Genomic DNA, 57,671 nt, shown 5'->3' on the forward strand with positions numbered 1-57,671 from the left:
GATAACGGTGGTACTGGTTGTGGAGGTAGTCCATACATCTTAACCAGAACCTATACTTTATCTGATTGTGCTGGTAATAAAACCATATTGGTACAAACAATTACGGTTAAAAATGATGTTATACCAACTGCAACTTTTAATAGTGAAGCTTGTAATGCAGATTCATCTACGGTTAACTTATTTAATTTATTACCTAGAAGCACAACTGCGGTTGGTACCTGGATAGATACTGATAATTCTCATGCTATAAACGGTAACATTGTTACTTCTTTTGGACTTCCTGTTGGTAACTATTTATTTGAATACCAAATACAAGATGAAGTTTGTCCAAGAAGTTTATTTGTAAACCTTTCTATCAATGATGATTGTAAAGTATTAGCATGCGGAACAATACTGGTGCACAATGCATTCTCTCCTAATGGCGATAGCTTCAATGATAAATTTGTTATCGACAATATAGAAGATACAGTATGTTATCCAGATAATACTGTCGAAATATACAACCGTTGGGGAGTACTAGTATTTGAAACTAGAAATTATAACAACACAACAAATGCTTTTGACGGTATTTCAAGAGGAAGAACAACCGTAAAACAATCAGACGGTCTTCCTTCAGGAACTTACTTTTATATTCTAAATTACACTTCTATAGATGGAAACGGTGCAATTCAGACGAATAAAAAAGATGGCTTCTTATATCTAACAAAATAACAAAGAACACAACTCACTGATAATATAACAGCTCTGTTATCAGTGAAGTGTTTTAATAAAAACAAGTCTTTTTTTGATACACGAAGGTATTACTACTTTTTTATCATTAACAAAAAAGAACCAATGCAATAATAAAATAATAAATATCTACTATGAGAACAAAATTATTTTCTTTCGTTTTGATGTTTACAGCTATAGTAAGTTACGCACAGCAAGATGCTCAATTTACACAATATATGTACAACACCATAAATATCAACCCCGCTTATGCAGGGTCACGAGGAGCTCTAAGTATTTTTGGTTTATACCGTACGCAATGGGTCGGACTTGATGGCGCCCCAGAAACTAGTAGTTTCTCGGTAAATACCCCAATAAATAACAGTAATCTAGGATTAGGAGTATCATTGGTTAATGACAAAATTGGACCTACAAATGAAAATACTTTTTCTGTAGACCTTTCCTACACTATACCTACTTCACCAAACTATAAACTATCTTTTGGTATTAAAGCCACAGGTAATTTATTCAATTTAGATGTCAATAAATTAAATCCAGCTGATCAAGGCGATCCACAATTTCAGAATTTAGATAATGTCTTTAAACCAAATATCGGAGCCGGAATATATCTTCATTCAGATAAAGCATACATAGGTTTATCAGTACCAAACTTCATCGAAACCAATCGTTATAATGATAATGATATTGTAATATACAAGGATAAGATAAATTATTATTTGATGGCAGGATACGTATTTGATTTGGATTATTACCAAGACATTAAGTTTAAACCTGCTTTATTAACTAAAATGGTAGAAGGTGCACCACTACAAGTAGATGTTTCGGCCAATTTTATGTTTGTCAACAAATTTGTAGTTGGAGTAGCTTACAGATGGAGCGCCTCATTAAGTGCGATGGTAGGTTTTCAGGTTAGCGATGGATTATATATAGGATATGGCTATGACCGTGAGACCACCAACTTAAACAATTATAATTCTGGCTCACATGAAATATTCTTACGCTATGAATTTATCAAAAACAATGGTAAAATGACAACCCCTCGTTTCTTCTAAAAATATTTATTATGAAATCGGCAATGATTCCAAAATAGCCAATAATAAAGAAGAATGGCGATACCATGTTCCTTTAAAAAACAAATAAATAGATCAACATGAAAAATTTTACAATCCTTTACATAACAATAGTAAGTGTTTTTTCCTTAAACAGTTATTCACAACAGAGCAAGATTGCCTCTGGAGATAAAAAATACGACAACTATGCCTATATAGATGCCATTAAGACTTATGAACGTGTAGCCGAAAAAGGATACAAATCAGAAGATATGTTTAAGAAACTAGGCAACTCCTATTACTTTAACTCTGAATTTGATAAGGCTGCAAAATGGTATGGTGAGTTATTTGCCATGAATACCGAGGTAGAACCTGAGTATTATTATCGATATGCGCAATCATTAAAATCTACTGGAGATAATACCAAAGCCAACCAAATGCTTGATTTATTTAATCAGAAATCAAAAAAGGATACTCGTGGTAAACTCTATGAAAGCGACAAAAATTATCTTGACCAAATTAAAGCCAACTCTGGACGCTATAATATTGAGGATGCAGGAATAAATAGTAAGTACTCTGATTACGGAACTACTTTTTATCAAAACAAAATAGTATTTACTTCGGCAAGAGATACTGGTGGTTTAGGACAACGTAAACACAAATGGACTGGCGAGCATTTCACTAATCTATATCAGTCAGATATAGATCAAGATTTTAATCCAAATGCACCCAAAAAATTCAAGTCTAAAATAAATTCTAAATTTCATGAGTCAACTCCTGTTTTCACAAAAGATGGAAAAACTGTTTATTTTACAAGAAACAATTACATTGATGGAAAAAAGGGAAAAGATGAAAACAAAATAACCTTAATAAAAATATACAAAGCTACACTAGAAAATGACAAATGGACTAACATAATGGAAGTCCCTTTTAATAGCAATAATTATAGTACGGCACATCCAGCACTTAGCCCTGACGAAAAAACATTATACTTTGCATCGGATATGCCGGGAACATTTGGACAATCGGACATTTATAAAGTAAGCATTAATAATAACGGAGGATTTAGCTCTCCTGTAAATTTAGGTCCTGGAATAAATACCGAAGGAAAAGAAACGTTCCCATTTATAACAGACGAGAATGAAATTTATTTTGCTTCGGATGGTCATCCCGGACTTGGAGGATTAGATGTATTTGTTGGAAAACTTGATGATAGTGGCGTGAGCAATATCCAAAACCTAGGTTCTGATATTAATTCTCCTAAAGATGATTTTGCTTATTTAATCGATACTAAATCACGTAGAGGCTTTTTTACATCTAACAAAGATGGCGGACAAGGATCTGATGATATCTATAAATTTCTTGAAACAAGAAAACTTGCATGTGTTCAGGAATTATACGGTACCATTACCGATTTAGCAACTGGAGCTGTATTACCAAACACAAAACTGACTTTATATTCTAGCGCCTTTAAGGTAATTGCAACAGGCTATTCTGATCAAAACGGAAATTATACTTTCCCAGTAGAATGCGGATTAGTATATAATGTAAGAGCCGAAAAAGAAAAATATACAACCAAGGAACAAAGTGTTACTATCCTTAAAGAAAACGGAAGAACAAACTTACCTATAGCGCTGGAAAAATCAGATTGTGTGGTAACAATTGGTGATGATTTAGGAAAATGTTTTGGTATCAAAATGATTTATTTCGATTTAGATAAATCTAATATTCGCAGAGAAGCAGCCTTAGATTTAGAAAAAATACTAGATGTAATGAACCAATATCCAAAAATGAAATTAGATATTCGTTCTCATACCGATAGTAGAGCTTCCCACAAATACAATGAAGCATTATCTGACAGAAGAGCAAAATCGACTATAAAATGGTTGATTCAAAACGGTGTTGCTCCAAACAGATTAACCGGAAAAGGTTATGGAGAAACCCAACTTGTAAATGGTTGTTCTGATGGAGTAAAATGTACCGAAGCTGAGCATCAAATGAACAGACGAAGCGAATTTATAATTTCGGCTTTATAACAATAAATCAAAGTATAGTTTTAATAAAAAATTGTTAGTTATGTATTAAACCTAAACCAGTGAAATCAACTTCACTGGTTTTTTGTATAAACAAGTATTGTTTCTCTACAAACTTGTCTTTCTGACGCAGGAAGAATCTCCGCGAGTAGCTCGACAATCTAAAATAAGTTTGTGCAATCCTTTGCGACCTTTGCGGTAATTTTTTCGCCTAATTACTAAACTTTCGAACATAAAAAAAGCTGTCTATAAAGACAGCTTTTTACCACTACAAATTAAATAGCCGTTATTAATTAAAATAACGGCTATTAACCTCAACTTAAATAAACCAGTAACATAAAAAGGGTCTTTTTACTTCCATTTTCTTCTGTAAAAAAAAATAGATTCAATTATATTTTTGCGAAAATATTTGTGTAATATTTTCTTCCGTTTTCTGGATCTTGTTTTATTGCTATACCAAAATGCGTATAGTCACCTACGATATTTTGTTTATGTCCTTCGCTTTCTAACCACGCTTTTAATACTGCTTGTGGTGTATTATAATTATAGGCAACATTCTCACCTACTTTTTTAGCTCCTAGTACTTTAATAATGTTTTCTGAACGATCTACAAAACCATCATGATTTACTACATCATGAGCAATCATGTAATCATCATGCTGTTCAGATTTAAAAGAAACGTGATTTATTGTTTTTAAAGCATTTAATCCAACACTAACTCTATAATCATTTATAAGTTGCATTGTTTCAAGCTCTGATTGACTATAAGTATAGTCGGTAACAAGTTCAGAAGAAACACCTGATTCTGGGTTTGAAACTGAGTCAACCGAATCAGATGCACAAGAATTCAAGGTAAGCGCTATTACCAAAAGCGATAAAAAATGAATTCTCAATTTCATAAATATTAGTAGTTTAAGCTTAAAGTAGATTGTGGGGCAAACTCTTTAAATTGTATTAAATAAATTATGCTTCTTTTTAATTATTAGTTAAATCTACATATTTTATCGTTAAACTACCAAAAAAAATCGACGAACTACATCATAAAAATTATTTATAATGTATTTTTCCTACTTTTAAGACGAAAGTCGTTCAATCTTCCAAGAGTAATCCTCTTGAGCAACATATCTAATTCTATCATGCAAACGATTTGGTCTTCCTTGCCAAAATTCAACCTCAACAGGAGTAACAAGAAAACCTCCCCAATGTTTAGGTCTGGGAATAGGTTTTCCTTCAAATTCTTTCTCTAGTTCTTTTAAGTTACCTTCTAGAAATGTTCTTGATGGAATAACTTCACTTTGATGAGACACAATTGCTCCTAACTTACTTCCGTCAGGTCTTGAATCGAAATAACCATCAGAAACCGACTCAGATGTTTTAGCTGCTATTCCTTTTATAATAACCTGGCGTTCTGAGCTTGGCCAAAAGAAAGACAAACAAACATGTGGATTATTCTGTATTGCTTTTCCTTTTTCAGAATTATAATTGGTATAAAAAATAAAACCTTCTTCAGAGAATTTCTTCAATAAAACAACTCTCGATTTAGGAAAGCCATCCAATCCTATTGTCGACACTGTCATTGCATTTACCTCATCGACTCCTCCAAAGTCTTCTACTTCATGAAACCATCTATTAAAAAGATTAATAGGATCTTCTGGAATATTACTTTCCAGCAATTCACTTTTCTCGTAGGATTTTCTATAATTACTTAGATCATTCATTTTTTTTTAGATTAGTTAGATTGTTAGACCTTTTAGACTACTTAGATTATTAGATATCTTAGACTTTCTTAGATTGTTAGACTACTTAGACTTTCTTAGATTACTAGACCTTTTAGACTTCTTAGAATTATTAATCTCATTAATTAGATTGCCTAAAGCTTAGAGCTTAATTCCTTCAGCAATAGCTCTAAAATTCAAAACTCTTTCCATCATCTCCTAATAATACATTAGGAAAGATAGTTTCTGCTTCTTCTCTAAACAATTCGATACTTTCGTATCTGGTAGAATAATGCCCCAGAACCAAATGTTTAGCATTGGCTTTTAAAGCAATTGTAGCAGCTTCTTTGGCTGTTGAATGTAATGTTTTTGAAGCCAAAGCCTCTTCCGATTGCAAGAAGGTGCTTTCATGATACAAAACATCTACATTATTTATAATAGGAATTACGGCTTCATGATATACAGTATCAGAACAAAATGCATAACTCTTAGGTGGCAAAGGGTCAAATGATAATTTTTCATTGGCGATAATAGTACCATCATCCAACTTTATATCTCCACCATTCTTGATTTTCTGATAATAACAAGTATCTATATTATAATGCTGAACAGCATCTACATCCAGTTTACGCGGATCTTTTTTCTCCTGAAACAAAAACCCATTCGTATAAACCCGATGATTTAAAGGTATTGTGGTTACAATAACTTTTTGATCTTCAAAAACAACTTCGCTTTTATCAGACACTAATTCATGAAAGAACAAACCATAGTTTGTCCATGAACTCGATAATTTCAGTTGTAGTAAGATGATTTCTTTAATTCCTTTCGGACCATGAATATGCAAATCAGTAGTACGTCCTAAAAGGCTAAAAGTAGATATTAATCCGATGAGTCCAAAGAAATGATCTCCATGTAAATGCGAAATAAAAACGTGATTAATCTTAGAGAATTTTATCTTGTTTTTACGCAATTGTACCTGAGTTCCTTCACCACAATCGATAAGAAACAATCTATTTTTTATTTCTAATACCTGCGAAGTAGGATTAGTAAAAGTTCTTGGAGTTGCGGCATAACAGCCTAATATTGTTAACTTCAATTTTGTTTATTTGTTTATTGGGTAAAATCGTTTAATCGTTCAAGAATAAAACATCAAAATAAATCGACTAAACAGTTAAACAAATAAACAATTAACCCATATTTTATATTAATATATATATCTAAAATTTTAAGATTCGTTCAGTATTTAAAATCCTAAATCTCTTTCTATTTCGTCCATTTCAATAATATCATGCGCCTCTAAAACTGAAGGAACAACAATTAATGCATCTGGAACGGCATTAAAATCTATATCAGAAACAACAATAGCAAAAGATTTTTTGGCTTTTTTTTGTTGTTTAGAAAGAGGTAATAATAATTTGATATCGTTTATGGTTAAATCTTTATGTGCTAATAAATCGATAATAATATTGTGATTTCCGAAGGTTTTAAACTGCTGTGTTATTTTCTCCAGAAAAGAAGTAAAATCTCCCTGAGTATCTTTAATTATTGTTGTATGTCCTTTTTGATCTACTTTCATTTTTTCTCTTGCTTTACATTCATTAATCCCTAAATACCTCTTTGGAACAACGAAGGTAGTTTCTTTTTGGAATTTATTGGATTTTTGAAGCCAAAAGATAAATAACCGCCATACGAACAGCTACTCCATTTTCGACTTGATTTAAAATAACCGAATGTTCTGAGTCGGCTACTTCAGATGTTATCTCTACTCCCCTGTTTATTGGTCCGGGATGCATGATTACAATTTCTTTGTTCAAAGAATCTAATAACGCTTTATCTACACCATATTGTTGTGAATATTCTCTTGTAGAAGGGAAAAAGTTCACATCCATTCTTTCGTTCTGCACACGTAACATATTTGCTACATCACACCATTCTAATGCTTTGCGTAAATTAGGTTCTACAGTAACTCCTAATGATTCAATATATCTAGGAATTAATGTTTTTGGACCACAAACTTTTACTTCGGCACCTTGCATTTTCAAAGCATATATGTTAGATAAAGCAACTCTTGAGTGTAGAATATCACCTACAATTACAACTTTCTTTCCTGCTACATCTCCTAGTCTTTCTCTAATAGAATAACTATCTAGTAATGCTTGTGTTGGGTGTTCATGTGCTCCATCTCCTGCGTTTACAATACTTGCTTTTACATTCTTGGATAAAAAGTAAGCTGCTCCAGGATTGGCATGACGCATTACGACCATATCCACTTTCATCGAAAGAATATTATTTACCGTATCGATAAGTGTTTCTCCTTTTTTAACCGATGATTGTGCTGCCGAAAAACTAATAACGTCGGCCGATAATCTTTTTTGTGCTAATTCGAATGAAAGTTTTGTTCTGGTACTATTTTCAAAAAATATATTGGCAATAGTAATATCTCGCAACGAAGGAACTTTTTTAATTGGTCGGTTAATGACTTCTTTAAAATGGTCGGCTGTTTCAAAAATTAGGTTAATATCATTCTCATTGATGTATTTTATTCCTAACAAATGATTTACGCTTAATTCTTTCATCTTTTATGTTTAATTGTTTTATTTGTTTAATGGTTTTTTGCTAAACTGTTTAATCGTTTTCTACCGATTAAACAATTAACCGGTTAACCGATTAAACTAATTTGTCACTAAGTAAACGACATCTTCGCCATCATTCTCTTTCCAACTCACAATCACTTTCTCATTATTGATAGCATCCACCTGTCTGCCGCGATAATCAGGTTGTATTGGTAAATGTCGGCTAAAACGCCTGTCGATTAATACCAATAATTCAATTTCTGCTGGTCGGCCAAAGGATTGAATAGCAGTTAATGCTGATCGAATACTTCGTCCTGTGAATAATACGTCATCTATAAAAATGACTTTTTTATTCTCTACAATAAAATTGATTTGGGTTTTATTAGCTTCAAGAGGTTTATCTGTTCTTCGGAAATCATCTCTAAAAAAAGTAATGTCTAAATAGCCTAATGTAATCTCAGGCGTTTTATATTCTTTTTCTAGTAATTCTTTCAGTCGCTCTGCCAAGTAAACACCTCTAGGTTGAATTCCTACCAAAATCGTGTCTGAAAAATCAAGATGCTTTTCTATCAATTGACAGGCCAAACGATGTAATATGATAGTAACTTCTTTTGAATTAAGTAATACTTTTTGACTCATAGTAAAGTGTAGTGTTTGGTTGGGCAAATATACAAAATCAGATTTTATTTGTTGGGGTGTTCAGGTGGGAAATATTTTTTTTTGATTTGATGGAGATTTGGGAGGTTCGGGAGTGGAGTTATTAGTCGATTTTATTCTTTTATTTTATAGAATAAAATCTTACTATTTGTAGGTGATTATAGTTTTAAATTATATTTTAGCTACATCTTAAATATTTAACATTTCTGAAAAGATCATCTCTAAAAGGAGACTTTGTCAGATTAATACAAACAGATTTAATTTTACAAAGACAGCCTTAAAACCTATGAATACAGCTACAATAGAAGATTTAGCATACCTTATAAATCAAGCTAAACAAGAAGGACTTCCAAAACCAATAGTTTTTTTAGGAGCTGGAGCTTCAAAATCTGGAGGTGTTCCACTTGCATCTGAAATAACAGAAGATATTTTAATTAAATATGCAGATAAACCAAATATCAGAAGTCTTGAAGAAAGTGAGAAAACATATCCTATTTTAATGTCTTGTCTTACTCCTTTTGAAAGAAATAAACTTTTAAAACAATACATAGAAGAAGCAAAGATCAATGTTACTCACATTTATTTAGCACAGTTAATTATCAACGGATACATTGATTATGTTCTTACTGTGAATTTTGATAATCTAATGCTGCGAGCATTAGCTTTATTCAATGAATTTCCGCCAACTTATGACATGGCAATTTTAAAAGACTTAACAACAACAGGTTTTAAAGAAAAATCTGTTGTTTACTTACATGGTCAACACCATGGGCTATGGCTACTAAATACAAAAGAAGAAATGGCAAAAGTTAATGAAATGATTCCTCCCATATTAAGTAGTATTAAAAATCAGAGAGCATGGATATTTTTAGGTTACAGTGGAGAAGACCCCATTTTTCAACATATAACTAAACTGGGACGATTTGATAACGGTCTTTATTGGATTTCCTATAATCAAAATAATCCATGTGATCAAGTATGTGTAAATTTACTTGAAAAAGAAAACACAAATGCATTCTTACTAAAAGGTTACGATTCAGATTCATTTATGCTACAACTTAATAGTGAATTAAAACTACCACAGCCTTCAATAATAGATACACCTTTTACATCTCTGAGTCAAACCTTAGAAAATATAGTTGATATAGAAGATAAAGAGCATTTTAAAGGGGTAAAAGAAAGGCTTGAAATCGTAAAAAAAGATGTTCAATTAGCAATTCAACAATTTGAAAAAGGCGAAATGGTCGAAGATAAATTTTTAAAAGAAAATATAGATAAAAATCTTCTTCAGAAAGAAGTCATAGATCAAATAATTAATAAAAAATTTAATCAAACAAAAATTGATAGCATTGAGAAAAAATTAGCACCTCTAAAAGATCCAGCAATTAATAAATTATTAGCAGAATATTATCTTACTTGGGCTACTGAAATATCAAGAAAAGCATTGTCAAAAAATGATAAAGTTTTATTCAAAGAAAGTTTTAAAAAATTCAATAAAGCATCGAAATTGGACCCCTCCAATTATTCTACATTTAATAACTGGGCAGCTACATTGTATGATTATGCAAACATTGACAATAATCAACTTCACTACAAAGATGCAATCTTAAAATGCAAAAAAGCAATTCAGCTTAACGATTTCCAAGCAGCATCTTATGAAAATTGGGCATATATACTTCGTTCAATAGCTAAAGCTGAAAAAGACGAAAAATTGTATTTTGAGAGTATTGAAAAATTCAAACTTGCATTTGAACGAAATGGATGCAGTACAGATTTTTTTCTTATTTGGGCTGATACTTTGCATGAACTAGGCAGCCTTATAGATGATAAAACATTCTATATAGAAAGTATAGAAAAATATAAAAAGGCTGCTAATCTAAATTCGACAAACGGAATAATATTTTCAAATTGGGGCTCTGCACTCTTCATGTTTGCGAAGAAAGATGATGATATTGGATTATTTGACGAAGCTTTTGAAAAATTTAAAATTGCTCATGAAATAAGCCCCGGAAATTATGAAATACTAGAAAAATGGGGCACTATTTTGGCAGAATATGCAAAACTAAAGAATAAACCCGAACTTCTTGACGACAGCCTTAAACTATTAAACACAGCTGTAAATTTAGGTGGCAAAAGCTATAACCTAGCTTGTATTTATGCTCTTTTAAATGATAAACTAAATTCATTTGCACTTCTTGAAAAAAGTTTAAAAAATAAAGAAATACCTTTAGAACATGTTAAGCAGGATACTGACTGGGATTTACTCAAGAATAATAGAGATTTTCAACGAATTATTTCTAACTACGAAGCATAATAACCGACATTGTCCATTGCACAGAAATTCTTTACACCCGATCTCGGTGACATATTTAACAATCTGAAAGAAAAACAAAAACATCGCTACGCTGTAGCTTAATCTCTAGAACCTGCATATTTGATATAAATATGAACTCCTTTGGAGCAATTATTTATCACTTTTTTTAAACTTCTAAAAAAAGAGGCTATCCAAAAATTACTTTTCGGACAGCCTCTTTGCTATTTAAATATTCTTGTTTTACTATTTCACAATTAACTTCGCTGTAAACAATTTACGAGAATGTATTTTTAGGATATAAACTCCTTTTGGTAAATCTTGGTTTATAAGAGAGAACTTATTGTTGTTTACATTTTTTGTAGCGTATAATAATTTTCCTTCCATATTATAAATTTCAATTTCATCAATAGGATATTCCGACTGAATAAAAGTTTCCGCACTACTATTAGTAGGATTTGGATATACTTTTAATCCATTATCAATTTTAAACTCGTCGTTACCTAGAGAACTATCAATTACTTCAAAAGAAACTCTGTTTGATACTTCGTTATAAGAATCATTGGTAAACATTACCAAAAAGTAATTTCCTTTTTCGGTAGGTAACTCTGTGGTAGCAATGGCTTTAGTTCCTTCCGAAAGTCCTTCAAAATAAGTATAACTCACCAATGGCTTTTCGTTAGGATTATCGCCTTCATGGTAAATCCCCAACCAATCTTTTACAATTCCTGGAGCATCTGTCCATGAAGCTGTAATTTGTTCGCCAAGATCATATACAGGTTTATTAATCCATAATTCGGTAACCACAGCACCCACTTTAAAGAATACTTTATTTCCGATAGCATTAAAACTATCCTGCAAATAGTATTCTGCATAATAATATCCTTTTGGTAAGTTGTTAAATGATTTCGTGTCTGCAACTGTGGTAACATATTGCCAACTTGTAGACGTAACACCTGATCCTGGATTTACTCCCATTCTGTATATACCAATCCAATCTTTTGCCAATTGTGGTCCATTAGTATAATTAACAACTATTGGTGTTCCTACAGAATATTCAGTATTATCTGTAGTTAATACAGGAACTGGTCCTACATAAAAATATTTTCGTGGTGCAATTTCCGTATAACCTCCATTAGAGAATATTACGGCATAATAACGTCCTTTATTAGCCAATCCGCTTGGGAAATTAATAAATCCGCTTGGGCTACCATTAGTATATTGCCAAGTTAGCGATGGTGTCGATGATCCCGGTGTTTGCCCCTCTTTATACAATCCTATCCAAGTTTTTGTACTCGCTGGTGCATCAGTAAAATCAACTTTAATAGGTGTATTTTGCGAATAAGTTAACGCATCGGTAACAATCTCTGTATTCACATTATTACTTCCTGTTACAGTAAATGCTTGAGTATCGCTCCAAGGAGACCATTCCAGATTGCGGTCTCTATATCTTAATTTCACATAATACTTACCATTAGGAAGCGAGTTCGAAGCTAGATCCATCTTGGTAATATCTACACCCAGATTTATATCAAGAGTTGAATCTTTTTGCGTTTTATACTTTCCATATAAATTTTCGAAATCGCGATATACTTCTTTTTTAATTATATCAAATGTTGGCGTTTGCGAAATTAAAAACTGACTTGTGTTTAGTAACTCATTCGTTGTTGTACTATATGCCGAACCTGATATTGTTAAAGGTAAAGTAACATTTGCAGCAAAAGTATTTGTGATTGCTGGCTTTACTGGTGCAACTTTGTTTTTATACCTATGGAACTCGTCCATTAATTGGTTATTTTTCCATTTATCAACGCTTCCGATAGAATAACTTTCGATATCCATTTTACCGTTTGTAACATCAATATCTACAATTTGGTAAATCCAATTGCATATTGTTTTCTGCACATCTTCAAAATCTTGTTCTGTAGATGATCCCCAATATTGATCCCAAGCTGTTCCGCCAGAAATAATATTGTAGGTAGGTGTGTTTTTTAATTGTCCTCTGTGATACAAATGATGGTGTGCTCCAATATGCATAGAATATTTTGGAGATGTTACCAATAAAGGAACGGCCGTATTACGAACCCATGTAGAGATATCCCCAACATATTGCTCTGCCTGATATGGTCTGTGGCTAAGAGAAAAAATCCACTCTACGGTATTATCAGCATTTGCAGCAGCAAGAACCTGTTGTAACCATGTTAACTGTGCAGCTCCTGTATGTTCTGAACTTAAACTGATAAATAAAACATTACCTGCTTGTTGTGCATAATAATTTTCTGTTCCTGATGAAATTCCTTTATAGGAAAGCTCACTGATATAAAAATGATCGTAATACGAATTCATACCTAGTGTTCCATACGTTTCATGGTTTCCTACTGTAGTCTGAATTGGTATATTACCAGATAATCCTCTGTTCTTCTTGAAGTGTACGTTTTCGTAATGATCTAAAGTTCCTACGTCAACTTGATCTCCAACCATAAATGTCATCGAAATATTATCTTCTGGAGACAATTTAGCACCCCATTTTTGTTTTATTTTTCTTTTTGCAGCCGATACTAATGAATCGTAACGAGGTACAGCTTTTAACTGATTATCTCCCATAATCAAAAAGCGAATATGTCCATCGGCAGTAGCTGCTTGCCCAGGATTAGGCAATGTTTTAAAGGAATAAACGGTAGACACATCTGCACCAGTTTTTATTCGGTAGTAATATTTTGTGTTTGGCGAAAGGTTCATCAGTTTCGCGCTGTGGTAAAAATAATTCCCTGGGTAACCTGAATCTGTAAAAACATTAGTGTTACCTGTAACTGTAACATTAAGGGAAGATTCGGTTGTTCCGTATTCTACAATAGTTTCTGGATTGCTTTCTGTTTTCCAGTTAACATAAATAGATGTAGGGGTTGCATTTTGTAAATAAGGAAATAGTTTTTGTGCTTGTGCAGTAAAACCTATTCCTAAAAGGGATAATAGTAAGTAGAGTTTTTTCATGAGTTGTTGTTTCGTTGTTAGACGAAGCAAAAGTATTCTACCAAAATGCAAATACTTTTAAGACAACATTACCCTTCTTTTATCTTTACTTCTCTTTATTGTAAAGTTAATAATACTTAAAAAGGGTACGCAGATGAGACGGATTTACTAAAGTAAAGACGCGGATAAAAACAGATTTCTTAAAATTATAAAAAGAAAAAAATCCGTCCCGACGCTTCGGGATCGCGTTTTCGCCTTGGCGAATCCGTTTTATCCGCGTCCCTTTTTAAGTTAGAGAATCTTATGCAGTAACAGCTTTTTTCTCTTTTCCGAAAGAAATCCATGTTGCTTTATGCCAAATATATTCTAATGGTCCTTGTTTGTGTGTTTTTAACCACCATGTACAAAATCCTAATTGTAACAGAAACAAAATAATACCTATTATCAAACCAAATGTTGCGCCTGTATATTGGTATAATCCTAAACCAAAACGGTAGTATATAAACGACCCTAAAATAGATTGAGAAAAATAACTTGTTAAGCTCATTTTTCCGAATGGGATTAATTTTATCAGAACTTTATTTATAGCTTCTTTTTGATATAACAACACAAATGTGCTTACTAAAACAACCATAAAGGAAACATTAGACCAAGATGTGAAAATGATTAATAAACTATTTACTATGTCTTTGTTTGCTATAAGTACTGGCAAATATGTTTTGAATGCAAATAGCGGAATGAATAATATTATAGCATATAGTAATGCTTTTTTCCAAAATGCAATACTAGCTTCCGAAATAACAAAAAGCTGTTTTCTTCCTGCAATCATTCCAAACATAAACAATGCTGGTGCCTGAAAAAATCTTCCGTTTTCCCATGACCAAAATACTGATGCCCATCTTCCTATTGATATATTCCCTACTGCGTGATCTACAAATGAATTACTCCCAGTTAAGTAAGTATACATATCTCCATAATAAGCATTTGATCTATTAGCTGGAAGTATATAATCTGGATTAAAAAGTATATTAAAAAAGTTAAACCATTCCATCGGAAGCATCAATAAGAAAGTCGCTATTATTAATACATATTTGGTATTTAAATTACAAACCGGAATTAATATTAATCCTAAAACGGCATACATCATTAATATATCGCCTGAGAAAAATAGTGTATTTACTAATCCGAAAACAAATAGTATGGCTAGTCGCCAAACATATCTCCATCTAAAATCATTTCCTTTTTTACGCTGATTATCGTATTGAATAAAAAAACTAAAACCGAAGAGTAGTGAAAAGATTGCATATGATTTTCCTGCAAAAAGAAAGAATAATGTATCCCAAATTATCTTGTCTAATACCTTGATGGGCTCTGGTAAATATTCGGGCAAATAATAAAAATCAAAGTGTTCTAAATTATGAAGTAACATAATCGCCATGATGGCTAAACCTCGTAATGCATCTATGACTTCTATACGGGGAGTTTTTAAACTAAAAGCATTTTCTGACATAATATTTTAAGGATTAATTTATAGTATATTAGCTCAAATATAATTTTATTTCGCTAAAATATACAATCGAATTCTTCAATTATAACGGGGTCTAACAGTCTAATTTTCAATTATTCTCAACTATTTTTCATAAAATTAAAAATCAAATAATAAAACATTTTACAGGAATTATATAACGTTGTTTTTATGGTATTTGTTAATTTCACAATAAGACAATAATGATTGTCATTTTTAATTAATTTAAAAACACAAAATCATGAAAACTAAATTATCTACAATACTAGTCGCTTTAATTATATCGTTATCACTTACTAGTTGTGAGGCTATTGAAGGTATTTTTAAAGCAGGAATGGGTGTCGGTGCTTTTGCTGTAATTATTGTAATTGTTCTTATAATTTACCTAATTATTAAAATATTTGGTAAGAAATAATAGAATAAAAAAAAATCCCATTTGCCGCGGCAAATGGGATTTTTAAAAAGATATTTTTTAAGTATTAAGAATACATTTTCACTCTTAATTCTTGTATTTTTTCATCATCTAGATATTCATCAAATGTCATATAACGATCGATAACTCCATTTGGTGTAAGCTCTACTACTCTATTACCTACAGTTTGAGCAAACTCGTGATCATGTGTTGTAAAAATCACTGATCCTTTAAAGTTTTTTAGTGAGTTGTTAAATGCTGTAATCGACTCCAAATCTAAGTGATTTGTAGGCTCGTCTAGCATTAATACATTGGCTCTTTCCATCATCATACGAGATAACATACAACGTACTTTTTCTCCTCCTGATAAAACTCTACTTGTTTTTAAAGCTTCTTCTCCTGAAAAAATCATTTTCCCTAAGAATCCTCTAATAAAAACTTCGTCACGCTCTTCTTCAGTTTTTGCCCATTGACGTAACCAGTCTACCAATGTTAAGTCATTCTCAAAAAACGAATGATTCTCTGCTGGTAAATAAGCTTGATTTGTTGTGATTCCCCAATCAAAAGTACCTTCGTCGGCTTTTTGATTGTTATTTAAAATTTCGTAGAATGCTGTTGTTGCACGTGAATCTTTAGAGAATAAAACAATTTTATCTCCTTTTGCCATATTCAAATCAACACCTTTAAACAAAACATCTCCTTCTATTGAAGCGCTTAAGTTTTCAACATTCAGAATTTGATCTCCTGCTTCACGATCCTGATCAAAAATAATTGCAGGATAACGACGGCTTGAAGGTTTAATCTCAGAAATATTAAGCTTACTAATCATTTTTTTACGAGAAGTTGCTTGTTTAGACTTAGCAACGTTGGCACTAAAACGACGAATAAATTCTTCTAATTCTTGTTTCTTTTCTTCTGCTTTTTTGTTTTGTTGTGCACGTTGTTTTGCTGCTAATTGGCTAGACTCATACCAAAACGTATAGTTTCCTGAGTAATGGTTGATTTTACTAAAATCGATATCTGAAATATGTGTACAAACCGAATCTAAAAAGTGACGGTCATGCGATACTACAATTACTGTATTTTCATAATTTGCAAGGAAGTTCTCTAACCAAGCGATTGTTTCAAAATCCAAATCGTTGGTAGGCTCATCCATGATAAGTAAATCTGGATTTCCGAATAAAGCTTGCGCCAAAAGGACACGTACTTTTATTTTTCCCTCTAGATCTCCCATTAATGTATAATGGTGCTCTTCGGCAATACCTAAGTTAGACAACATCGAAGCTGCATCAGAATCGGCGTTCCATCCGTTCATTTCTTCAAATTGAACTTGTAACTCCCCTATTCTATCTGCGTTTTTATCGTTATAGTCTAAATAAAGTTCATCCATTTCTTTCTTAACTGCGTACAATACTTTGTTACCCATAATTACGGTTTCAAGTACGGTATGCTCATCGAACATGTTGTGGTTTTGGTTTAAAACCGACATACGTTTTCCTGGCTCTAAATGGATATGTCCTGAAGTAGGATCCATTTCGCCTGAAATTATTTTAAGAAAAGTTGATTTTCCAGCACCATTGGCTCCGATAACTCCATAAATATTTCCGTGAGTGAAAGTTGTATTTACTTCGTCAAACAAAATTCGTTTGCCAAATTGTACCGATAAATTATTGACTGTTAACATGAATGTCTATATTAATTAATTTTGTGCAAAAGTAGTGAAAAAGGTTCAGAGGTACAAAGAAACTAGGCCGCTAAGTTTTTTTAATATGAAAATAGCTAAAATTGTTTTACCACAGATTAGAAATATTAAATGGATTACAAAAGAAGTTAACCACAAATTACACGAATTTTCACAAATTCTTTTATTGAGAGTAAAGACTAAATCTATATTACTGCTAGCAAATGCTTAATTTTTAGCCGCAAAACAGCCCCAATATTGTCATCCTGACGAAGGAAGGATCTCCGCTAGTAGCTCGACAAATATTATGGAGTTTCTCGTGGAGATCCTTCCTTCGTCAGGATGACAATGTAGAGGAAAAGCTTTGCGAACCTTGCGTAATTCTTTGTGCCCTTTGCGGTTAAATTTTACAATTCACTTTCTTTCTCCAAAGCCACTTCTAAGCTTTTATAATTATTTAAAACTTTGGTAATTAATCCTTCTTTGTTGATGATGAAATGTGTGGGGAAAGCATTTAACTGCAACGTTTCATTCATATAGATTTTCATATTTGGAATAACGGAATATGATAATGGTTTTCTAGCCAAAAACACTTTTAATTGTTCGGGTGTATCTTCTGCCAAACTCACAAAGAGAATATCTTTTCGGTCTTTATATTTCTCTGCCAATTTATTTACATCTGAAAATTCTTTGATGCATGCTGCACAATGAATATACCAACATTTTATTACTATAATTTTTCCTTTCATCGTTTCGTTAGAAACCAGATTTCCATTTAAATCCTTAAAAGAGAATTTAGGGAAAGAAGTATTTTCCATTTTAAAATTCTTATACGCATCAAAAGCTTCTTGGTTAATTGTTGCTTTTATACTTGTATCAGAATTGGGATTTATTTTAAATAATTTATAGTAATAAATGGCATCATCCGATTGTAATCGAATAGGAATATTATTTCCATTTGCTAATTGATCTAAAAAAGTCTCTTTTGGTATTTCTCTCGAAAGGGTGTCTAGCGCAACAAAATCTCGAGAAAGCATTATGTTTTTACTCTGATATGTCCACCAACTGCTGTAGTCTTTCTGGATTTGTAATGGATCAACTTCTGGATTTCCGTATTTTGTTTGGGCGAAAGAAAGTGTAAAAAATAAAAATGTGATGATACTACTAATCGATTTCTGCATGAGTTATTTAAGATACAATTGAGCTTCAAAAGTAAAAAATTAATCTTAAAACATTTTTAATTAGATTTACCTATATTCGTTAAAAATTCTGACTAAAAATGACATTCCCCTTTCAATTTGAAATCTTTGAAAAAACATTTTACTGGCATTTTATATTTGAAACATTAGCCTTTTTTGTTGGCATAAGAATCTATTATTTTCTAAAAAAAAGAATTCAGGATCCCATATCAGATACGAATCGTTTGATTATTATGATTGGTGCCATGATTGGCGCTTTAATAGGATCAAGAGCAATTGCTTTACTTGAAAATCCTTCACAAATTGCTCATCAGACTTTTTTAACTTTATATCAAAATAAGACTGTTGCTGGCGGATTTTTAGGTGGGTTAATGGGAGTTGAATTAATTAAGAAATGCATTGGTGTAAAAATCGCTTCAGGGGATTTATATGTTATTCCAATTATCGTATCTTTATTTATTGGTCGAATTGGCTGTTTTTCAATGGGAATCGCTGAACCTACCTTTGGTAACGAAACTACTTTTTTTACAGGAATGAATTTAGGCGACGGATTAAAAAGACATCCTATTGCCTTATACGAAATGGTATTTATGGTTCTGCTTTTTATTTTTTTTGAAAAGATAAAAAGTAAAAAACTGATTAATGGTGATCGATTTAAACTTTTTATGGTTTTATATTTTCTCTTTCGATTTTTGATAGAATTCTTAAAACCTTACGAACCTTTATTTCTTAATTTAAGCAGTATTCAATGGAGTTCTATATTTATTTTTGGATACTACTGGAAATTTCTTTGCCGAATATTTGCCTTTAAAAACAATTAAATTTTTACTTTATAATATAAAAATATTTTAATGAAAACTCGCGATTATATATTTTACGACTATACCAAAAGCTTGTGCCACCACTGTCTGGCTCTTGTAGATACTAAAATTGTATTTCAGGATGACAAAGTCTGGATGCTGAAACATTGTAAAACGCATGGCGAAATGAGATCTATGATTGCAGATGATGTCAATTATTACAAGCAGTTGCGCAATTACAACAAACAGTCTGAAATGCCATTAAAATTTAATACAAAAGTGCATTACGGCTGTCCTTATGACTGCGGATTATGCACAGATCATGAACAACATTCGTGTTTAACAATTGTAGAAGTTACAGATCGATGTAATCTCGCCTGCCCTACTTGTTATGCAAGTTCGGCTCCTAATTATGGCAGACATCGTACTTTAGAAGAAATTGAAAAAATGTTTGATACTGTAGTGGCAAACGAAGGTGAACCAGATGTGGTTCAGATTTCTGGAGGTGAACCTACAGTACATCCTGAATTTTTTAAAATTTTAGATATTGCCAAAAGTAAACCTATTAAACATTTGATGCTGAATACAAACGGTATTCGAATTGCAAAGGACATTAAATTTGTAGAAAAACTAGCTACTTATATGCCTGATTTTGAAATCTATCTGCAATTTGATAGTTTTAAACCCGAAGTATTAGAAAAATTAAGAGGTGAAGATTTAACTGAAGTACGCAAAAAGGCAATCGAACATTTGAATCTATTTAATATTTCGACCACATTAGTAATCACACTTCAAAAAGGAGAAAATGACGACGAAATTGGTCAGATAATTGAATATGCATTAAAACAAAAATGTGTGCGTGGTGTTACTTTTCAGCCTACTCAAGTTGCTGGACGAAATGACAATTATGATGATGTTTCAGGAAGAATAACATTAACTGAAGTTCGTAGAAAAATTTACGAACAATATCCTGTTTTTACTCCACAAGATTTGATTCCGGTTCCTTGCAATCCTGATGCTTTATGCATGGCTTATGCACTTAAAATTGATGGAGAAGTATTTCCTATGACACATTTGATAAATCCAGAAGATTTATTGAATAACTCAAAAAACACAATAGTTTTTGAGCATGACGAAAAACTAAAAACCCATATGCTGAATTTATTTAGTACTGGTATTTCTGTTGATTGTGCCGAAGGTGAATTTAGCGAACTAATGTGTTGTTTGCCAAGAGTTCAATCAGATACTCTCAATTACAATAACTTATTCCGAATCTTAATTATGAATTTTATGGATGCTCATGATTTTGATGTTAGAGCCGTTAAAAAATCATGTGTTCATATTGTAAGCGATAAAATGAAAATTATTCCATTTGAGACTATGAATTTATTTTATAGAGATAATAAAATTGAAAAAATTAGAGAAAAATTAAATGTTTAATACAACTTTTAAAATATGGAAGGTTTAATATTTATTGGGTTTCTTCTTGTAGCTATGTTTTTAATTGGTCTTGGTGGTTTAATCTTTAATAAAGAAAACAAAAAATTCTTCTTGACTCTTTTGTTAATTCCAATAATCATTGTCGTAATAGGATTTGGGACGTGTGTTGTAATAATGAGCAATTGATAATTTTTGATTTAAAATCAGACAAAAAATAAAAAGAATATGGGAGAGTTTTTAGTTTTAATTGGAGGATTAACAGCTTTTATAAGTGTGATGGCTTTTTTTATCGGAATTGGACGTTTGATCTTTATAAGTGATGATAAAAAACTTTCATTAAAAATTATTTTATATTCCATAATAGCCTTTGTAATTGGCTTTGGAACCTGCGCTGCAAATTTTTCTTTAGGCAGTATGCATTAATAAAAAAAACCTGGCACTAAGTGCCAGGCTCATAATGATTTCCTCTAGGTAAAAACCAAATAACAAATTACCTAGATTCAATACATTTATCCAAAATATGAAAAATCAAATTAAAAAATAAATAACCAAACTCAATTTTAACTGCCCCAATTTTTCATTTTTTTGAATTCTTAAAATCTTAATTTAAAAAGTTCATTACCTTAAATGATTTTCTGTTTCCAGATTTATCAGTAACAACTACTATAAATAATTGTTTGGTTATGAAACTTCTGTTTTCAAGCAACAAATTGTTACTGTTTTGTATGTTTTCGTAACTTAATATCGATTGTCCGATTGTGTTATACACCTCAACTTTACCGATATTATTTGCTTCGTTAGATATTGCTAGTGCATTATCTTTAAAGTATGCAATTGTTTTATTGCTTGTTACTTCTATCTTATCTTCTGCTTTTATTTTAGCAGTTTGTGATGCAAAATAAGCCGCATATGCTTTAGACAATTCAGATGAATTACCACAAGAAGATGCATCCCAGTTTACTGACCAAGTCATTAAACCTCTTAAAGAAGGATATGGTCCGCCTGGCTGCATAGTATAGGTTCTTCCTGTAAAAGTAGTTCCAGTTCTTAAGTAATGCATAGCATTAATTCCTTCTGTCGGCGTTAAATAACCGCTACCTGCTGCACTTGGACAAGCTGGTAAGGCAATAAGAACTTTTGAAGCTGGTAAACCATCAAAACGCATTCCTGTTGTAGCAATGTTATACCCTTTTATAATCATATCTGTTAGGGCTGTTACCATGTTTGATTTCTTAGCTGAACCATAATATTGACCATCTAATCCGTTTTCTCCGCCTGTATTATACAATTGTACAGCTAACAAATCTAATTCGTTACGCAAGTTTTGAATGATTGGCAGGAAGGAACCAAATGTATCATTATAGGTAGAATATCCTCCTTGTACATATTGTGTTTCTGGAGCTGCAGTTAATAAAAATCCAGGTCCATAGTAAGCTTTTAATTCTTTGAAAGCATCTACTACATTTTTTAATCTTGGATAAGCAGAAATACCCGCATAAGAAATATCTCTTAAAGCTCCTGCATTAAAATTCATCGATCCACCTTCAAAATCAATATCAACTCCATCAAATTGATACTCATCAATAATTGCTTTTAGACCATTAACAAAAATATTTTTTTGAGTTACATTGTCTAAAACAACATGGCCATTTTGACCTCCAATAGAGACAATAACAGGAACTCCGCTATCTCTTAAGGTTTTTATATCATTTTTCAATAATTGCTTATCGAAAACACCATTGGTCAAATATCTAGTGTCATTTGTAGTTAATACTGGTGTATAACCATCACGATTAACTGTTTCTACAAAAGAATAATCAACTACGTTAAACTTACTTCCCACCATTTGAGAAAAATATAAAAATGGAGCACCAGCATTTTCCCAAGAATGTGCATATCCTAAAAGAACTTTAGCCGGAAGTGGAATGAATATTCGTGTCGAATTAGTAATAGTAATCGATTGATTTAATAATTTTTCACCTCCTGCATTATCTATCGCTTTTACTATTAATGAATATGTTACATAAGCATTTGGAGTAAATGTATAGTTGTATGCATTTCCTGTGCCTTTTGTCATAGGAAAAGAAGTTCCGTTTATGCTTACCGAAACGCTTGCAATTGTACCATCGGCATCTGTAACATTAACACTTAGTGCCACTGGTTGGAAACCTGAAGGCTGATTAATTGTTGTCGTTGCTGGTGAAACCCAAGCAATTACCGGCAATGAATTAGGACAAGTTGTTCCTGAACATTGTAAAGAGAATGCTTTTGTATTTTCTGCCGTTGTACCACTTGACGCCGTAACAGTTGCTTTCAAGGTATAATTTTTGTTGAAATCTGCCGCAACTGGTGTCCAGTTTGCCACATATTCCGTTCCTGAAAGTGCTGCAGTAATATTTTGCCCGTTGATGTTAAATACAACTGACGAAATCGTTAAGCTAGCGTCTACACTTGCAGTTGCTTTCAGCTGAATCGCTGTTCCCAGAGCAATCGCTACAGTTGCAGCTGAAGGAGCTGTAATGGTAACCTGAGGTGGTGAAACTGTATTTGTATTAAAGTTATAAACCTGAGGCGTTGTTGGCATAGCAAAGTTTACCAGATTATTTGGAAAATATGCAGTATTATTATTTTCCCAACCATTCAGTTTTAAACTTAAAACTTGTGTATAACCTGCTGTAACTGTATTATCGTAGCTAAAAACTCCTTGTGCATCTGTTGTTGCAATAACGCTTTTCCAGTTGTGTGTACTATCTGTCCAAGGCACAACTAATTCTACTTTGGCTCCTGATACTGGAGTTGTTCCATTCTTAACTGTTCCGCTAATTATAGTACCTGGTGCAACAAGCTCTTGAGTAACACTTAAAACTTTACTCTCTACTAAGCTTTTATCAACTGTAGTCACTGATGGAGTTTTAGTTTCTGATACTGCAACTACTTCGCTCGGTACGCTTTCGCCTGCAACTTTTAATGGCGCTACTGTTCCTGTACTAAAGTCATAGACTTGTGATGTAGCTGGAATAGGCAAGTTTGTAAGATTAGAAGGTGAATAAGTAACGTCATTATTCTGCCATGAATTCATTTTTAAACTAGCGATGATTGTATATCCTGAGAATATTGCATTATCAAAACTATATTTTCCTTGCGCATCTGTAGTAGCCAGAAAACTAGCATATGGATGTGCATTATCTGTCCAATTAAAAATTAATTCTACTTTGGCACCTGCTACTGGATTTGAACCATTCTTAACTGTTCCGCTAATTTTACTAGCTGGAGCTGCATTTTGTGTAAAGTTTAAAACTTTACTTGCCGTAAGATTGTTATATACCGTAGAAGCTGGTGAAAATGTTACTCCTGCTTTAGCAATTGTTACTGTATAGTTTGCTCCCGAAGGTAAATTAGCAATACTATACGCTCCTGTGGCACTAGATACTGATGTAAATGTTCCTGCTGTAGAAGTTGCTGTAACTGTTGCTTCAGAAACTGCTGTTGCTCCATTCATTACGCTTCCGCTAATAGTATAATATACCGTTTGAGTAAAATTCAAAACTTTGTTTTCACTTAAAACTGAATATACTGTAGATGCTGGCGTAAATGTTACTCCTGTTTTTGCAGCTGTAACTGTATAATTAAGTCCTGCTGTTAAAGCTGTAACAGTGTATGCTCCGCTTGCATTAGTAACTGCAGTAAATGTAGTTGTTCCTGCTGTTGCTGTAACTGTTACTCCCGAAACTGCTGTAGTTCCGTCTAGTACAGTTCCGCTAATAGTATAAAGCGGTTGTGTTCCCTGAATAACAACGTTGGCTTGGTTTGCAACAAGATTTGTTAATGTTACTGACGTAAAAGTATAGGATGCTTTTAAAGCTGTAACAGTGTAATTTGCTCCTGAAACTACATTGTTAAAAGTATAATTTCCATCTGTAGAATTAACTGTTTGAACAATTGCATTGGTAGCATCTTTTAGCTGAACTGTAACTGCTGGCACTAAATTTGTACCATTTTTTACTGAACCACTTACCGTTAATGTTCCGATAACGGCAGCACTAAAAGTAGTATTTACTTGACCCAATAATGCATTAGGTATTGCTCCTCTGGTATCTTGAGATAATTCCCAAATCATACCTCCTCCTAAGTTTTTGGATTTAATATACTCTGCTTTTAACTCCATCGATTGTTTATCTTCATAACTAATAAACTGATGTAAGGAAGCATTGTATAGGTAAGGAACTTTGGTTGCATTATCCCAATATCTTACCCATCCTGCAGATGCTGCTGCTGGAGTAACCAACATAGTGTTTGGGTCTAAATAAGGATGTGAGTTTGTTACCGGATTACCTACTAAATCGCAAATCTCGATACTTCCTGATTTTTCGCAAGCTGCGGGACCATCCCATGTTCCTGTTGGATTTTGCGGGTTTGTACATCCTGAAACTGCATCTCTTGGTGCTGTAACAAATAATCCTGGCATATTAGGCACTGTATTAGTTGTTCCAACATTTTTAAATATTTTTCCGTAAAAAGGCAATCCCATTACTAGCTTATTAGCAGGAATACCGATAACATTTAAATATTGGTTTGTTAACTCATCTAATGATTCTGATTGAGTTGCATTGTATAACGGATCATTTGTATTTCCGCTTGGATATAAAGGGGCATTGTAGCATGTTTTGTCATACCAGTTTCCTCCAAAATCATATCCAAAATAAGTGATATAATCGCAATAAGTCGAAATATCTTCTGTCATTCCGTATTGTGCTCTATTGTTTGGGCCTAAATATTGTGCTCCTACTTTTCGAACATTATTACCTGCAGCAATTGTAACTAATTTATTAGGCATTGCTTGGCGCATTGCTTTTAATAAATAAACTAAATTCTTGTTATCATCCGGACTGTATTTTTGAGGAGGTATTGGTGCTCCATTAATAACTTCTGTCCCGTCAGTTCCTCCAGAAAGGGGATATTCCCAATCGATATCAAATCCATCAATAAAAGGATAAGTTACCAAGAAATTAGCCATATCTGCCGCTAAAGCTGCTCTGGCAACTGGGCTTGCAGAAATTGGTGAAAGATCTTGTCCTTTTGTCCAACCTCCTACGGAGATTAAGATTTTTAAATGTGGGTACTTTTGTTTAAGTTTCATTAAATCATAAAAATTTCCTTTTACAGGAGCGTCCCACGGTATTCCGCCTTCCATATGCTCAAAATCAGCATAGGTATCCAAACATTTTAATTTGGTATTTTCTGGGTGTGCCGGATCAAAAGTGGTTCCGTAAAAAGAATAATTTAAATGGGTTAATTTACTTCCGTCAATTTTGGGGACATTAAAATCCCTAGCATAAATGGCCCATTGAGCATAGTATCCGACAACTTTTTTATTATGTGCTGGTTGGGCAAATAATACAATCGGAAACAAAAATAATAACAGCAATCTGTAATAATGTTTCATAATTAATAAATAGGTTGGTTAATAAAAAATAAATATCCAATTTGGATCAAATGATAGATTGGTAATACAAAAACCAAAAATCACTCTAAACAAATGGTAATCGCTAACTCTGTTACATTGACGTAACTGAATCATTTTTAAATTAAAACAGATAAACTTGGGGCTTAGCAATCTTAATTGTAAATCTTTATTATATTTTAAATTTTAATATCTATTTTATCATGGATTCGGTATTCTAAAAATATCCAAACCGAATCTTTACCATAATTTATCTCTCCTGGAAATTCCAGAAGAGATAATTAAATTACTAATTAATTATGGCAACTAAACTTCAACTAATTCAATTATTAATCTAACACAACTTTTAATCTTACTCTATATTAATTTTTTTAAACTTTCATATACTGCTAACTCTACATCTCCATAATCTTTAGAGTTACATTTCTCTAATAATTCATTTAAAACTGCTGGTGCAACTGTTGCTTTATTATCTAAAACATTTACTAATTGCTGTGATAAATCACTAAGATTACTAGCAAGTGGTAAAATTGGCTGAACCAAAGGAGCATTTTCACTCAAACTTGTTAGGCTAGCTTTTAAACCAATCCATTTATTTAAGAATGAAGTTACTTTGGCTTTATTAGCGGCTGATTTGTCTGCTAAATATTCTTTTACAACTGTATCAAAAGCAATTGCATCTGAAGCATCTGGTGTACATGCATCTGCAAAAAGTGTAAATGGTGAATATGTTTGATATTCCACTCCTCCTTTATTTCTCTTATACCCTTTAAGAGGCTCGCATACATTAGAGAAATCGCTTAAAGCTGTAATGTTTTGATTATTTGCAATATTTCTTAAGATTACATCTTTGTTTCTAATATGTGTAATTCCTAGTTCTTCTAGTCTAAATGAAACAACTGCTAATCTTCTGCGCATGCTGTTTAAATCTGTAATATCTTCTGCAGACCATAATCTTTCGGCTATTGCTGCTGTTCTTGGCCAAAGTCTTGAATCCATGGTTAAAGGCGTTACAAGTTCTGTCCACATTGTAGCTTCTCCTCCTAATACTCTTGCTTTTTCTTCTGGGGTAAAGTTTGCACTTTTAGGTAATGGATCGTTTAAATAATGTGCTTCTACTCCTTGAACTAAATCAATATAATAACCATTGGATAAAACTGTTTTATAACCATTTTTTACAGATTCTGTTAATGATTTTCCAACTGCAACTCCTTCATTTGGTCCTCTCCATGCATGAATAATTGCATCTTTAGACATGTCTTTTGTCATAATCTCTTCCCAACCCATCAATTGTTTACCATGTTTTTTAAGCATCGGAACTAATTGCATCGTAAAATAAGTTTGCAAATCATGATTGGTTACTAACTTATATTTCTTTTTAAACTCTTGTATTTTAGGGTTTGAATCCCAGTCTTTACCTTCGTTTTCATCTCCTCCGATATGAAAGTATGCACCTGGAAATAATGGGCATGCTTCATCAAAAATCTCGCTTAATAATTGGTAAGTTTTAGGATTAGATGGATCTAATGTTGGGCTAAAAATTCCTGCATTACGCTCTATACTATATGTAGAAACTACTGCTGCTTTTGCACTACTCTCTGAAGTTCCATTAGATATATTTACTACTTTACTTCCTATCTCTGGGTAAGCTGTTAAAATAGCTGATGCATGACCCGGAACATCGATTTCTGGCACGACCAAAATTCCTCGCTCATCAGCATATTTAACAATGTTTTTAATTTCTTCTTGTGTATAATAAAATCCATCTGAAGCTAAATCTGTAAGTTTAGGATGTTTTTTTAATTGTATTCTCCATCCTTGATCATCTACTAAATGCCAGTGAAAAACATTCATTTTCATAGCAGCCAATGCATCAAGGTTTCTTTTAACAACATCTACTGGTTGAAAATGTCTTGCAACATCCATCATTAAACCTCTCCATGTGAATCTTGGAAAATCTGAGATTTGAGAAACCGGAAAGTAGTAAGACGTACTATTGTTTTGTAACATTTGTAACAACGTTTCAAGACCATGTAAAGCTCCTAAATCACTTGTTGCATTAATTGTAATTTTATCTTGCTTTATATCAAGATGATAACTCTCGTCTTCATATAAACCAATTTTACCACTTTTAGTGCAATTTATTTGTAATTGTGCTGTAGGTGCTGAATTAAGTTTGGTCAAAAAATCTTGCTCAAAAAACAATCCTGTTCTGCCGTCTAATCTTCTTAAAAAACGAGTTACCCCGCTAAAAATTCTTGGATTAGGATTTCCTGTAATATTTATTCTAAAACCTTTAGTTAAAGCAAATGTACCCTCGGATAAATTTATTGTTTGTGGCCATGGCATAAGGTTTAATTGCTCTTTTTTTATTTGAGCATTAGCTACTATACCTGAAAATAATAAAATCAATATATATTTCATATTTTTTGTTGTAAAAGAGTCTTTTGCAATCAATACATATTGACTTAAAAACTCGGATAAAAACAAAACTCAGAATAAAACCTAATTGAACCTCTTTATCACCAAGGTATCACTCTGAATTTTGTAACTTAAATTATTCTAACTCGTGTAATCTTTTAATAATCAAAACGTTTAAAGGCTTCGATTGCTTCATATTCGGCAAGTCCTAAATCATCGTATAAAATCGCTGTATTTTTATTACGATCTTCAGCTCTTACCCAAAACTCTCTAGAGTCGTTTCCTTGAAACATTACTCTGTCTTTTTGTGATTGGTGGTATAAAATAGCGTGACGTTTTAATAATACTTCCGATGGGCTTAATGGTACTGCCATGTCTATCTCATGAATATCCCATTCGTGCCAAGCTCCTCGATACAACCATAACCAACAATCATCCATGAATGGTTTTGGTTTTAATTCTTTCATTGCCGCAAATATGGCGTTCAGACATACTTCGTGTGTGCCATGTGGATCTGCTAGATCTCCTGCTGCAAATACTTGATGTGGTTTTATTTGTTCGATAATGTCCTTTACAATTGCGATATCTTCTGGACCTAACGGATTTTTCTTGATTTGTCCTGTTTCATAAAATGGAAGATCCAGGAAATGGGTATTGCTATCTTTTAATCCAATATATCGTGTAGCGGCATAAGATTCTCTTCTTCTTATTAATCCTTTTAGTTTGCGAACTTCTAACGAATCAATCTGATTCTCTGATTTATTGTTCAAAAACTCTATTACTGATTTAAAGTTTATTTTGGTATCTGCATCTGTTATAAAATCATTACTTACTTCTGCAAATTTTAATGCCTCATCATCGGTAACGGCAATATTTCCTGAGGTCTGATATACTACATGTACATCATGCCCTTGCTTTATTAATTTTGAGAATGTTCCTCCCATAGAAATCACATCATCATCTGGATGTGGACTAAAAAGGATAATTCTTTTCTTGGCTGGATTGGCTCTTTCTGGACGGTGTGAATCGTCGGTATTAGGTTTTCCTCCTGGCCATCCTGTAATGGTGTGTTGCAATACATTGAACATATTAATGTTCAAATCGTAAGCTGAACCTTCCTGAGCCAATAAATCGGACATTCCGTTATTGTTATAATCTCTGTCGGTTAATTTTAAAATTGATTGTTTTGTTTTTTGGCATAGCCAAACAATCGCTTTACTTTTTAATTCCTGATTCCAAATACATTCTCCTACCAACCATGGTGTTTTAAAACGGGTTAATTCAGATGCTGCCGATTGGTCCAGAACAAATGTTGCATTGCCATGATTTTGCAAAAAGGTTGCAGGAACTTCTGAACTGATATCTCCCTGAATGGTTCTCTTGATGATATCGGCTTTGTTTTGTCCCCAAGCCATTAGTACAATTCTTTTAGATCTGAGAATTGTAGATACTCCCATTGTAATGGCCCTTTTTGGCACATTATCAATTCCGTTAAAATCGGAAGAAGCATCTACTCTCGTTATATGATCTAAAGTAATGATACGTGTTCCTGAATTTATGTGTGAACCTGGTTCGTTAAATCCTACGTGTCCGGTACGACCAATTCCTAATAATTGGAAATCGAGTCCACCAGCATTTTTAATATTCATTTCATAATCAATACAATATTGATTTAACTCTTCGATTGCAACGGTACCATCTGGAATATTAACATTATCCGGATTGATATCGATGTGGTTAAAAAGGTGTTGATGCATGAAATGGTGATAACTCTGATTGTTTTCCCTTGTCATCGGATAGTATTCATCCAAATTAAAAGTTACAACATTGCTAAAACTTAATCCTTCTTCTTTGTGCATTCTAACTAATTCTTCATATACTTTTATAGGTGAAGAACCAGTGGCTAAACCTAGTACACAAGATTTGTTCTTTTCTTGTTTAGATCTAATTAGTTGTGCAATTTCCTGCGCAACAATTATTGATGCTTCGGTAGAGTTCTTAAAGATTTCATTGTGGATTTTTTCAAATCGTGTTTCTTCAAACTTCCCAGCACTTTTATAGCTAATGTCAGGTTTAATTTCTATAGCACTTTTCATTTTATATTTTTTTATACTATTATATAAAGACATGCGTGTTTAAAAGTGGCATAAGTAATTTTCATTACTTATGCCACTTACACTCTTTTTTAAAAAATCTGTTTTTAATTAAAAGTTTGGACCTGTAGTATCCCACCAAAGTCTAGTTGCTCCATTATCTGGACCTCCAAGTTTTGCAATTCCTGTTTGAACACCTCCGTTATTAAGTGCTTTTTCAGAATCTGCAAAAGGTAGCCTTCTAACACCTAAATTAGTATCGATAATACCTCCACTTTTATTATTAGATATTGGAAACAATTTCGGATAACCTGTTCTTCTAAATTCAGTCCAAGCTTCTTGTCCCTCAGGAAAATTAGCAATCCATTTTTGAGTGATAATTTTCTGTAATTTAATTTCATTAGATGCAGCCTCATCCCAAGCTACTGTAACTTTATTAACTGCTGCAATACTATTTTGACTTGCTATACGGTCAACATAATCTTTGGCCATTTTTGTGTTATCTGCTAAATAACTATCAGCTCCAGATACCCCAACTTGTTCAAATGAAGCCTTAACACCCAATTCATATAACGTTTTAGCATCTCCTCCCATGTTCCAGCCTCTTAAAGCACCTTCAGATCTTAAGAAATAAACCTCAGCAGTAGTCATCCAAACATTTTCCCCCGTTCTTGCAACTGCTCCAGTTTGTGAAGTCCCATTATACATGGTATTACTTGGATACTCAATACCTGTTCTTACTCCAACATATTTATCAGGAAATTGTACCGATTTATCAAAATATTTTGCAATTCTAGGATCATCATACCCAGTCAGTATAGATTCCATATCAGCTCCCATATATAAACCATCCCAAACATGACTAATTACATCAATAGGGTTAAGATTTTGTGGTGATTTTATCTTCATAACATCATCATTTGTGTTCATAACTCCTAATTGATGATTAACGGCTTTTTCTGCCTCAATTTTAGCCAAAGCCGGACTAACTTTAGCAATACGCATAGCTAATCTTAAACGCAATGAATTGGCATATTTTACCCATTTTTCATAACTTCCTTTATAAGCAGACAAATCCGTTTTCTTAAATTGTTGCTCTTCTCCAGATTTTACTCTAGCTGTTAAATCTGCTACTGCTATATCTAACTCTTTGAACATTTGATTATAAACTTGCTCTTGAGAATCATATCCAATTGGAACTGTAGTTTTTCCATATTCAGAGTAAACAACAGGTCCATACATATCCGTTAATCTTTGCATTGATGCAACTTTCAATATTAACGACCATGAATAAAACTGATCTGCAGTACCTTTGGATGCTACACCAATTTTTCTAATATTCCCCATTAAATTAAGATAACCATCATCCCAAGCCGTACTAGTCCAACCAGAGTTCAAAGCATAATCGTGATTATTAAAGGCTCCAAATATAACTGGTGTAGTCATGTAGCCCGACCACATGTCTCCTTGTAAGTTTTGTTGAGTTTGATACTGCCAAGTAACGTCAATAATTAAAAATCTATTAAAAATTGGAGCAAATAAACTTCTAATATGATTATTATCTTGCATTAATTGCTCTTCACTAAATCCGTTAGGATTAGTATTTATCTCCTCGAAACTATCTGAACAACTAAATGTTGCCAGTAAAGAGAAGCATATCGCTGTTCTTTTTATTTTATTTGATATCATGATTTTATTAAGATTAGAAAGTGAAATTTAAATTAAGACCTATACTTCTTGTAGATGGCAAGCCATAAATATCTACACCTTGTAAACCTTGACCAGTACTTAATGCAATATTTGGATCAAAAGGTGCATCTTTATAAATAAAAAATAAATTTCTCGCAATCAATGAAACACTTGCTGATTGTAAAAATGGAAGTGATTTAGGATTAAAAGTATAACCTATAGAAACCTCTCTAACACTCACATTTGTAGCATCATATACATATTCACCTGTAGCTCCGTTTCTACCGGCAATATTAGTATAATAAGCTTGTGCATCCATTGTAGTAATAGGCGCACCTGTTACAGCGTTAACACCATTAACTTTAACACCTCCAGCATTTCTAGCATCTCCTGTTGCTTTTGAAACTCCATTGTAATCATTTATTGATTCTGTTAAGCTTAAAACATCCCCTCCAAAACGACCATCAATTAATATACTTGCAGTAAATGGACCATATTTAAATGTATTTGAAAGACCTAGCATAAAATCAGGGTTTGCATTACCAACTTCCTCAAAACCAGGATTTCTTTGTACAGTTCCGTCAGCATTAATCAATATTCTACCTTGTGCATCTTTTTTTAAGTTAATTCCTTCAATTACACCAAAAGGTCTACCTTCTATTATAGAATATCTGTAAGTATTATTTCCAGAAGGAGTTAAGATAATTTGACCTCCCTCAGTCGGTATATCTTTAACTAAATTTTTATTTTGAGAATAATTTACTGTTGCATCCCAAGAAAATTTATCAGCTCTAACGATTCCTGCATTTAAAACAACCTCAAAACCTTCGTTTTGAATTTCTCCTGCATTAAGTGCGAAGTTACTAAATGACTGTCCACTTGAAGTTTCTGCAGGAACTTGTATTAATTGATTTTTAGTTTTTGATTTGTAATATGATAACTCAAATCCTAATCTATTATTAAACATTCTCCATTCTGTACCTAGTTCAATTTCAGATTTTAATTCTGGTTTTAAAGTTTCACCTGCTCTAGGTCCAACTCTTGGTATAGTTACAACACCTCCAATTACTGAATAAAACGGAACAGTTAAAGTAGCAGGAATATCATTACCAACTTGAGCATAAGTAGCACGCACCTTACCAAAGTTTATAAAGCTAGGTAATGTTGTCATTTCACTTAAAATAGCACTTAAACCAACTGATGGATAAAAGAAACCTAAATTATCTGTATTTACTAAAGTAGATGACCAGTCGTTTCTTGCAGCTAAGTCTAAATATAAATAATCTTTATATCCAAAAGTAGTTGTAGCAAAAACTGATTGTACTTCTCTACTAGACCCGTTTTGTGCGTTTAAGAAATTATCTGTAAAGTTTCCTAGTGTAAACCAGTTTGCTTTAGATAATCCTTCTCCACGACCTGAATCTAAAACATATCCATTTGATTTAGAATTATTAAGACTAATCCCAAATGTAGAATTGAACGAAATACTTTCAGAAAAACGTGTATCTATTTTACCTAACAAATCAGCATATGTTTGTGTTGTTGTTACATTCGTGTTAATATACCTTCCTGTTATAGGAACAAGTGCAGTATTTGACGTTGCAAACATTTTTTTCTCAAAACCATTCTCTGAACGATTATAACTGAATCTTGAAGTTAAATGAAACCATTTTTTAATTTCATAATCCAAAGCAATAGATCCATTAAAGAAATTACTAACATCCTCTGACTTATTTCTATTAATTAACCAATAAGGATTTTGATAATATTCTGAAATCTGAAAAGGATAATTTTGCGCCATAAGGTTTCTTACTGGGTCATAAACCTCAAATGTCTTTAAATCATTAAAATTTGTCCCTCTTGGATGTTCATAAACACTTGTTAAAGGATTAAAATATAATCCATTGATAGGTCTATTATCTACATTTTGTACAATATAGTTACCAGTTACTGCAACATTTAATCTATTATCAAAAAATGATGAAGTTTGGCGAATACCAAAATTATTCTTTCTAAGATTGTTTCCTGGCATTACACCAGAAGCGGTAGTATTTGAATAAGTAAGAGATGTAGATGCACCATCAGTCCCTTTACTAAAACCAAATGATGTAATTTGAGTAACTCCTGTTTCAAAAAAGTCTTTCACATGATCATCAGTTTTTCCAGCTGCACCCCAAGTTAAAGTTGATCCTGGAGCTGCTACATAATCTGTTTGAAATTTTGGTAAATAAGCAGCTGTTTCGAATGTAGTTACAGAATTAGCTGTAAATACTTCTTTTCCAATTTTAGCTTTTTTAGAAGAAAGCAATATTACTCCATTTGCACCTTGGCTACCATATAATACTGATGCTGCAGCTCCCTTAAGAACTGTCATACCTTCGTAATCGTCAGGATTAATAAGCGAAACAACATCTCCTCCATCTTTATTACCACCCGCAGTATCTCCAAAAGCATCATTTGGCTGTCCTCCACCTGCATTAGACAATGGAATACCGTCTATTACATAAAGAGGTTGTGTATTAGTAAATGAAGAATTCCCTCTAATTAACACTTTAGTAGAACCTCCTGTACCTCCTGAACTTTTAGTAACTGCAACACCCGCTATTTTACCAGCAATAGTATTAATAACGTTAACATCTCTTACTCTGGTTAACTCCTCAGCTTTTAGTTCCTGAGTAGAATAAGTTAAAGATTTTTTTGCTTTTTTTATACCCAATGAAGTTACAACAACTTCATTCAAAGCATTAGAAGCTGCATTCTTTAACTGAACATTAATTGTAGTAGCATCACCAACTACAATATTTTGTGTTTCTAAACCTACATAAGTAAAAACCAAAGTTTGGCCTTTCTGAGCATCAATAGTGAAAACACCATCAAAATCAGTAACAGTCCCTTTTTGTCCCCCTTGCACTGCAACGGAAGCCCCTGGCAACGGCATTCCATCAGAATCTGTAATCACACCTTTAATATTTTTTACTTGTGCAAGCGAAACCTGCGCCGTAAAAACAATCATAAAGATTAAGAAAATTTTTTTCATGTTTATTTATTTTTGTTAGTTATGGTGTAAATTTATTCTTAAGAGATTGTTAATAAAAATAAATTATACCAACAACAACAAACTTTAAACAAACGACATAAAATAATCAATAATACGTTATACGAAAACGTTTTCCTTGTATGTATTATGATGTATTTTGTATTTTTTTTAAAGCTTAATGTAAAAAAAAGTTGATTTCATTAACTAATCATTTAAAGTCATAAAAAACTTTTTTATCACATCTTAAAATTCACTGCTAATTAATACTAAATCAATAAAATAAGGAGTTACCAAGAGATTAACTCACATTAAATTACAATCTGATTTTATACTATTTTCAATCTTGTATCCGATTAAAACACGTTAAATGCAAGTTCTATAAACTCTTTTAACATAAAAACTCATGAAAAAAATACCCCAAGATTAAACTTCTTATTACTAAAGATTCTAGGTTTAATTTCTATAGCACTTTTCATTTTATATTTTTTTATACTATTTATTATAAAGACATGCGTGTTTAAAAAAGGCATAAGTAATTTTCACTACTTATGCCCTTTACACTCTTTTTTAAAAATTTGTTTTTGTTTTGATTAGAATTTATTAACTCCTGTATCCCACCAAAGTCTAGTTCCTCCTGTATCTACACCACCAAGTTCTTGAACTCCTTGAGCATATCCTACTGGATTAGAGGCTTTTTCCTGAACTGGAAAGTTTAATCTTCTTATAAAAGTTCCAGCTGGAATTTTACCTGAAGAGAAATTATTTGTTGGTAAGAATAGTTTTGGATAACCTGTTCTTCTAGTTTCAGCCCATGCCTCTTGACCATCAGGAAAAATAGCTAGCCATTTTTGAGTTTGAATTTTTTGAAGTTTAACTTCATTAGACGCAGCGTCTGACCATTTAACAGTAACAAGGTTTTGTCCAGTAATATTATTAGCGGCATTTAAAGGGTCTGTAAAATTAGCCGCTACTAATACATCATCATTAATATAAGTATCTGCACTACCTGAACCATTTTGTGCAAAAGAAGTAGTAATACCTGACTCATAAAAAGACTGAGGAGTCCCCCCCATATTCCATCCTTTTAAAGCCCCTTCAGCTTTTAAGAAATGAGATTCCGTTGCTGTAAACCATGGTATTTGTCCGTTAGTCACAATACTTCCTACTTTTGAGAATTGATCCGCTTTTGCAAATCTGTAATCATCATCAACAAGACTTCCCAATCTAATAGCTTGATAATTACCGCTACTAACAGCTGGGCTAAAATATTGCTCTCTTCTTGGATCATTATAACCATTCATAATTGACGCAATTGCAGCTCCCACATTAATATCTGCCCACTCATTAGTATAAGTATTAACTGGATGGTCTGCCAAATAAAATATATTGTCAGCATTTAAATCAATAACACCAAATCCCGCAATAGCTGCTTCTGCTTCTGCCTTTGCTTTTATTGGGTCAACATTTGAAATTCTCATTGCTAAACGAAGACGTAGTGAATTAGCAAATTTAATCCATTTTACAACTACTCCTTTTGCAGTTGTACCATCAGTTGCATCTTTTGCATCTACGAAAAAAGTACTTTTTAAATCTGCAGTAGCCAACGGTGTTAATATATCAACTGCCGTTTTTAACTCTGTAAAAAATTGATCATAAACTACTTTCTGAGAATCATAAGGAACTGTTGCAGCCTCAGATCCAAAAGCAGAATACACTATTGGTCCGTGATAATCTGTAATTTTATGCATTGCATATACCTTTAAAATTAAAGACCACGCATAATATCTAGGACCTTTTTGCTCTACTAATCTCTTAACTGTAAGAGCATTCACCATTTCTCTTCTGTAAGCTTGTTCCCATGCGGCATTGTTCCATCCATCCAAAAGAACATAAGTTGAATTATTATTATTCCCTTCAAAATTGTGTGGTGTCCCCATATAACCCGCAAAAATATCTGCATTTAGGTTAAACTGAATATCTCCTTTCCAATCATCTTCAACCAATATGTACATACCTCTTTGCATTGCCTTAATAGGCGCCTTTATATTATTAAAGTCTTGCTCCAATTGCTTATCAGTAAAAGCAGTGTCATTAGAATTGACATCTTCAAAATTACTTGTACAACCTCCAAAAGCAAAGGCTAAGACTGCACTAAAAATTAATAATTTATTTTTCATTTGTAAAATTTTATTGTTAATTAAATTATTTTTATTAACCTATGATTAAGCCTATTAAGGTTAATTAATTGTTTTTTGTTCAATAACAACAATTAAAACATCATAAATTAAAAGGTTTTATCCTTTATAAGAAAACATTCTTAAAATGTTAAATTCAAGTTCACACCTATGCTTCTTGTAGATGGAGCACCAAATATATCTATACCTTGTAATCCTTCACCAGTACTTAAAGTTACGTTTGGATCAAAAGGAGCATCTTTGTAAAAGAAAAACAAGTTTTTCCCAACAAGAGAAAGATTCACCGTTTTAAAGATAGTTTCTTTACTAAAATCAAAAGTATATCCTAATGAAAGCTCTCCTAACCTAACATTTGTAGCTTTGTACATATATTCTCCTGTAGCTCCACTTCTATCTCCCACTACATTATAATATTTTTCAGTACTATATAATCCTTGAAATTTAGTACCATCTGCATTTACTGCATTTATAGCAACTCCACCAGCTTGTCTTTGTTCACCTGTCTTTTGAGAAACACCATAATTATCTAGCATTGCTTCAGTCAAACTCATTACATTTCCTCCAAATCTTCCATCGATAAGTACATTTAAGAAAAACTTCTCATATTTAAATGTATTAGAAAACCCTAACATAAAATCAGGATTAGAAGTTCCCATTTCTTGCCAATCTGTTTTTTGAATATTCCCACTATCATCAAGCATAATTTGCCCTTGATCATTTCTTAAAATATTTTTTCCTTCGATAATTCCAAATGGTTTCCCTTCTACCAAACGATATCTATAACTATTTGGATCCCCATCTGTTAAAAGAACTCCATTAGCTTTAATTTCTTCACCCAAAGATTTAACTAAATTTTTATTTGATGCATAATTAAGACCTATATCCCAAGAAAACTTATCGGTAACGATTGCTTTTGCAGATACAGTAATTTCAAAACCTTTATTTTCGATACTACCTGCATTAAAAGCATAATTAGTATACCCAAAAGGGTTAGTTAATGGAGCAGGAATCGTTACCAATTGATTTTTTGTTTCGTTTTGATAATACGTAAAATCAATTCCAAATCTGTTATTTACAAATCTCCACTCTGTACCAATTTCAAATGAATTTTGTTTTTCTGGTTTCAAAGAAGTTCCAGGTCTAGGACCAGTTATAGGGCTCACTACATTTCCAAAAGAAATTGTATTTGATGGAGAAGTTAAAAAAGGAGTAACATCATTACCTACCTGAGCAAAAGAAGCTCTCACTTTTCCGTAACTTATAGCTTCTGGAAGTTTAACCATTTGGCTTACAATAGCAGTAAGACCAACAGATGGATAAAAGAATCCTAAATTTTCTGTGTTAACTAATGTAGATGACCAGTCATTTCTTCCTGTAACATCCAAGAAAAGCATATCCTTATAACCAAAAGTAGCACTACCAAATAAAGATTGTACATCTTTTTCTGCTCCAATAGATTGGCTATTTCCTGAAGTTGCTACAAAGTTATTGATATTAAACCAGTTTGCATTTATCAAACCTTTTACACCCGAGTCATTAGTTACAGTATTATTAACTGTTGATTTAGTGATACTCGCTCCTAAAATAGCATTAAAACTGAAATCACTATTAAATTTTGTATTTACTGTACCGATAAAATCTCCGTACAATTGAGAACTTTCACTATTTGATAAAATATATCTACCTGTGCTTGCTGCTAAAACTGCATTTGTACCAGCAAAAACTTTTTTATCATACTTACTATACATTTTATTATAACCACCTCTGGTTTTAAAACTCAACCACTCATTCGCTTTAAAAGTTAATGCGATAGAACCTATAAAAGATTGGTTGATATCTGTAGATACGTTTCTATTCTGAATCCAATATGGATTTTGAATTATATCACTTGTTCCACTTACCCATCTTTGAGTATTTAAGTTTCTAACAGGATCAAATACTTCATAATTATTCTTGTAATCATTAAAATCATTTCCTCTTGGAAATAAATATACCCCTGTTAAAGGATTATAATATAACGCATTCGTTGGTTTGTTTGTGATTTTTTGATCTGCAAAAGAGAAAGCAGCATCTACAGTTAATTTATCTTCAAATATTTTTACACTTTGACGAATACCAATATTATTTTTCTTCAATTCATTTGTTGGCATAACCCCAGCAATATTAGTGTTTGCATAAGTAAGACTTGTAGTCGCTTTTTCATTTCCACTATTAATTCCAACTGAGTTTATAAAAGTCATCCCCGTATTGAAAAAATTATCTACATGCTCTGGAGAATCTTTCGCAGCTCCCCAAGTTTTTGTTGCACCTGCATTTGCTCCATAAGTTGTTTGAAATTCTGGTAATGAAATTACATTATCAACAAAAAGGCTTGAAGTATAATTTGCAGTAACAGTTCCCACTTTACCTCTTTTAGTAGTTACAAGAATAACTCCATTAGCTCCCTGACTGCCATATAAAGCGGCAGCAGATGCTCCTTTTAATACTGTCATAGATTCGATATCCTCAGGATTCATCATAGATACAGCATCACCACCATCTCTATTACCTCCTGCTTTATCTCCAAAAACTTGATTCCCTTGTGCGGTTGAAGAGTTTAACAATGGAATTCCATCAACAACATACAATGGTTGGTTGTTTGAGATTGATGAATTACCACGAATAGTTACTTTTACAGAACCTCCAGAACCAGAAGCACTTCTACCCACAACTAAACCTGATACTTTTCCTGATAAACTATTAATAAGATTCGCATCTTTTACACGAGTCATTTCTTCACCCTTTACCTCTTGTGCGGCATAAGTTAAAGACTTCTTAGCCTTCTTGATACCTAATGAGGTTACAACAACTTCATTCAATGCATTCGAAGCAGCGTTCTTTAACTTTACGTTAACAGTGGCAGCATCTCCAACAACAACATTTTGCGTTTCCAATCCTACATAGCTAAAAACTAAAGTTTGCCCTTTTTGAGCCTCAATAGAAAATACACCATCAAAATCGGTAACTGTACCTTTTTGTCCTCCTTGAACTGCAACTGAAGCTCCTGGCAACGGCAATCCATCAGAATCTGTAATCACACCTTTGACATTTTTTACCTGAGCAAGCGAAACCTGCACCGTAAAAGCAATCATAAAGATTAAGAAAATTTTTTTCATGTTTATAAAATTTTTGTTAGTTATGGGATAAAATTATTCTTAAAGAATTGTTAAAAAAAATATTTTATACCAACAACAAAAAACCATAAACAAACGACATCAAACAATCTATAATATGCTAAACGAAAACGTTTTCTACGTATAAATTATTCAATATTTTAAGTTTTAAATTAAACTTAAGTCAATAATACAGACTTTTTAACAAATTATCACACATTTAAAAACAAAACCGAGCAAACAAGCCAGTATATCTAGGAAACAATCAATTATGCATTTTACGAAAACGTTGTCTAGACTAAATATTTCATGTTTTAAGATATTTTTCAAATTTTTATTCAAAAAAATTGTGTTTTCATTAACTAATTGATTAAAGTTGCAAAATAATATTTTACTAATTATTTAACACAACCAAAACCAACTACTAATTGAATAGAATCAGTAAAATGAAATTCGACATTAAACTTCAAAATCATCTTTGGTTTTGGGGAGTTTATTTTATATTGAATTTCTTAAGATGGGGAGCTTACTTCAATAACTATCAATATTCATTTAAATCAAATCTTATTGAATTCTCATTACATATACCATTAGTATATTTTAATCTATTTGTTTTAGTACCACGTTATGTATTAAAATCTAAATACATCACCTATACTTTTAGTCTTATAGCGAGCTTATTTGTAATTTATTTAGTAAAAACTGCACTTACCTATTACTTAATATCCCAAAACATTTGGCCAGAGGCAAATCGCGAATACAAACCTTTCGAGATAAATCATATCGTTGCTGTATGTATTGGTGAATTATATGTATTAGCAATGGCATCATCTGTTTACCTGACACTTACATGGTTACGAGAAAGGGAAAGAAACCGATCCTTGAGAGAAAATCAGTTTAAGATTAAATTAAAATATCTTGAAAATCAGATTCAACCTCATTTTTTCTTTAACACTCTAAATAATCTATATGCATTATCACTGGAATCTTCAGACAAAGTTCCAGATGTGATTATCAAACTTTCCAAATTAATGGAATATGTTTTATATGACATAAAAGGAACAAAATCTGTTAAATTAATTCAGGAAATAGACTATATTCATAACTATATTGAGATAGAAAAACTACGATTTCAAAATGTAGAAGTTAGTATTAATTTAGAGTCAGATATAGACGATGTCGAGGTACCGCCTTTAATCTTCATCTCCTTAATAGAAAACGCCTTTAAACATGGCGGACTTAATAACCCAAATTTAAAAATAAAAGTAAACTGCAAAATCATTGATAACAAAACACTCGATTTTGAAGTATTAAATAATTTTGTACATTCACAGAATTTTAAGACAAAAAGAGGAATTGGCTTAGTCAATACCCAAAAGAGATTAAAACTAATTTATAAGAATAATTACAATTTAGAATATAAAACTAAATTTAATTACTACATAATTCGCTTGCAAATACCTATTAATAATGAAAATTAAATGCGTATTGATTGATGATGAACCATTAGCAATCAAAGTTCTACAAAACTACTTTACAAATTTTACCGATTTTGAAATTACCGGTACATTTGTTAATGCGCTAGAAGCACTGGACTTTATAAACAACAACAGTGTAGATGCCGTTTTCCTGGACATTAACATGCCCATGATGACTGGCTTTGAACTCATTAGCTTAATAGAAAACAAAACCAAAGTTATCATTACTACCGCTTTTAGAGAATTTGCAGCCGAAAGTTATGATCTTGAAGTTTTAGATTATTTAGTAAAACCTATTCCCCTTCCTCGATTTATAAAATGCATCAATAAAATTACGACAGAGTTCAATTTAAAGAACAATATCAAAGTCGAAAATCATCGTGTCGAGCCTCATCTTTTTATCAAAGTAGATAAGAAAATGATCAAGATAAATATTGATGAAATTTTATTTGTAGAAGGAATGAAAGAATACATCAAGGTAGTAACCCTTGATAAAACGTACATCACTCACAAGTCATTAACCGCATTATCAGACGAGTTGCCGGCCGATAGATTTATGCGTATTCACAAATCTTACTTAATTGCAGTGAATAAAGTCAAATCTATTGAAGGAAATCGCATACAAATCCAATCTTTCACTTTACCAATAGGTAGGAATTATAGCAAAGATGTAAAAAGTAAAATACTAGAATAACCTCCTCAAAATCATCGATTTTGCCTCTCTAAAAAATAACACTTTGTTGAATAAATCATGCCGTTGGTATAAATTTAACATTATTTGTTCTGTTTTATTTTTTTTTAAACGAGTTTACAAATATATTTACGCTCATCAAAAAACAAATAAAAACAAATAAAATTAACCTTATAACATTATGAGTTCAGAAAATGTACAAACAAAATGGGGACAATTTATCTCCTTGATAATAGTTTTCTTTTTTTGGGGCTTTGTTGGATCTGCCAATGACATCCTAATTCCAGTATTCAAAAAAGTTTTCACTTTATCTCAAGTACAATCACAATTAGTTGCTTGGGCATTTTATGCAGCTTACTTCGTAGGATCTATGATTTTCTTCTTAGTATCTTTAAAAATGGATGTACTGCAAAAATTTGGATACAAAAAAACACTTTCTGCTGGTTTAATTCTTTCTGCTGTAGGTTCGTTTCTATTTGTTCCCGCTGCAACTATGGAAAGCTTTCCTTTCTTCTTAACCGCTTTATTTACTGTAGGTTTAGGATTTTCGATTCAACAAATTGTAGCCAATCCTTTAGCTATTAAAATGGGAAGCCCACAAACAGGAGCTCACCGTTTAACTTTAGCAGGAGGTATCAACTCTTTCGGAACAACAATTGGAGCTATTTTATTAGGGATCGCTTTGTTCGGAATGGGAGATAATAAAAATACTTCCCTTTCATTAGAAGACATCAAACTACCTTTCATCATTCTTGGTCTTGCTTTTATTGTAGTAGCCATTTTCATGAACTTCTCTAAAATTGAAGATCCTGCAAAAGAAGAGGAAGAAGTAGTTAAAGTAGCACACGAAAAATTCAACATTTCAGACTACCCACAACTATATTTGGGAATGTTAGGAATCTTTATATACGTAGGAACAGAAGTAACAATTATTAGTAATTTACCAGCTTTACTACATACTGCCGAATTTGGTAATATTCTAGAAGATGCTATCGCCCCATTTATCGCTCTTTATTGGGGAAGTTTAATGATCGGACGTTGGAATGGTGGAGTAAACGTTTTCAACACTTCTACGTTAGTAAATACAGCCTTAAAATTCATTGTTCCAGCTATCGCCTTTGGAGTAATTATTGGAGCTAATATTTTTGCAGCACATGACGTTTCTTCATTCTACATTTACCCAATCTGGATTTTGTTATTCATAGCAGTAAGTTTTGTAGGTGGTAAAAATGCTGGAAAAACTTTAATGCTTTTCGGAATTTCAGGTTTATTAATGATGGTTGCCGGATTAATTTGTCCAGATCCATCAATTGCTAAATTCTTCTTTATCTCTGGAGGTTTATTCTTATCTATCATGTGGCCATCTATATTTGATTTAGCTATTGCTGGTTTAGGAAAAAACACCGGAAAAGCATCTTCATTCTTAATCATGATGATTCTTGGAGGAGGAGTAATTCCTTTGATTCAAGGAAGTATTTGCGATATCGACCTTACTAGCCCAGAAGGAATATTTGGTATTACATGGACACACTTTTCTTATATCGTTCCGCTACTTGGTTTTGCATATTTAGGATTCTACGGTTATTATTGTCCTAAAATACTAAAGAGACAAGGAATTAATCATACTCAAAGCGGAGGACGAGGTCATTAAAAACCCACCGTATTAAAATAGAAAAAGTCCCATTGCAAAATGGGACTTTTTTATGCTTTACAACTTTCCATTAGGAATTAGATTTAACCACAAAGTCCGCAAAACTTAATAATCAAGCTTTGCGGACTTTGTGGTTTTCGACTTTGCACCCTTTACGGTTAAATAGCATACCACATGATAATATAATCATTTAGCATTAAGGATATTCTCCAAATTCTTTTTAAAAATCACCTTATTCTTTTCAGGAATAGTATACACCACATCTTTGTTAGCATGCACTATAATTTGCTTTATATCCAGATCCAAAAGCTTTCTCGGTTCTTTTAACTTCAAGGTACAAGCACCATCAAAATAACCGTCATCTTCAATAATTTTTTGAGTTTTAACAATACTTCCATCACCAAATACTGCCGAAATTGTCATCGAATTATTTAATGTTGTAGTATAAAAACCATCCATAACCAACATAACGCGGTAGCTGTTTTTCATTTCCGCACCTTTAAACTCATGTCGTACAATTGTATAACGCAATCCTTTATCAAGAACCTGAAAGCTTTTTGAACAATCCAGTTCAAATGTAGCCACGTCACCAGCATCATTAATTCCTTTTATTACTTTGGCTTGCGCAGTAACCGACAATCCAACTATTGTAAACGCAAATGCAATTAGTAGCTTTTTCATATGTAGATAGTTAATTTTGAGATACATAAAAATATAAAAAAAACGCCATGTTTTTGACAAACATGGCGTTTTAAAATAAATTTTAAGAAAAATTACTTATTTCCTTTTTCAAAATCAGCAACAAACTGCGCCAATCCGATATCTGTTAATGGGTGTTTTAATAAACCATAAATTGCAGAAAGAGGTCCAGTCATAACATCAGCACCAATTTTTGCACAGTTTACAATATGCATAGTATGACGTACAGAAGCAGCTAAGATTTCAGTTTCATAACCATAGTTATCATAAATCAATCTAATCTCTTCTATAAGCGCTAAACCATCTGTAGAAACATCATCCAAACGACCAATAAAAGGAGAAACATAAGTTGCTCCAGCTTTAGCAGCCAATAAAGCTTGTCCAGCAGAGAATACTAAAGTTACGTTTGTTTTAATTCCTTTATCCGAGAAATATTTCGCAGCCATAACACCTTCTTTCGTCATTGGCAATTTAACTACGATTTGCTCGTGTAAATCAGCCAATTCTTCACCTTCTTTAATCATTCCGTCATAATCCAAAGCATTAACTTCGGCACTAACATCACCTTCAACAAGATTACAAATATCAACGTAATGTTTCAAAATGTTGTTTTTTCCAGTAATTCCTTCTTTTGCCATCAATGATGGATTAGTAGTAACCCCGTCTAAAACACCTAAAGCTTGTGCTTCTTTAATTTGAGCTAAATTAGCTGTGTCAATAAAAAATTTCATATGTATTATATTTAATTGTGTTCCTAAATAGGGCGTGTTCGCCGCGGCGAACGGGTTTTACATTACAATCTTTTATTTTTTAAAGAAAAAAATAAAAGGATTTCCATTTCATCCCCTCACGCAAAATGAAAAATCGCTGCAAAATTACAACTTATAATGATTCATTAACATCTTTTCATAAACTTTATCAGGAAGAATACGTTTCAAAACAATTGAGAATTTCTGCATAAAAGCCCCAACTTTATAATGTCCTTTAGGCTCTTTAGTTTGCATAATTTTATAAATAGCCTCAGCCATTTCATTAGGATTTCCACCCGCATCTACATGCTCATTCATCGTTTCAAGCGTACGTCCGTACACAGTCTCGTAAGCCGAACCCTTTATTACAGGTGCATGATAACGTCCTGCAGCAATATTAGTAGCAAAATCACCAGGAGCAACATTAGTAATATTAATCCCAAAAGACTTAACTTCCATACGTAAAGCTTCTGTAATTAACTCCAAAGCCCCTTTCGAAGCCGAATATACACTTCGATAAGGCAACCCCATATAACCAGCAATAGAAGTAATATTAATGATCAAACCTAACTTCTGCTCACGCATTTGTGGCAAAACAGCTTTCATTACCTCGATTGGACCAAAAAAGTTAGTTTCAAAATTATTCTTGATTTCCTCTGTCGGAATTTCTTCCAAAGGACCAGTAATCCCTACACCAGCATTATTAATAACAACATCAAGACGCCCTGTAGTTTTTATAATTTTAGCAACAGCAGCCTTAATCGACTCCACATCACGAACATCTAAAGCAACTAAAGGAAAAACAGAATTTAAAACCTTCTCAGGAGTTCTACTAGTTCCATACACTACAAATCCTTTGTTATGCAAAAATTCTCCAATAGATTTTCCAATCCCTGAGGATCCTCCGGTAATTAAAATAACTTTACTCATGATTTAGGTTAGATGTTAAATGTTATAGTTAAAAGTAAGTGCCTATGCCTAAAACACGATGTTAAAGAAAACTTCTAACATCCCACATATGACTTCTAACTTCAGACAGGTCCAAAAATAAAAAAATCCTCCCGAAGGAAGACCACTTTTAAATTTATTCTAAAAAAAAATCCCGAAACATCGGGAGATTAAAAAAAGGCAAGCGACCTACATCGCATCGCTCAACCACTTACCCTTGCTATGTTCCCATCCTGGGGGAGTCTGCAGGAGCAGATCGTGTAGGACTTGCCGGTGCAAATATACAATCTTTTTATATTTTTGCAAGAGCTTTGTGCCTATAAAAATAACATTGTATATTGGCTACTTCAAATTTTAGACTATGAAAAAACATAACTTCTTAACTTTCATTTTATTAGGAATCACACTGGTTGGTTGTAAAGAGACAAAAAAAGATGAAAATTCTATATTTTCTTTTGATGATTCTAATTTTCCTGCCCATTTTTTAACAAATCAGTCTGTTTCTTTAGGTATTTCAAACCCAAATTCAAAACAAATCGACAGCATTGTGTACTTTGTTAACGATACAAAAGTTGGTGCAGTAAAAGGTTTAAACAAATTAAATTTTGAATTAAAAGATCAAAAACTAGGATACCAAAAACTAAAAGCATTGGTTTATTACGACGGAGAAAATGCTGAAGCAACCTCAAGAATTGAATTAGTTTCGGATATTCAACCTAAATTATTGAAATATAAAATAGTAAACACCTATCCTCACGACACCAAAGCTTTTACAGAAGGCTTAGAGTTTTTCAGAGATACCCTTTATGAAAGCACAGGACAAAAAGGAGATTCGTACTTTAGAAAATACGATTACAAAACTGGTAAAGTATATAAAGAAATTACACTTGACAATAAATACTTCGGAGAAGGAATTACTATTATCAACAACAAACTATACCAATTATCCTGGCAAGAAAAAACAGGTTTTATATATGACATCAATACATTAAAACTTGAAAAAACTTTTACCTACGATAAAGAAATCGAAGGTTGGGGAATGACAAATGACGGAAAATACATTTATCAAGGTGATGGAACCGAAAAGATTTGGAAAATGGATCCTGAAACTCAAAAAATGATTGATTATATCAATGTATATTCAGGAAGCTCAAAAATCAAAGCTATAAACGAATTAGAATTAATCAACGGGAAATTCTATGTAAACGTATTCCAAAAAGATGCAATTGCAGTAGTAAACCAAACAACTGGTGCAGTCGAAGGAATCCTAAACATGTCAGGATTACGCAAGCAACTAGCTCCTAGCATAACAATCGATGATGTTTTAAACGGAATTGCTTACAACCCAAAGACAAAAACAATATTTGTAACAGGTAAAAACTGGGACAAAATGTTTGAAATAACCGTTTCTGAATAATATATAAAGACAATATTCGAATTCTTATCCCGAAGCTTCGGGACCAAATTCTAATATTTCAATACGAATTTCACAAATTTTCACGAATCGATTAGTGTTAATTTGTGACACGAGACCGTAGGGCGAACTGACGAAGTAAATTTGTGTTTTATTTCAATACTATAAAAACAATCAGTATCCTTTTTAAAACTAAATTTATACAATGATTACTTTAATTACAAACATAAAAGAGCTTATACAGGTTCGGGAAACTCCAATTTCTAAAGTTTCCGGAGCCGAAATGGCAATACTTCCAACCATCAAGAATGCTTATTTAGTTATAAAAGACAATCTAATTGCAGCATTTGGTTCAATGGAAAACATTCCGGAAATAAAGGCCGATTCGACTATTGATGCAACAGGAAAAATGATTCTTCCTTCGTGGTGTGACAGTCATACACATATTGTATACGCTGGCAACAGAGAACAAGAATTTGTAGATAGAATAAATGGACTTTCTTACGAGGAAATCGCTAATCGCGGTGGTGGAATTCTAAATTCTGCAAAAAAGCTTAACGAAACCTCCGAAGAAGAAATATACAACCAATCCAAAGCCAGACTTGAAGAAGTTATGCGTTTAGGAACTGGAGCTGTCGAAATAAAATCAGGTTATGGACTTACTGTAGACGGCGAATTAAAAATGCTAAGAGTCATAAAAAAACTTGCCGAAAATTACCCAGTAACTATAAAAGCAACTTTTCTTGGCGCACATGCATTCCCTTTAGAATTTAAAGAAAACAAAAAAGGATACATCGATGAGATTATCCACAAAATGCTGCCAGAAATTGCCAAAAACAAGCTAGCAGATTACGTAGATGTATTTTGTGAAACGGGTTACTTCTCAGTCGAAGAAACAGAGCGAATTATGGAAGCAGGTATCCAAAACGGATTAATACCAAAAATCCATGTCAACCAGTTTAATTCTATAGGCGGTATACAAGCAAGCGTTAAATATAAAGCCCTTTCTGTCGATCATCTCGAAACAATGAACCCAGATGACATTCAGGCATTAAAAAACACCGAAACGATGCCTGTAGCTCTGCCATCGTGTTCTTATTTTCTGAGTATTCCATATACACCAGCAAGAGAAATGATAAAAGCAGGATTACCAATTGCATTAGCTACAGATTACAACCCTGGCTCTACCCCATCCGGAAACATGAATTTTGTCGTTGCAACAGCATGTATCAAGATGAGAATGACTCCCGAAGAAGCAATTAATGCAGCTACAATAAATGGAGCTTATGCAATGGGAGTTTCAGATACCCATGGTACTATTACAGTAGGAAAAAAAGCTAACTTCATAATAACTAAACCTATTACCTCCTATTACCAATTGCCTTATGCTTTTGGTACTAATTTAATAGAAAGCGTTTTTATCGAAGGTGAAATTTTCGAATAATAAAATCGAAAACTAAAAAATACAAACTCTTATTTTAAAAGGCTCTAAAATAGCTACTTAAATTAGGTAATCCCTAAATAAGTTACTATCTTCATCTTTTTGAAATAAGAGTTTTTTTTCATGAATACATTAGGCCTCATTTTAGATTTATGCAAATTTAGTTTGAAACAAAAAGGTTTCAATACTAGCATAAACTGGGTTCCTAACACAAACGTTCTTATAACGTTTACAAATTCATTTAAACAAAAAATCTTCCCGAATTATTAAGCACCCGCGAGTGTGCTTAATACATCCTATAAACTTTATTTTTTACAATCCCATTTCCAATACATTTTTGGATAATGTTACTCGCTATATAAAGTTTTATTTATATCCATAAATTTTAGGATCAAGGCTATTTTATACTATTTAAATAATTTTTAAAAAAAATAAGATCATGGCTAAGGTTAACAACATGAAAGCACCTTCAAAAGATTTAAAGGCGAAGAAACAAGAAAAAGCATTAAAAAAACTAGAAGATAGTCAGAATAAAAAACGAAAATCCAGATAAATAAACCTAAAGAAAAAGGGCAGCAAAACTAAGTTTTACTGCCCTTTTAATATTATTAAGTACTTTTTTATCTTAAAGTAAAGCTTGTTTTAGAAACCAACTCGTCATTATCAAAAACATTGATAAAGTAAGTTCCTTTTTCAAAGTTTTTACCAGGTAAATCTTCAGAAACATTTACTGATTTGTTTTCGTACTGAACTTTTGTAACAAAGCTATAAACTAACGATTTATCTCCAAAAGATTCTGTTTTTTTATCTCCTAAAACATTGTTTTTACTATCGATAACTTGTACATAATACGTTTTATCTCCAGATTTAGCAATTTGATTTTCAGCAATTGTAAAACTAATTTTTAATACATCAGCTCTACTAGCTTTATCAGTTTCAATTTGTTTTCCTGAGCTTCTTAATTTGTAAGCTGCAGTTTTTGTATTAAGGATAGATAATTTCGATCCTTTTTCAACAGTTTTAGCCAATTCTTCATTTTGACCAACTAATACTTCGTTGAATTTTTTAGATTCACCTAAAACAACAATTGTGCTATCACGTTGAACTGTTAACACCCCATTTTGTTTTTTCAACTCATCATTTTCTGCAACTAAAACTTTCATTTTACCTTGCATAGCCTGAACCTGAGATCTGAATTTAGACACATCTCCTTTAGATTTATTCAAATCATCCATTAAAGTAACTACTTTGTCTCTTTCCTGAATTAACTCATCAGACATAGATGTATTCTCAGCAATTGCAGCATCATAAGTTGCTTTTAATTCCTGTAAATCCTTCATTACAGACTCTTTTTCTGTTAATGTAGTAGTAAGTTCGGTTTTCACAACATCAGAATCAGATGTCATTTTAAATATATACACTAAACTACCTACTAATAAAATTGCTAAAACTGCTATTACTGCTTTTAGACTTGAGTTGTTGTTCTTTTGATTTTCCATATTTAAATAATTTTTGTAAACAAATTTAATAATTAATATAAGCTAATAACGTAAGTTGCTACAAATATATTATTTTTGGAAAATATATTTTTTTTATGGAAAAACTAATCCCTTTTACTATTAACGACTTAGCTAAAGTTACAAATCACAGAAGTGGCGAAATAAAATTTGGCGAAAAAATGATAATAGTTCCCAAAGGTGCTGATACAATTGATTTTCTTAAAAATTGTGAAGCTAAGTATGTCCTTTTAGGAATTCCGGAAGACATTGGAATACGCGCCAACTACGGAAGACCTGGGGCTGCGTCTGCTTGGGATAGTACCATAAAGAGTATTGCAAACATCCAACACAACCGTTTTTGCAAAGGAAATCACATTGTAGTTTTAGGTCAAATTGATGTAAAACAAGAGATGAAAGAAGTAGAACATCTTGACTTTAACGACATCGACGACCGATCAAAACTTAGCCAGCTGGTAGAGCGTGTAGACAAAGAAGTTTCGCATATTATATTTAACGTTATCAAAGCAGGAAAAATCCCAATTATCATAGGCGGAGGTCATAATAATGCCTACGGAAATATAAAAGGAACGGCACTTGCTCATGGAAAACCTATAAATGCAGTAAACTTTGATGCGCATTCAGATTTCAGAATTCTGGAAGGAAGACATAGCGGAAATGGTTTTTCATACGCTTACGAAGAAGGTTTCTTAAAAAAATACTTCATATTCGGATTACACGAAAATTACACCTCCAAAAGTGTACTCGATATTATTAAAAAAATTGAAGACCGAGTTCGTTACAATACATACGACAGCGTAAAAATTAGAAAAGAAAAAGATTTTAATGCCGAAATGCAATTTGCTTTAGATTTTGTTAAAACAGATATCTTCGGAATCGAAATCGATTTGGACGCAATTCCAAATATTGCAAGTAGCGCTATGACTTTAAGTGGATTTTCGATTGAAGAACTACGCCAGTTTGTATCTTATTTTGGACAACATAAAAATGCAGCTTATTTGCATATTTGCGAAGGCGCACCAGATTTAGGCGAAGAAAAAAACAATCATTTAATTGGAAAATTGATAGGCTATTTAGTTACAGATTTTATAAAATCGAACTTTGAAAAAATCGAAATAAAAAGCTCAATAACTAAATAAACGCATATTCAAATAAACGATTAAGCGAATAAACCTATCTTTGCACAGAATTTTAGTACTTAAAACTAAATTCTTAATACCGAAAATATGTTATTCGAAGACTTATCACTTTCTAAAAGTATACAAAAAGCCGTATTTGAAGAAGGCTATACAAACCCTACTCCTATCCAAGAGCAATCTATTCCGATTGTACTAGCTGGAAGAGATTTAATTGGGTGTGCCCAAACAGGTACTGGAAAAACTGGAGCATTTGCTATTCCTATCATACATCAATTACACAGAATTGTAGGTTCATCTAAAAAAGCCAAAGTAATCCGTGCACTTATAGTTACACCTACAAGAGAATTAGCGGTACAAATTGGGCAAAGTTTTGAAACTTATGCAAAATACACCAACTTAACTCAACTTACAATATTTGGTGGAGTATCACAAAATCCGCAAGTAGATACCCTTAAAAAAGGTGTAGATATTCTTGTGGCAACACCAGGAAGATTACTTGACTTACAAAAACAAGGATTTATAGATTTAGATCATTTACATGTTTTAGTATTAGATGAAGCAGATCAAATGCTGGATATGGGTTTTATAAACGATGTAAAAAAGATTGTAAAACTTACTCCAAAAAACAGACAAACCTTATTGTTCTCAGCTACAATGCCAATTGCAATTCGTGAACTAGCTGAAATGTTCTTACAAGACCCAGCAAAAGTTGAAGTTTCGCCAGTATCATCTACAGCAGAAAATGTTGAGCAACGTGTCTATTTTGTTGAAAAAACAGAAAAAAGAAACCTTTTATATCATTTGATAAAAAATGAAGACTTATCAAATGTTTTGGTTTTCTCGAGAACAAAACATGGAGCTGATAATGTTGTAAAAGCACTTAGAAAAAATAATATCGCTGCCGAAGCAATTCACGGTGATAAATCTCAAAATGCAAGACAACGTGTTCTTGATGCCTTTAAGAACAAAGAAGTTGGAGTTCTTGTAGCTACAGATATTGCTGCACGTGGTATTGATATTGATCAATTGCCATTTGTTATTAATTTTGATTTACCAAATATTCCAGAAACGTATGTACACCGAATCGGTAGAACGGGACGTGCTGGAAACGGAGGAATTGCAATTTCTTTTTGTAGTAAAGACGAACATGGATATTGGAAAGATATACAAAAACTAATAAAAGTTGATGTAAAAACGATAAGTGATCATCCGTACCAATGGCATGCAGGAAGCCCTGAAGCGGCAGCGGCAGCAAAGCCTAAAAATTCAAACCGAAGTGGCGGAGCGCACAAATCAAGAAAATCAGACGCATCTAAACAAAACAAAAAACGTTGGTATTAATCTTATCGCGTAAACATACAAAGTTAAACCCGAACTCATAATTATCAGTAATTAGCGAAATTCGTATTTAAAATCAATCAGATTCAAACGTTGGCACTATAGCCAACGTTTTCTGTTTCTACAATAAGGCAATTTATAATTTTGAATAATTTTACGGATTCAAAAGGCTTTATTATAATATCATTTATCCCTGCAGAAATAGCTTCATCGGTAATCTCATCTTTATCAAAAGCAGTTAATGCCACAATAGGCGTTTTTATGCCTTTTAAGCGTATTTTTCTAGTTGTTTCGAATCCATTCATCATTGGCATATTAATATCCATTAAAACAACGTCAAAAGATTCCGTATCTAATATCTCCAAAGCTGCAAACCCATCATCAACAACAGTACAGCTATAATTATTTTTTTCGATAATCTTTTTAGTCACAAGCTGGTTTATTCGATTATCCTCAACAACCAAAACTCTGAACACCTGATTAGAGGTTAGATCAACCTGAATTTCATTAATTATACTTTTTGTTTTCTCCGGATCATATTCAAAAGCTATAGTAAATGTAAATGTAGTTCCTTCCCCAACATTACTTTCTAGCGAGATTGAACTACCAAACAATCCTAATAATCGTTTTACAATAGTTAATCCTAAACCAGTTCCTTGATAATCTTGTTCATTACGACCAACCTGAACAAATTTCTCAAAAATCTTATCCTGATCAACAACGGCAATTCCCATTCCGGTATCTTTTACCTGAAACTCTATAAAATGTGCCTTTCCTGCAACTTTAACTAGATTTGCAATAATAAATACTTCTCCTTTTTTAGTAAATTTTAAAGCATTACTTACCAAATTCATTAATATCTGAGCAAGCCTTAATTTATCACCAATTAAATACTCAGGAATATCCGAATCGATAATTACAGTAATATGATTATTGTTTTTTTGTGATAAAAAAGACAATGAGTTCTTAATCATATTAATCTCATCAGATATATTAAAAGTCAAACTTTCGAGAATAACTTTATTTTCTTCTATTTTATTGATTTGCAAAATATCATTAACCAGAGATAATAAATATCTAGCCGAGAATTTTAAAGAACTTAAATGTGGGCTTCTGGCTAATTCTTTATGTTCCTCCAGCAGCATATTAGTTATCCCCACAACACCATAAAGCGGCGTTCGTAATTCGTGACTTATTGTAGATATAAATTGAGTTTTAAGAACCGAAGCCTCTTCTGCCTGTTCCTTAGCTTTTATTAATTCCTCATTTGTAAACAATAACTGTGCATTAGTTCTCTTTTTAAAAACAACGTTTTTATATAATGTAACTATCAGAATAAGAAAAATACAAGAGGTTAAAACAAATAACAAAACGATAATCCTGGATTTTCTTAAATCCTGATACTGAACACCTTTTTCAATTTCAATTTTACCAATTTGTCTTTTATACTCATCCAATTCAAGATTAAAACCAGCCTTTTCAGCACTTTTTAATTTACGCTCATTATAAAGATTCTCCTTAACCGCATTGTGTTTAATAATATTCTGATAAGCTTGTTTATGATCCCCTATTTTATTCAAAAACTTAGAGTATTCGAGATATGAATACAATAAATCAGATTTTTCCATTCCTGCTTGCCCCTCTTTAATTGCCCGAATAAAATATGCGGCAGCTTTAGCTTTATCTTCGATATGAGAATAATACATTCCGTTAAGCAAATTAAACGCTACAATTGTAGATTCGTTAAGATGATTGCTATGATGTTCATTTATATATTTAAAATAAGGCAAGGCCAATGAAAACTCACCAATATCAAAATACGCCCAGGTAATATTTAAGTTAATTAAATAAACAAGCGAGCTATCTTTCTCTTTCTTACTGTAATCAAGGGATTTTTTATAATACTCTATTCCTTTTTCATATTGCTTTTTTTCAAAACAATACATATTACCTAAGTTATTGTTTATTCTGTTTTTTAAGATGTTATTGGTAGTTTTATTGGCAAAGGATAATGCCTTTTTATAGTAGAATATTGCTTTGTCAAATTCTGAAAACTCGTTATAATTTGCAGCAATGATATTGTATGAAACAGCTATTAGGTTATTATTTTTAGCTATTAATGCTTGTTGTAAAACTATTCTGGAAACAATTAATGATTTTTCAAAATCAGATTCTTTTAGATATTTTAGTGCCTTATCAGCTGTTCTTGTGATATCTTGTTCTGTTGGCAACTCTGTCTTAGCAATTACAGGCTTCGTGACACAAATCATCAAAAATAGCGATAAAATAATCCGAATATTAAACATAAATTAACTATAGTTTCATCAAATATACATTTAAAAACAAAAAAGGAGTTGTATTTTATAAATAAAATACAACTCCTTATAATATATTTTGAATAAAAAAGAATACAAGTTACTCTTACAAATAGTACTCTTTTTAAACTATCTCACTATTAAGAATTTCTCTCTTAACTATTAGAATCTACTGCATCAAAATTAATCTCTTTGTCAGCTTCCCATTTTCCTACTACCGATGTAGCAAGTGCATTACCTAATACGTTTGTAGCACTACGGAACATATCACAAAAATGGTCAATTGGCAAGATTATAGCAATACCCTCAATAGGAATGTCAAACATACCACAGGTTGCAGCAACAACAACCAAACTGGCTCTTGGTACACCTGCAATACCTTTACTAGTTAACATTAAAACCAAAAGCATTACCATTTGAGTACCTATATCTAAATGTACACCATAGAACTGTGCAATAAAAATACTTGCAAAAGTCATGTACATCATACTACCATCCAGATTAAAAGAATAACCTAATGGCAACATAAATGATACAATTTTATCTTTTACACCAAATTCTTCCAGCTCTTCTGTTAATTTAGGAAACACAGCCTCGCTACTTGTTGTTCCAAAAGCAATAGCAACAGGTCCCATAATACGTCTTAACAATTCAGTCATTCTTCCTTTAAGAAAAATATAACCTACAACAATTAAAACAACCCATAAAGTACTAATCCCTATTAAAAACGAACCGAAAAATTTAAAATATGTGATTAATAATTCTTCAGCATCTCTTACAGCAAATACTCCTGCAATGGCTCCGAAAACTCCAATTGGAGCGAAGTTCATTACATAGTTTACCATTTTAAGAACAATGTGCGACATTTTATCCAGCGCATTAATAACCGGTTTTACAGTAGTTCCTAATGAAGCTGCTGCTAATCCGAAGAAAATGGAGAATATTACAATTTGCAAAATCTCATTTGTAGCCATTGCTTCAAAAATACTCTTAGGTACAATATGTGCAATAAAATTCTCAAACGACAACGATTGCGTTTTCCCTGTTACCTCAGTTGCAGCCGACATATCTACGTGGTCTAATTTTAAACCTACTCCTGGTTGCAAAATATTTATATAGAACAAACCAATCAATAATGATATAAAAGAG

38 protein-coding genes and 1 other RNA gene (1 of these 39 running past the window's edge) are annotated in these 57,671 nt (G+C 32.4%); 15 read left to right on the top strand and 24 right to left on the bottom strand.

Annotated features, from left to right (window positions below; genetic code table 11):
• The 3 genes from OA93_RS08430 to OA93_RS08440 all read left to right on the top strand — a co-directional run.
• Positions 1-711: T9SS C-terminal target domain-containing protein (locus OA93_RS08430; protein ID WP_039112734.1), on the top strand; the 711-nt coding region annotated here is incomplete at its 5' end.
• Positions 712-863: 152 nt separating this feature from the next.
• On the top strand, positions 864-1,781 hold the full coding sequence (locus tag OA93_RS08435) for a type IX secretion system membrane protein PorP/SprF (protein ID WP_039112735.1): 918 nt from the start codon (positions 864-866) through the stop codon (positions 1,779-1,781).
• A gap of 98 nt (positions 1,782-1,879) precedes the next feature.
• Positions 1,880-3,814, top strand: coding sequence for an OmpA family protein (locus tag OA93_RS08440; protein ID WP_039112736.1), 1,935 nt, complete (start codon positions 1,880-1,882; stop codon positions 3,812-3,814).
• A gap of 386 nt (positions 3,815-4,200) precedes the next feature.
• Here OA93_RS08440 and OA93_RS08445 read toward each other — a convergent pair whose 3' ends face one another.
• The 6 genes from OA93_RS08445 to pyrR form a co-directional block, all read right to left on the bottom strand.
• The gene (locus tag OA93_RS08445; RefSeq protein ID WP_039112737.1) at positions 4,201-4,710 is read right to left on the bottom strand and encodes a CAP domain-containing protein; all 510 of its coding nucleotides are present in this window, start codon (positions 4,708-4,710) and stop codon (positions 4,201-4,203) included.
• A 174-nt stretch (positions 4,711-4,884) separates the two neighbouring features.
• Complete coding sequence (pdxH, locus tag OA93_RS08450) at positions 4,885-5,529, bottom strand: pyridoxamine 5'-phosphate oxidase (RefSeq protein WP_039112738.1); 645 nt, start codon at positions 5,527-5,529, stop codon at positions 4,885-4,887.
• A gap of 187 nt (positions 5,530-5,716) precedes the next feature.
• Complete coding sequence (locus OA93_RS08455; protein ID WP_039112739.1) at positions 5,717-6,622, bottom strand: ribonuclease Z; 906 nt, start codon at positions 6,620-6,622, stop codon at positions 5,717-5,719.
• 147 nt (positions 6,623-6,769) lie between these two features.
• Complete coding sequence (locus OA93_RS08460) at positions 6,770-7,102, bottom strand: hypothetical protein (protein WP_039112740.1); 333 nt, start codon at positions 7,100-7,102, stop codon at positions 6,770-6,772.
• Between the two features lie 73 nt (positions 7,103-7,175).
• On the bottom strand, positions 7,176-8,102 hold the full coding sequence (locus OA93_RS08465) for an aspartate carbamoyltransferase catalytic subunit (protein WP_039112741.1): 927 nt from the start codon (positions 8,100-8,102) through the stop codon (positions 7,176-7,178).
• A gap of 96 nt (positions 8,103-8,198) precedes the next feature.
• A complete protein-coding gene (pyrR, locus tag OA93_RS08470) occupies positions 8,199-8,738 on the bottom strand; it encodes a bifunctional pyr operon transcriptional regulator/uracil phosphoribosyltransferase PyrR (RefSeq protein WP_035620405.1) in 540 nt (179 codons plus the stop codon).
• Positions 8,739-9,042: 304 nt separating this feature from the next.
• On the opposite strand from pyrR, the gene OA93_RS08475 reads away from it, so the two are divergent.
• Positions 9,043-11,070, top strand: coding sequence for an SIR2 family protein (locus OA93_RS08475; protein WP_039112742.1), 2,028 nt, complete (start codon positions 9,043-9,045; stop codon positions 11,068-11,070).
• Positions 11,071-11,313: 243 nt separating this feature from the next.
• On the opposite strand, the gene OA93_RS08480 is transcribed toward OA93_RS08475, so the two are convergent.
• Positions 11,314-14,058, bottom strand: coding sequence for a fibronectin type III domain-containing protein (locus tag OA93_RS08480; RefSeq protein ID WP_039112743.1), 2,745 nt, complete (start codon positions 14,056-14,058; stop codon positions 11,314-11,316).
• 280 nt (positions 14,059-14,338) lie between these two features.
• On the bottom strand, positions 14,339-15,547 hold the full coding sequence (locus tag OA93_RS08485) for a DUF418 domain-containing protein (RefSeq protein ID WP_039112744.1): 1,209 nt from the start codon (positions 15,545-15,547) through the stop codon (positions 14,339-14,341).
• Between the two features lie 256 nt (positions 15,548-15,803).
• On the opposite strand from OA93_RS08485, the gene OA93_RS25000 reads away from it, so the two are divergent.
• Positions 15,804-15,977 carry a hypothetical protein gene (locus OA93_RS25000; protein WP_165572094.1) on the top strand — a complete coding sequence of 58 codons (174 nt, stop codon included), beginning with the start codon at positions 15,804-15,806 and terminating at the stop codon, positions 15,975-15,977.
• A 64-nt stretch (positions 15,978-16,041) separates the two neighbouring features.
• On the opposite strand, the gene OA93_RS08490 is transcribed toward OA93_RS25000, so the two are convergent.
• The gene (locus OA93_RS08490) at positions 16,042-17,658 is read right to left on the bottom strand and encodes an ATP-binding cassette domain-containing protein (protein ID WP_039112745.1); all 1,617 of its coding nucleotides are present in this window, start codon (positions 17,656-17,658) and stop codon (positions 16,042-16,044) included.
• A 404-nt stretch (positions 17,659-18,062) separates the two neighbouring features.
• Positions 18,063-18,836, bottom strand: coding sequence for a TlpA disulfide reductase family protein (locus OA93_RS08495; protein WP_039112746.1), 774 nt, complete (start codon positions 18,834-18,836; stop codon positions 18,063-18,065).
• A 98-nt stretch (positions 18,837-18,934) separates the two neighbouring features.
• Here OA93_RS08495 and OA93_RS08500 point away from each other — a divergent pair, with 98 nt between their 5' ends.
• The 3 genes from OA93_RS08500 (at position 18,935) to OA93_RS08510 (ending at position 21,517) form a co-directional block, all read left to right on the top strand.
• Entirely contained in the window at positions 18,935-19,675 is a 741-nt protein-coding gene (locus tag OA93_RS08500) for a prolipoprotein diacylglyceryl transferase family protein (protein WP_039112747.1), read from the top strand.
• A 30-nt stretch (positions 19,676-19,705) separates the two neighbouring features.
• Positions 19,706-21,094 (top strand): radical SAM protein, encoded by a 1,389-nt coding sequence (locus OA93_RS08505; RefSeq protein WP_039112749.1) that lies wholly within the window; start codon positions 19,706-19,708, stop codon positions 21,092-21,094.
• Between the two features lie 225 nt (positions 21,095-21,319).
• Positions 21,320-21,517, top strand: a complete 198-nt coding sequence (locus tag OA93_RS08510; RefSeq protein ID WP_039112750.1) for a hypothetical protein — start codon at positions 21,320-21,322, stop codon at positions 21,515-21,517.
• Between the two features lie 178 nt (positions 21,518-21,695).
• On the opposite strand, the gene chiA is transcribed toward OA93_RS08510, so the two are convergent.
• The 7 genes from chiA to OA93_RS08545 all read right to left on the bottom strand — a co-directional run bounded on the left by chiA (position 21,696) and on the right by OA93_RS08545 (position 41,145).
• Positions 21,696-26,537 (bottom strand): T9SS-translocated chitinase ChiA, encoded by a 4,842-nt coding sequence (gene chiA / locus OA93_RS08515; RefSeq protein WP_039112752.1) that lies wholly within the window; start codon positions 26,535-26,537, stop codon positions 21,696-21,698.
• A gap of 375 nt (positions 26,538-26,912) precedes the next feature.
• A complete protein-coding gene (locus OA93_RS08520) occupies positions 26,913-28,979 on the bottom strand; it encodes a family 20 glycosylhydrolase (RefSeq protein ID WP_039112936.1) in 2,067 nt (688 codons plus the stop codon).
• Positions 28,980-29,134: 155 nt separating this feature from the next.
• Complete coding sequence (gene nagB / locus OA93_RS08525; RefSeq protein WP_039112753.1) at positions 29,135-31,072, bottom strand: glucosamine-6-phosphate deaminase; 1,938 nt, start codon at positions 31,070-31,072, stop codon at positions 29,135-29,137.
• 108 nt (positions 31,073-31,180) lie between these two features.
• Positions 31,181-32,758 (bottom strand): RagB/SusD family nutrient uptake outer membrane protein, encoded by a 1,578-nt coding sequence (locus OA93_RS08530; RefSeq protein WP_039112754.1) that lies wholly within the window; start codon positions 32,756-32,758, stop codon positions 31,181-31,183.
• Positions 32,759-32,771: 13 nt separating this feature from the next.
• Positions 32,772-35,795 (bottom strand): SusC/RagA family TonB-linked outer membrane protein, encoded by a 3,024-nt coding sequence (locus tag OA93_RS08535; RefSeq protein WP_039112755.1) that lies wholly within the window; start codon positions 35,793-35,795, stop codon positions 32,772-32,774.
• 590 nt (positions 35,796-36,385) lie between these two features.
• Entirely contained in the window at positions 36,386-37,972 is a 1,587-nt protein-coding gene (locus OA93_RS08540) for a RagB/SusD family nutrient uptake outer membrane protein (protein WP_052259410.1), read from the bottom strand.
• Positions 37,973-38,112: 140 nt separating this feature from the next.
• Positions 38,113-41,145: a SusC/RagA family TonB-linked outer membrane protein gene (locus OA93_RS08545; protein WP_039112756.1), complete on the bottom strand. Its 3,033-nt coding sequence runs from the start codon at positions 41,143-41,145 to the stop codon at positions 38,113-38,115.
• A gap of 443 nt (positions 41,146-41,588) precedes the next feature.
• On the opposite strand from OA93_RS08545, the gene OA93_RS08550 reads away from it, so the two are divergent.
• From OA93_RS08550 to OA93_RS08560, 3 genes are all read left to right on the top strand, one after another.
• On the top strand, positions 41,589-42,623 hold the full coding sequence (locus OA93_RS08550; protein WP_240474703.1) for a histidine kinase: 1,035 nt from the start codon (positions 41,589-41,591) through the stop codon (positions 42,621-42,623).
• On the top strand, positions 42,613-43,314 hold the full coding sequence (locus tag OA93_RS08555; protein ID WP_039112758.1) for a LytTR family DNA-binding domain-containing protein: 702 nt from the start codon (positions 42,613-42,615) through the stop codon (positions 43,312-43,314). The genes OA93_RS08550 and OA93_RS08555 overlap by 11 nt, the downstream gene beginning before the upstream one ends.
• Before the next feature lie 178 nt (positions 43,315-43,492).
• Positions 43,493-44,962: an MFS transporter gene (locus OA93_RS08560; protein ID WP_039112759.1), complete on the top strand. Its 1,470-nt coding sequence runs from the start codon at positions 43,493-43,495 to the stop codon at positions 44,960-44,962.
• A 186-nt stretch (positions 44,963-45,148) separates the two neighbouring features.
• Here OA93_RS08560 and OA93_RS08565 read toward each other — a convergent pair whose 3' ends face one another.
• From OA93_RS08565 to ffs, 4 genes are all read right to left on the bottom strand, one after another.
• A complete protein-coding gene (locus OA93_RS08565; RefSeq protein WP_039112760.1) occupies positions 45,149-45,643 on the bottom strand; it encodes a hypothetical protein in 495 nt (164 codons plus the stop codon).
• 92 nt (positions 45,644-45,735) lie between these two features.
• Entirely contained in the window at positions 45,736-46,392 is a 657-nt protein-coding gene (gene fsa, locus OA93_RS08570) for a fructose-6-phosphate aldolase (protein ID WP_039112761.1), read from the bottom strand.
• Between the two features lie 144 nt (positions 46,393-46,536).
• Positions 46,537-47,340, bottom strand: coding sequence for an SDR family oxidoreductase (locus OA93_RS08575; RefSeq protein ID WP_039112762.1), 804 nt, complete (start codon positions 47,338-47,340; stop codon positions 46,537-46,539).
• Between the two features lie 193 nt (positions 47,341-47,533).
• Positions 47,534-47,631: signal recognition particle sRNA small type (gene ffs / locus OA93_RS24465), an RNA gene on the bottom strand.
• Positions 47,632-47,719: 88 nt separating this feature from the next.
• Here ffs and OA93_RS08580 point away from each other — a divergent pair.
• Both OA93_RS08580 and hutI read left to right on the top strand, forming a co-directional pair.
• Complete coding sequence (locus OA93_RS08580; RefSeq protein WP_039112763.1) at positions 47,720-48,775, top strand: glutaminyl-peptide cyclotransferase; 1,056 nt, start codon at positions 47,720-47,722, stop codon at positions 48,773-48,775.
• Positions 48,776-48,977: 202 nt separating this feature from the next.
• On the top strand, positions 48,978-50,216 hold the full coding sequence (gene hutI / locus OA93_RS08585) for an imidazolonepropionase (RefSeq protein ID WP_039112764.1): 1,239 nt from the start codon (positions 48,978-48,980) through the stop codon (positions 50,214-50,216).
• Positions 50,217-50,833: 617 nt separating this feature from the next.
• On the opposite strand, the gene OA93_RS08590 is transcribed toward hutI, so the two are convergent.
• Entirely contained in the window at positions 50,834-51,712 is an 879-nt protein-coding gene (locus tag OA93_RS08590) for a hypothetical protein (RefSeq protein WP_039112765.1), read from the bottom strand.
• Between the two features lie 95 nt (positions 51,713-51,807).
• Here OA93_RS08590 and OA93_RS08595 point away from each other — a divergent pair, with 95 nt between their 5' ends.
• Positions 51,808-52,869, top strand: coding sequence for a formimidoylglutamase (locus OA93_RS08595; protein ID WP_039112766.1), 1,062 nt, complete (start codon positions 51,808-51,810; stop codon positions 52,867-52,869).
• Between the two features lie 87 nt (positions 52,870-52,956).
• The gene (locus OA93_RS08600; RefSeq protein WP_039112767.1) at positions 52,957-54,210 is read left to right on the top strand and encodes a DEAD/DEAH box helicase; all 1,254 of its coding nucleotides are present in this window, start codon (positions 52,957-52,959) and stop codon (positions 54,208-54,210) included.
• A gap of 83 nt (positions 54,211-54,293) precedes the next feature.
• Here the strand turns inward: OA93_RS08600 and OA93_RS08605 are convergent, their stop codons facing one another.
• A complete protein-coding gene (locus OA93_RS08605; RefSeq protein WP_240474706.1) occupies positions 54,294-56,477 on the bottom strand; it encodes a response regulator in 2,184 nt (727 codons plus the stop codon).
• Between the two features lie 200 nt (positions 56,478-56,677).
• On the bottom strand, positions 56,678-57,671 hold the 3' portion of the coding sequence (locus OA93_RS08610) for a dicarboxylate/amino acid:cation symporter (RefSeq protein WP_039112769.1). 299 nt of this gene lie beyond the right edge of the window; only the last 994 of its 1,293 coding nucleotides appear in the window; its start codon lies off the right edge, out of view; its stop codon occupies positions 56,678-56,680.

Source organism: Flavobacterium sp. KMS (assembly GCF_000813005.1).
GTDB lineage: Bacteria > Bacteroidota > Bacteroidia > Flavobacteriales > Flavobacteriaceae > Flavobacterium.

What these genes read in the sequence shown, in the direction of transcription:
- OA93_RS08435 (WP_039112735.1), top strand. Translation starts at nt 864, where the DNA reads ATGAGAACAAAATTATTTTCTTTCGTTTTGATGTTTACAGCTATAGTA.
- OA93_RS08440 (WP_039112736.1), top strand. Translation starts at nt 1,880, where the DNA reads ATGAAAAATTTTACAATCCTTTACATAACAATAGTAAGTGTTTTTTCC.
- OA93_RS08445 (WP_039112737.1), bottom strand. Translation starts at nt 4,710, where the DNA reads ATGAAATTGAGAATTCATTTTTTATCGCTTTTGGTAATAGCGCTTACC.
- pdxH (WP_039112738.1), bottom strand. Translation starts at nt 5,529, where the DNA reads ATGAATGATCTAAGTAATTATAGAAAATCCTACGAGAAAAGTGAATTG.
- OA93_RS08460 (WP_039112740.1), bottom strand. Translation starts at nt 7,102, where the DNA reads ATGAAAGTAGATCAAAAAGGACATACAACAATAATTAAAGATACTCAG.
- OA93_RS08465 (WP_039112741.1), bottom strand. Translation starts at nt 8,102, where the DNA reads ATGAAAGAATTAAGCGTAAATCATTTGTTAGGAATAAAATACATCAAT.
- pyrR (WP_035620405.1), bottom strand. Translation starts at nt 8,738, where the DNA reads ATGAGTCAAAAAGTATTACTTAATTCAAAAGAAGTTACTATCATATTA.
- OA93_RS08475 (WP_039112742.1), top strand. Translation starts at nt 9,043, where the DNA reads ATGAATACAGCTACAATAGAAGATTTAGCATACCTTATAAATCAAGCT.
- OA93_RS08480 (WP_039112743.1), bottom strand. Translation starts at nt 14,058, where the DNA reads ATGAAAAAACTCTACTTACTATTATCCCTTTTAGGAATAGGTTTTACT.
- OA93_RS08485 (WP_039112744.1), bottom strand. Translation starts at nt 15,547, where the DNA reads ATGTCAGAAAATGCTTTTAGTTTAAAAACTCCCCGTATAGAAGTCATA.
- OA93_RS25000 (WP_165572094.1), top strand. Translation starts at nt 15,804, where the DNA reads ATGAAAACTAAATTATCTACAATACTAGTCGCTTTAATTATATCGTTA.
- OA93_RS08490 (WP_039112745.1), bottom strand. Translation starts at nt 17,658, where the DNA reads ATGTTAACAGTCAATAATTTATCGGTACAATTTGGCAAACGAATTTTG.
- OA93_RS08495 (WP_039112746.1), bottom strand. Translation starts at nt 18,836, where the DNA reads ATGCAGAAATCGATTAGTAGTATCATCACATTTTTATTTTTTACACTT.
- OA93_RS08500 (WP_039112747.1), top strand. Translation starts at nt 18,935, where the DNA reads ATGACATTCCCCTTTCAATTTGAAATCTTTGAAAAAACATTTTACTGG.
- OA93_RS08505 (WP_039112749.1), top strand. Translation starts at nt 19,706, where the DNA reads ATGAAAACTCGCGATTATATATTTTACGACTATACCAAAAGCTTGTGC.
- OA93_RS08510 (WP_039112750.1), top strand. Translation starts at nt 21,320, where the DNA reads ATGGGAGAGTTTTTAGTTTTAATTGGAGGATTAACAGCTTTTATAAGT.
- chiA (WP_039112752.1), bottom strand. Translation starts at nt 26,537, where the DNA reads ATGAAACATTATTACAGATTGCTGTTATTATTTTTGTTTCCGATTGTA.
- OA93_RS08520 (WP_039112936.1), bottom strand. Translation starts at nt 28,979, where the DNA reads ATGAAATATATATTGATTTTATTATTTTCAGGTATAGTAGCTAATGCT.
- nagB (WP_039112753.1), bottom strand. Translation starts at nt 31,072, where the DNA reads ATGAAAAGTGCTATAGAAATTAAACCTGACATTAGCTATAAAAGTGCT.
- OA93_RS08530 (WP_039112754.1), bottom strand. Translation starts at nt 32,758, where the DNA reads ATGATATCAAATAAAATAAAAAGAACAGCGATATGCTTCTCTTTACTG.
- OA93_RS08535 (WP_039112755.1), bottom strand. Translation starts at nt 35,795, where the DNA reads ATGAAAAAAATTTTCTTAATCTTTATGATTGTTTTTACGGCGCAGGTT.
- OA93_RS08540 (WP_052259410.1), bottom strand. Translation starts at nt 37,972, where the DNA reads ATGAAAAATAAATTATTAATTTTTAGTGCAGTCTTAGCCTTTGCTTTT.
- OA93_RS08545 (WP_039112756.1), bottom strand. Translation starts at nt 41,145, where the DNA reads ATGAAAAAAATTTTCTTAATCTTTATGATTGCTTTTACGGTGCAGGTT.
- OA93_RS08550 (WP_240474703.1), top strand. Translation starts at nt 41,589, where the DNA reads ATGAAATTCGACATTAAACTTCAAAATCATCTTTGGTTTTGGGGAGTT.
- OA93_RS08555 (WP_039112758.1), top strand. Translation starts at nt 42,613, where the DNA reads ATGAAAATTAAATGCGTATTGATTGATGATGAACCATTAGCAATCAAA.
- OA93_RS08560 (WP_039112759.1), top strand. Translation starts at nt 43,493, where the DNA reads ATGAGTTCAGAAAATGTACAAACAAAATGGGGACAATTTATCTCCTTG.
- OA93_RS08565 (WP_039112760.1), bottom strand. Translation starts at nt 45,643, where the DNA reads ATGAAAAAGCTACTAATTGCATTTGCGTTTACAATAGTTGGATTGTCG.
- fsa (WP_039112761.1), bottom strand. Translation starts at nt 46,392, where the DNA reads ATGAAATTTTTTATTGACACAGCTAATTTAGCTCAAATTAAAGAAGCA.
- OA93_RS08575 (WP_039112762.1), bottom strand. Translation starts at nt 47,340, where the DNA reads ATGAGTAAAGTTATTTTAATTACCGGAGGATCCTCAGGGATTGGAAAA.
- OA93_RS08580 (WP_039112763.1), top strand. Translation starts at nt 47,720, where the DNA reads ATGAAAAAACATAACTTCTTAACTTTCATTTTATTAGGAATCACACTG.
- hutI (WP_039112764.1), top strand. Translation starts at nt 48,978, where the DNA reads ATGATTACTTTAATTACAAACATAAAAGAGCTTATACAGGTTCGGGAA.
- OA93_RS08590 (WP_039112765.1), bottom strand. Translation starts at nt 51,712, where the DNA reads ATGGAAAATCAAAAGAACAACAACTCAAGTCTAAAAGCAGTAATAGCA.
- OA93_RS08595 (WP_039112766.1), top strand. Translation starts at nt 51,808, where the DNA reads ATGGAAAAACTAATCCCTTTTACTATTAACGACTTAGCTAAAGTTACA.
- OA93_RS08600 (WP_039112767.1), top strand. Translation starts at nt 52,957, where the DNA reads ATGTTATTCGAAGACTTATCACTTTCTAAAAGTATACAAAAAGCCGTA.
- OA93_RS08605 (WP_240474706.1), bottom strand. Translation starts at nt 56,477, where the DNA reads ATGATTTGTGTCACGAAGCCTGTAATTGCTAAGACAGAGTTGCCAACA.